The sequence below is a fragment of the Enterococcus sp. 3G1_DIV0629 genome (assembly GCF_002141285.1).
GTDB classification, from domain to species: Bacteria; Bacillota; Bacilli; order Lactobacillales; family Enterococcaceae; genus Enterococcus_B; species Enterococcus_B lactis.
Genome location: NZ_NGLI01000001.1, coordinates 385,592 through 429,225, shown reverse-complemented (window position 1 = coordinate 429,225; position 43,634 = coordinate 385,592). Strand labels below are relative to the sequence as shown.

Genomic DNA, 43,634 nt, shown 5'->3' with positions numbered 1-43,634 from the left:
GATTTTCTATTATTTTTAACTTTATCGACATTGGCATATATTTCTTAATGTAAAAAGACATCTTATTTATTATATACATACTTATCTCCTTAATTTCTTTTTAGTAAGATAATCAACTATTTTAAATGGTAATATAAACATAGCAATTTGTGTAATTGTCACATATATAAAGTCATATACTTTTATATACCTTTTTTTAAAGAATCCATGACTTACTTTAATATAACTCATACAATTCTCTAAACTTGTTCTTCTCTTATAGGCAGAGTAATTTGATCTAAACAATAGTAGAGATTCAGGAATATTAAGAGTATACATTTTATTTACTACCATTCTCATAAATAACTCGTAGTCTTCTTTTCTCTTTATATCCTTATATCCTCCGAGTTTTAGCACTTCACTTTTTTTATACATTACGGTAGGATGATTAAATGGGCTTCTGGTTTTAATGAATTTTTTTATACCTTCATAATCAGATGGAACTTTTCTAGTAGAAGTTATATTATCAGGTGTATCATAAAACTCATCAACATTCGTTCCAACCATTACTAGCTTTGGATTCTTATTAAATTCATTTAGTTGCTTCTCACAACGATCTACAAGAGAAATATCATCGGTATCCATTCTAGCAACTAATTCGTTGGAGCAAACTTTTAGCCCTTCATTTAGTGCTAAACCTAATCCAACATTGTGAGGAAGTCTAACTATTTTAAATAGTGTATCGTACCTTTTTAAAAAATACTGCAAACAATCTTCTAATTCATCTGTTATTGGACCATCAATAACTATTACAATTTCAGAAGGCATGACAGTCTGATTTATAATGCTTAGAATACTAGTTTTTAAAAAACTAGCATTTTCTTTATAATATAAAGACATCAAAACAGAATACATTAAATTCACTATAATATCTCCTTATTGTTTTTTATATCATACACCAAATTCCCAAACGCCTTATTCGTCAATCGTCCGATCTTTCCTGGTACATATCCAAGTAAGCGTATTGCCCAATTCATATAAGAGAATAGGTAAATTTTTTTTCCATTTTCTTGAGCAATGTCTCTCACCATATGACTCGTACGAACATATTGATCATTTTGTGGAAAAAATACGCCACTATCTTGAGCATCAATACGTTCTTTGACAAACACAGATAACTTATCAATATGCAGCATTGATCTTTCATTTTTTACATCGGGAAAAATAGGCAATTTATTTGCCAACTTGACCAATTGTTGGTAGTTCCCCTTACTCCCCGGTCCATAGATCATTGGCGGACGTAAAATAGCGACATGGAAAGTATCGTCGTCTAATGGTTGTAAGCCAATCTCCGCTTGCAGTTTGCTGTCGCCATAGAAATTGGAAGGATTGGGTTTGGTATCTGGTGTGATTATACGTTTTTTGTTGATATTTGTTTCTTCACCATAAATAATGATGGAACTCATATAAATGAATTGTCCGTTCTTTCCTGATAGATCTTGTTTATATTTTTTTGCTGTCTCAATTGCAAGGTCTCGATTGACCGCATAATAGAGCTGTTTGGTTTCTTCGCTTACTTTGGATACATCTGCGTGCGCGATACCTGCTACATGAAAAATCGTATCATACTCCGAAAAGTCACGTTCTCGCCACGCGTCACCTCGTACACTTAGTGTGTCGATTTGATACTCGTCTTGAAATTGTGTCATCCATTGTTTGAAGGATGTACCGATATAGCTGTTTGCACCAGTAATCAGGATCTTTTTCATTTTGCATCCTCCTTTTTCACCGAACCAGTTCCGCCTTCGACAACGCCGTCGCTTTTAAAGACGGAGATTATGGTTCCAAAAAAGCATTTTAGATCCATCCATGGCGTGATATTTGCTGTGTACTGTCCATCTAAACGTGCTTTGTAGTCGATCTCTAATTCATCCCGTCCACTGATCTGTGCGAGCCCTGTTAGTCCTGGACGGATATCATTTGCGTGGTACTTGTCTCGTTCTTCAATCAAATCATATTGGTTCCATAGTGCTGGACGTGGTCCGATGACTGCCATGTCCCCTTTTAATATATTAAATAATTGCGGTAGTTCATCCAGACTTGTTTTTCTAAGGAATTTTCCTACTCGTGTAATAAAAAAGTCAGGATTTGATAACAAATGAGTTGGTGTCTCTTGAGGCGTATCTACTTTCATCGTTCGGAATTTATAGATATAAAAATGGGATTTGTTTTTTCCTACCCGTTTTTGTTTAAAGATGACTGGACCTTTTGAATCGATTTTGATAGCTATACATAGAATCAAAAGGATCGGTGACAATACGATGATACCAACTAAAGATAATAAAAAATCTATCCCTCTTTTTAAACCGTCTTTATACACTTTACTCCCCCTACTTATTTGAAGCATTTGCAAAAGTGACGATCTCTTTAGCCAATTGTTCGTCGTCTTGCGGCAGGCTCTTGACGAATTCCATCACTGTTTGCATGGAGTAACCTTTGATGTTTCCTACAAAGATCTTCTCGTAAACTGCTTCATCGTTTCTTTCCTTATCTAACAATAGTTCTTCATATAGTTTTTCCCCTGGACGGATACCTGTTTCAATGATTTCGATCTCGTCTTCGCTATATCCGCTCAATCGGATCATGTTTTTGGCTAGATCTACGATTTTCACTGGTTCGCTCATATCTAAAATAAAGATTTCGCCGCCTTTTGCTAATGCGCCAGATTGAATAACTAAACGACTAGCTTCAGGAATCGTCATGAAATATCGGGTCATACGAAAGTCTGTTACAGTGACTGGTCCTCCTTGAGCAATTTGTTCCCGAAATACTGGAATCACGCTTCCACGAGAACCAAGGACATTCCCAAATCTGACAGCTGAGAATTTCGTACAGCCTTCTTCATTCAACCCAGTCACGATCATTTCAGCGATTCGTTTTGTTGAACCCATGACGTTTGGCGGATTGTTGGCTTTATCTGTCGAGACCATGACGAAGTTTTTTACTTTCGCTGCTTTGGCTGCTTCTGCTACATTTTTTGTACCAAAAATATTATTTTTGACTGCTTCTTTTGGGTTGTATTCCATCAATGGTACATGCTTATGAGCAGCTGCATGGTAAACGATATCTGGGTGGTATTGTTCCATGATCTCATTGATTTTCTTGCGATCTTGGATATCCGCAATAATCGGTACGATTTCTGTAGGACACTTTTGAAGATGCGTGCGTAATTCACGGTCAATCAAGTAAATCGAGTTCTCCCCATGTCCTAAAAGCAATAGCTTTGCAGGATTGAATTGGATGATTTGCCGGCAGATTTCTGAACCGATTGATCCTCCTGCACCGGTGACAAGAATGACTTTGTTCGTGATCTGGTCTTTGATGGATTCGATATCCAGCTCTACCTCATCTCTTCCCAGTAAATCCACTACGTCAATGGTTTTTAATTTTGATACGTTGATTTTCCCTGAAGCAAGTTCTTCCATAGAAGGCATCGTATTGACTTTCACATGAGCGGATTCGACTAACTCGAAGATTCTTCGTAATTTTTTTCTTGATAAAGAAGGGATAGCGATCGTTACCATTTGGATGTCATATTTTTCGATCAATTCCGGTATATCTTTTAATGACCCCAGTACTTTTTTTCCTGAAAGATACGTATTTCTTTTATTCGGATCATCATCCACGAATCCAACGACATGGATATCTTGAGCCGTTTTGGATCCAAGAAAGCTGTTGTATAAAATACGTCCACCTTCGCCGGCACCAACGATCAAGGTATTTTTAGCGGAATCTGTTGATAGATACCTCATATTTTTTGTTTCGATATAGATACGCCAGATCAATCGGCTGCCAATGATCAGTAACAGCGAAAGTAGGTATGCAAAGATGACTAAACGTAAACTGTATTGTTTATTTATGAAAAGCAATACGATGATACTTGAGGCCGCACTTGCAGATAACGAACCAAAAATCGCAATGATCTCTCTTAAATTTGTATAGCGATTGATTCGAGTAAAAACTTTGAATAAACTACCATAGAATAAATAAAAACCAATCGACAAACCGATAGAGATTAAAATAAGTTCCATTGGTATAGCTACAAATGGCTTCATGAATTTAGCTGCTGCACTATTTGCAGCAATCAATAACAAGCTATCCACCAAAATCAAAGTAATGATTTTTCTTCTCCTTGTTAAAACAAACATTTTTTAATTCCCCCTAAAATAAACCAAACTTCTTCTTTTTTACCTCTTCATAGACTGGATAACTGATTTCATCCCCGTTGATCAGATCCTTTGCGACTTGTTTCATCTGTGCTACTTTTTCCTTGCCAAAGTCCTTGGCGATTTGCTCATAACATTCTTTTAAGTAAAAGGTGCGTTTAGAGACCCCATGGGCATCAGAGGCAGCCATTTGCACGAGATTATGTTTGACCATCGTTTTAGCTGTTTTCTGGATGTCTTTGCCAAATACACCGACATAACTTGGTGCGGTGAGTTGGGCCAAGCATCCCATATCTAGGAATGGGAGCAAATGATTCGGGTCTTTACGAAAATGCGCGTTGCGTTCTGGATGGACGATTACTGGTGTCTTTCCTAGTTGTAACAACTCAAAAAAGAGCCGTTCTGCATATAACGGCACTTCCAGTGTCGGAAATTCGATCAAAAGATATGTATCATCTAAATCTGTAAATAAAATTTCATCTCGGTGGATGTCTTCGATCAGCGTTCCAGTAATACGTACTTCTTGTCCTTCCAATAACGTCAAAGGCAATTGTCTTTTCTCTAATTCTGCTTGTAACGAAGCGACTAGAGAAATGACTTGTGATTTTTCATTGCTGTATTTTCCATTATTATGATGGGGTGTGCATAAAATATGTGTGATCCCTTGTTGAATCGCTTTTTCAGCCATGGCGATACTGGCATCTAAGTTTTCTGCTCCGTCATCGATTCCTGGCAGGATATGGCAATGTAGATCAATCATTTCTCTTGTCTCCTCTCTTTTATTTCTTAATTCCCGTAGTAATAACCAGCATCTTTGCTGTGTTCTGCCCCATTGTATACAACACCAAGGACTCGCGCTTGTACCATATCCAGCAATTCTTTTGCTTTAGTCAATGATTCTTTACGTGACGTATTTTCACGTACGACCAATAAGGTACCATCCGTTTTTGAAGACATGATCTGTGCATCTGTTACGGCAACGACTGGCGGCATGTCGAAGATCACTACATCAAATAGTTGTCTTGCTTCTGCTAAAATTTGATCCATTCTTGGCGAGCTTAGTAACTCTGATGGATTTGGTGGTTTAGGTCCACTTGGCAGTATCGACAAATTCTCGACTGGCGTTCGTTGGATCTCATCTGCTACACTCCCTGATGAACTAAGGACAGTACTTAATCCACTTGCGTTGTTCAACTTGAACGTTTTGTAGATGACGGGCTTACGTAAGTCTGCATCGACTAGCAGCACCCGTTGACCAGATTTGGCAAAAACAACGGCAATGTTTGCTGCAGTGGTAGATTTCCCTTCTCCAGGTCCTGATGAAGTCACAACAATCGTTTTGATTTGCTGACCAGCTGCGGAGGCAAACTGGATATTCGTCCGAATCGTACGATATTGTTCGGCTATTGGTGAAGAGGGGTTTGTTAGTGTGACCAAACTGACTGCATGAGTTTGGGTTGCTTTTTGTTTCTGTGTTCGTGCCATTTTTCTTTCCTCCTAGACTCTTGAGCGGCTTCTGCGTGATGGCGCTGTTTTATCGTTTGTAGCTTTTGGTTGTGTCGGAGCTGTTCCTTTTTTACGGATACCAGCATTCAATTCTTTCGCTGACATTTCTGGTACAGTCCCTAAGATTGGGAAGCCTAATGTATCCGTCACATATTTTTCATCTTTTACTGTCCGGTCGAGTAATTCAAATAAGAAAGCTAGACCTACACCTACCATCATTCCTAACACTAAGCCAATCACTAGATTCAATTTATTATTTGGCGAAACAGGTGTCGTATTGGCAACTGCACCTGAGATGATCGAGATTTTATCGACATTCATCACATCTTTGGCGTTCTCTTGGAATACTTGTGACGTTGTATTAGCGATTTGTTGAGCCGTCACTGCATTTGTGCTTGTTGCTTGGATCGAAAACATTTGTGAATTTTGTGACTGATTGACGGAGATGGCATCTTTGATTTGTCCAGCAGTCATTTTCACATTGTCTTCTGTTTCTAAACGATCTTTGACTTCATTTAGTACTAGATCACTGACGATCATATCTTTATACGTATTGATCATTTGCAGGTTCGTATTGACATCATTGACATTTGCAGTATCTGATTGTGGCAGTGTCACGATCAATTGGGCTTGTGAGCTGTATTTTGGTGTCAAGATGAAAAACGTTACGATTCCTGAGATGGCCAAGCCAGCAAACATTGAGATGAGGATTGTTATCACGTGTTTGCGTAATGTTTCAAAAATTTCTTTCAAGCTGATTGTCTCTTCCATTTTTTCTCCACTTTCCTATTTATTCTCTAGATTCATTTGATCTTTTAATTCTTTTTTCACACGATCAAGTTCTTGATTGCTGACTTTTTGATATGAGATATTGTCTTGCATGAAGCCTTCTCCTTGCAGCTGATCTTGCTTGATCGTACCAAATGCCTCCCGATAATCTAAAGCAATCTTTTTCATTTCATCAAAGCTCATGTCTGTTTTCATATTCGACTCTAGAGCATTCAAAACGGATTGATAGTTGCTTACACCGTTCAGACTCAATACTTTTTTCGCTACACCTTCTACGATCTTTCTTTGACGTTCTTGTCTGCCGTAGTCACCGTTTGGATCTTCATAACGCATACGAGAATACGACAATGCCTGATCCCCGTTCAATGTGATTTTACCGATTGTAAAATCATAGCCATCTTGTGAGAAGGTGAGGTCATTATTGACTTCGATACCATCAACTGCATCAACGAGTTCTTTTAGACCTTTCATATTGATTGAAACATAGTGGTCGATTGGGATGTCTACATATTTTTGTACGGTATCCATTGCCATAGCAGCTCCGCCGAATGCATAAGCGTGATTGATCTTGTCTTTTGTGTCACGACCAACGATGTCGACATACGTATCACGAGGAATGCTGACGATCGTTGTCTGTTTGTCTTCAGGACTGACTGTGGCAACCATCATCGTATCTGATCGTCCTTGATCGACCCGACCTAAATCTCCCGTATCGATCCCCATCAATAGAACAGAGAAAGATTCTTGTTTGTCCAGATCAACTGGTTTTGTTCGTTCTCCTTGGGTTCGTTCCACTGATTCATAAGTTTTCTCAATAGAATGTGAGAGATCTAGATATAATTTTGCTCCTACTCCTACGATTGCTAATACTAATACGACAAGAATTGCTAAAATAATTAGAAATATCTTTTTCCCTCTTGATTTTCTTCTTCGTTTTGCCATAGTTCCCTCCGTTTGCTAGCCTTGCTTGAATCCTCGCTTTTACTATTAATAGCTCGTATTGCCATAGCCCATTTGCTGAGCGACTGTTTCTGCTTTTGACGCATATGCGGCTCTTATTTTTTCATTCCGGATCTGTTCGATGAGACTGAGTGCGGTCAAATATTGATCGTAAGTAGCAGTAGCTGTTACTTGACCGTCTTTCAGCATCGTATCGAATAGCTGATCTAGTTGCGTGACTTGTGCAATTTGGATATCAGCGAATCCTAGATATTGCATAACGACCGTTTTCCAAGCACTATCCTTAAAAAAGCTCATATTTTCACGTACATGGGCGACATCTGCACTTGCCAACTTTTCTTTGATGATGACATCATCTACAGCTTGCTGCCAGTTTGATACGTTTTTAGTAAATAATTTATTGACAGCCGTCTGGATCTTCAGTTTTGATTCTGCATCCTCTAACTGTGTGAAGACTGCTTTCTTTTCTTCTTGGATCGCAGCAGCTTCTTTAGGTAATTCTGATTCCTTGATGTCATAATCATCTGCTGAAAGTTTGATAGAAGATAGTTTATGTGACAAATTTGAAACTGTTTCTTCTGTTATTTCAGGATTTAGGAAAATTTTTTCTTTTGTACTGTACAGCTTATCTACTTCTTTTGATAAAGAGGTCACGGTGTCTTTTTGATTGGTGATGGCAGATTCTGCGTAATTGATCCGTTGATGATGTTGCCGCTGATTATTGAGATGGTATCCAAACAAACAAATCACAATAGCGCCTGTGCCTACCGCCACGGTAGCCAATAACTTGACGAACGGCTTTTCCATAGATTCACTCCTAAATATTGATGATAGATAAATAAAGATGTGATTCATTCACATCAGAATGAGCGCTTTTTATTTTAAAAGCATAATTAAACTAATATATTCATAGAAATATTTGTAAGCAGGTTTTCCCTATATAATCATACCACAAACAGTTTTCTTGACTAGGGCAATTTACGATTTAAAAGTAAATAAAACATTAATAAGATAACAATTAATCGATTTCATTTTTATTTCCTTAATTTTCATAGGTATTTTTAAAAGGTACGCAAAAAATAAAATAACGAATATTATTAATTTTTGAATTAATAACAGCTATTTATATTTATAACAAAAAAAACAGAGAGTCAGCAAGTTTCGTGCATGCTCTCTGTTTTTCAAACAAAAGATTATTTTGTGATGATTTGATCCAAGCTTGCTAATGACAAAGCCATGGCAGCTATTTGACTAAGTTGTGTTAGTCGGTTCTTACGTACTACTGGTTCTTCAGCCATGACCATCGTTTGATCAAAATAATTTTCGATCAGTGGACGAAGAGCGACAAGCTGGTCGTAGTTTTCGTGGATCGTTTGGTCAGCAAAACTTGCTTTCATTGCTTCTACTGCTTTGTGTAATTCTTTCTCTGCGTCGTTTTCGAACAGCTCAGGGTCTACTTCTGATTGTTTTTCAAGCTGAGCTTTTTTCGCTAAATTCACGACACGTGTCAAAGCTTCCATTGAAGGTTTGAAGTCTTCATCTGCAAGATGTTGTTTGAACAATTGTGCTGCTGCAAATACTTTTGTCAGATCTTTTTGTTCCGCATTCAAAACAGCCTCGATGACATCATGACGGATGTTCTTCGTTGTCAATAATTGGCGCAGACGACCTTTGATAAAGTCGATCACTTGTTGTTGTCCTTCTGATAAACCAATGCCGAAACGATCCGTATCTTTACTGATAACATCGCTAATCGTTTCTTGCAGAACAGACAAAGGAAAGGCCCATTTTTTCGATTCGATGATCCGAACGACACCGTATGCTTGGCGACGTAAGGCATAAGGATCGTTTGACCCGCTTGGAATCATCCCAACTGCAAAGAAAGAAAAGATGCTATCTAATTTATCTGCAATCGCTAAAACAGAACCTACTGTAGACTGAGGTAGCTCTCCTTCACTGGATATAGGCATGTAATGCTCACGAATCGCTGTCGCTACAGCAGGTTTCTCGCCTTTCAGCAGCGCATATTTTTCGCCCATGATCCCTTGTAGTTCAGGAAATTCCCCTACCATGTTGGTTACTAGATCAAATTTATAGATTTCAGCAGCTCGTTGCAAATCCATCAATTCTTCCTCATATAGTCCTACTTGTTCGCCAATGATACGGGCAATGACTTGTACCCGTTGCATTTTCTCATAGATACTACCGATTTTTTCATGGAAAGTAACAGTTTTTAGTTTTTCAACGTATTGGTCGATTGAAGCTTTCTTGTCTTCATTATAAAAGAATTCCGCATCTTCTAAACGAGCAGTCAATACTTTTTGATTGCCTCGAACCACATTTTCCAATTTTACCCGATCACCATTACGAGCAGAAATAAAATGAGGAAGCAGCATACCTTGATCATTCCGTACCTCGAAATAACGTTGATGTTCTTTCATAGAAGTGACTAGTACTTCTTCAGGAACAGAAAGATATTTTTCTTCGAAGTCGCCAGAAAAGACAGTTGGATATTCGACTAAATTGTTGACTTCTTCTAGTAAATCTTCGTCTAGATCAATAACCCAGTGATTTTTTTCTGCTAATTCATTTGCTTGTGTAACGATCATTTCTTGTCTTTTTTGCGGAGACGCAATGACGAATTGTTCATTCAATTTTTCTTCATATTCTTTTGCATGCGCAAATGTCACATCTTCGCCTAAGAAACGATGACCTCGAGAGGCTCTGCCTGTTTTGACATCCAAAATTTCGAATGGGATTACTTCGTCATCTAACAATGCCACGATCCAGTGAATAGGGCGGATATATTCAAAATCGTATTCTGCCCAATGCATCGTTACTGGGAAAGTGAGGCTTTTAATGACATCTGCTAAACCTGTCAATACTTCTTTTGCTTCTTTGCCGTGAGTGTATTTCGTTACATAGACATATTCTACACCTTTTAATTCTCTAAAAGTGATCGCATCTGTCGTCAGACCTTGTCCGCGGACAAATCCTTCCGCTGCTTTCGTCCAGTTTCCATCTGCGTCCAAAGCAATTTTTTTGGCTGGTCCTTTGACTTCTTCTTCACTGTCCGCTTGTCGTTCTGGAATGTTTGTTACTTTGATTGCTAAACGGCGCGGTGTGGAAAATGTTTCGATCGTATCATAAGTCAATTGGTTCTCATCTAAAAATTTTGCTGTTTTTTCTTCTAATTGTTTCATGCTTGGTGTGACAACATGGGCAGGCATTTCTTCCAGCCCGATTTCAAGTAATAAGTCTTTTGCCATCTTATTCAGCCTCCTTCACGGTTTCTGGATTTGCTGTGTTTTTATTCAACAAAGGGAATCCTAATTTTTCGCGTTCTGCCACAAAGATTTTGGCTACAGCACGAGCCATGTTGCGGATGCGAGAAAGATAACCGGCACGCTCTGTTACGGATACTGCACCGCGGGCGTCTAATAAGTTGAATGTATGGCTACATTTCAAGATATAATCATACGCCGGATGAACAAGATTTTCATCGATACAGCGTTTAGCTTCTTTTTCAAAACGATCAAAGTTGCTTAGTAGCAAGTCTTGGTCGCTTACTTCAAAAGAATATTTAGAATGTTCATATTCTGGTTGTTTGAAGATCTCGCCATATTTCACGCCATCAGCCCATTCTAAATCATAGACACTTTCAACTTCTTGGATATAAGAAGCAAGACGTTCTAATCCATAAGTGATCTCAGAAGTTACTGGTTTGCAAGGCAGTCCACCAACTTGTTGGAAGTACGTGAATTGTGTGATTTCCATTCCGTCAAGCCATACTTCCCAACCCACACCGGCACAGCCCATGGATGGGTTCTCCCAGTTGTCTTCAACAAAACGGATGTCGTGTTCTAATGGATCGATTCCTAAAAGGCGCAAGCTTTCTAAATAAAGCTCTTGGATATTCTCAGGTGAAGGTTTCATCACGACTTGGAATTGATGATGCTGATACAAACGGTTTGGGTTTTCGCCATAACGTCCATCAGCTGGTCGGCGAGATGGCTCTACGTAAGCAGCATTCCAGGGTTCTGGTCCGATTGCCCGTAAAAAGGTATATGGGCTCATCGTACCTGCTCCTTTTTCTGTGTCATAAGCTTGCATCAGCATGCAGCCGTTTGATGACCAAAATTTTTGTAATGTTAAAATCATATCTTGGACGGTCAATTTTTTACTCATCTGTTTTGCCCCTTTCAATTTTAAAACGTTGCTGTCAAATAAGAATACAGGAAAGAAAACGACAAAAAATCCCTATGTCTGATTACAGACATAGGGACGAATAATTCGCGGTTCCACCCTACTTCCGAATAAAGATTCGGCAGCTTCATTTATCGTACTCGCAAGTGCCTCTTCAAAAATCGTTTGGGTCCGGCTCCCACTCTCCCGAACTCGCTAAACCACGTGTTTTTTACTGATCTTGGTCAATGTACGTATTCATTTTGCAGTTTTCTTGTTTCTATAATAGATCTTCTCAGTGAACGATCTATTTGATCTACGGTTAATAATAGACGGAACTCCCTGTGTTTGTCAAATGGTTTTGATTTTTTGTTGTATGTCTCATTTACTATTCTTCTTTTTCAGGTAGATCTTTTTCTTTTTCAGACATGTCTTTCTCTGGCGTCTTTAATACGTGTGCCCAAGACTTCATTTGATCGATGAACTTTTTGCTTTTCAAATGGATACCGACATATTCATCATACAGCTGGTCGATGAGTTCACGGATTGCTTGTTTGGTTTCTTCTTTCAGATGGATTCCACTGATCTTATCATAAGAAATAGCTGAAAACATCCGAACGAAATAAACAGCTCGAGGATCTGCATGATAACGGTGATCGTCCATCGACCAGTGTCTTTCGCATATCACACCACCATATTTGGAAGAATAGTCAAATTTTCCTTTTGTTTCCCCGCATACGACGCAGTGTGTCCAGATTGGTGCAATTCCAAAACGTTGCAGTATTTGGACTTCAAAAATATTCGTGATGATTTCTGCATCATCTCCTTGGTCCATCCGTTGCAGTGCTTGTTGCGTAAACTGGAACAAATGCGGGTCGTACTGATGATCTTCGATTGCCGCATCTACTAGATTCAATAAATATGTGCCATAGCCGCTCAAAAAGATGTCTTCTTGGATGTGTCGAAACGCATGGACATCTTTGACACTGCTTAAAAATGACAAACCTTCACTTCGAAAATTCCCGATATAAACTGCTTCAGTAAAAGGGAGCAAAGCCGGAGCTAATGGCTGATTTTGCCGATGGATCCCTTTGATATAAAACATCATTTTGCCAGAAGATTCCGTAAAGATTTTGACCAATTTATCTTTTTCTTTGTAATTACGGCTAGATAAAATCAAGCCTTTTGATTCTGCAAGCTGGCTCATATTCTCCCTCCTAAAAAATAAATCTGGAAAAGCAGATTCTGCCGATCCAGATCATTTATGTTGCGATCTTCCGCAGCTTTTCTCAACACGCGGATTTTTATCCAGTTTATTTCTATACCTAACTTACAAGAAGCTCAGAATATCAGTATTCGTCTTTTCGGTAGCCGAAGTCTTGCAGATAGACTTTTTTGTCTCGCCAGTCTTTTTGAACTTTGACCCAAAGTTCTAGAAAGACTTTGTCTCCTAAAAGATTTTCGATATCCTTTCTTGCTTTCGTTCCTACTTGTTTCAGCATTTTTCCGCCTTTGCCGATAATGATCCCTTTTTGGCTATCTCTTTCGACGATGATCGTAGCCTGGATATGGATTTTATCATTCTCGTTTCGCTTCATCGAATCAACAACGACTGCGACAGAATGAGGCACCTCGTCTCGTGTTAAAAACAAGACTTTCTCACGGATCAATTCAGAAACGATGAAGTATTCAGGATGATCAGTCACTTGATCATCTGGAAAATATTGTGGGCCCTCTGGCATTTCACTGACTAATACATCCATCAAACGTTCGACGTTGTTTCCTTCTGTAGCAGAAATTGGAATCACTTGTGCAAAGGGCATCTGCGTTGAATAATCTTCGATGATTCCCAACAACTCGTCTGGATGGATTTTATCGATTTTATTGATAATCAGATAAACAGGAGAATGCACGTTTTTTAGACGTTCAATAATAAAATCGTCTCCCCGACCGCGTTTTTGATCAGCGCTGATCATAAATAAGACCGCGTCCACTTCTTTCAACGCACTGTAAGCTGCTTCTACCATAAAATCTCCTAAACGATGCTTTGGTTTATGGATTCCTGGTGTGTCAATAAAAATCAACTGAGCTTCTGGTGTAGTATATACTCCTTGGATTTTATTTCTAGTTGTCTGTGCCTTGTCACTCATGATGGCAATTTTTTGACCCACGATTCGATTCAATAATGTGGATTTTCCTACATTCGGGCGGCCGACGATTGCGACAAACCCTGATTTATGTTCTGGCATATACGTTCTCCTTTTTAATTAAACAACAAATGATATATTTTAGGGACAAATAAAATCAACCCAACGATGACGGCAAAACAAGCGGTCACTAAAACTGCTCCAGCTGCCATATCTTTGATTTTTTTCCCAATCGGATGAAAATGAAAATCCGTAAACATGTCCACGACATTTTCAAAAACAGTATTGATGATCTCTACTATCCATACGAGAAAAACAGCTAAAAGCAGCCATAACCATTCTATCCGATCAAGTTGGAAAATCACGCCCATAAACAAAGCAAGGATTCCGAACGCAACATGTTTCCTCATGTTGCGTTCTTCCTCAAAAACGGTTTTGACTCCTTGGACGGCAAATTCCACGGACATCAGGAAATGTTTGTTTTTCTCTACGTTTTTATCTTTTAAGTCCATAGGCATCTAAGATCTCTTTCTGTAAACCAAACATTTCTTTCTCATCCTCTGGTGTCATATGGTCATACCCGTTGATATGCAAGAATCCATGAACCGCTAAAAAGCCAAGTTCCCGATCATACGAATGGCCGTAAGCTTCTGCTTGCTCTGCGGCACGTTCAGTAGAGATCATGATGTCTCCCAGTACACGAGGCAATGGATTCTCTCCATCTTCAAAAATCACTGGGATTTCGTCTTCGCCCTCTTCTTCCAAGGCAAAACTGATGACGTCTGTCGGTGCATCTTTTCCACGGTAATCACGATTGATTACTTGGATTGCTGCATTGTCCATGAAAGTAACAGACATTTCTGTTTCTTCTGGCAACTCTAAATATGATGCTGCAAATTGCAGCAAGTCGTCGATTTCTTTCATTTTCTCTTCTGAGACTTGGTTTGTTTCATCCATGAAGGTAATATCCATTATACATCGCTTCTTTCTATTCTTCTTGCTATTCTTCTTGTTCTTCTTTTATCTTCTCAACTTCCGATTTCATTTTAGGATATTTGATCCGAGAATGGAAGGTACTGCTTAAACCGCTGATCAATGATTTTTCTACTTTACGGATTTCTTTTAACGTCAATCCACTGTCGTCCAATTGTCCATCGGAAATACGCTCTTCTATAAGATTATGGACAAAACTTTCGATTTTTTCGCTCGTTGGATGGTCCATTGCCCGTACTGCCGCTTCACAACTGTCAGCTATATTGACGATTCCTGCTTCACGGCTTTGAGGTTTTGGTCCAGGATAACGGAATTGCTCTTCCGTGACTTCCGGGTTGCGTTCCTTTGCCTTAACGTAGAAATAACGCATCAGCGTGGTTCCATGATGCTGTCTGCAAATATCGATCACCATTTGCGGCATATTATAATCTTCCAATATTTTGGCACCATCTGTCACATGTCCAAAGATAATATGTTTACTGTCTTCTGGCAATAAGAAATTGTGCGGATTTTCCGCTCCTGAAGGTAAGTTCTCAACGAAAAAGCTGGCGTGTTTGATCTTGCCGATATCATGATAATAGCAAGCTACTCGAGTTAATAAAGAACGTCCACCGATTTCTGCTACAGCATTAGCACTTAGATTGGCTACCATCATGCTATGGTGATACGTACCTGGTGCTTCTTCTAGCAACTGTTTCAATAAAGGATGATTAGGATTGCTGAGTTCATTTAATACGATCACACTATCATCATTGACCATCAATTCAATATAGGGGTGCAGACCTATCGTCAGCAAGAATGAGAACAGTGCACCTGTGAATCCGCAGACTAGCGTTAACCAAGTCGTTGCATCCCCAAAGCTCATTCCTTGGTAGATAATCAAAATGACATCCATCATCACAGGGAAAATAATGACCCACATAGCAGCGGATAACCCTTGTTCTGAGATCCGCTTGCGTCTGACAATCGTTGCCATGAGACCAGAAAATACATAGGACATCAAAATAACTGTCAGAAAGTTCGTGCCAATCGAATCATAAAAAATGAAAAGTGCGGATACTGCTTGGAAAATACCAGCCATAATTCCTGCTCTTCGATTCAAGAAAAAGCTTAAAACAAGTGGAGCAAAAGCCGCGGGGTAAAACAACGGAATATAAGCAGCTTGTTCTGTTTGGAAGAGTTGGAAAAATTTCATTAGTACTACGCTGACTGACATTGCTGTCACATAGAAAAGTACGTATTTTGTTCTTTCTCCTGCGTTTTGGAATTGAAGTGAATTATAAATCAGTACACCGATTTGAAGCAAAACAGCTAAAACCATGGCAATGAGTGGGAAAATCGAAGTCGTTTGATTCGTCAATCCTAGTAATTCCAATTTTTTCATCGCTGAAGCATCAATTTGATTTCCTTCGCGAACAATAATTTCTCCTTGGAAGATCATCACTGGTTGTACAGCTTCTCGTGCAGATTGTTTTAATTCTTCTGTCTTTTTCTCATTCAATACATCATTGACTACAATGCCTTGATCCACTAAGTAGCGAATCATTTGTTGCTGCTCTGTTGTGACATTCAAATACTGAATCTGATCTTCTGCTTCTTGTTTAAAAGCTTCCAATTCGCTTTCACGAACTTGTTTACTCATCTGTTCGTCAATGAGCTTCAAACTTTCATCCCTAACCGTGTGAATTTCCGTTTCAGTCATTTCAAATATCGTCGAATAGAAATTGTTCGGCAGTTTTTGGTAAAACGCAACGTTTTCTGCATTCACGTTTTCAAAATTTTTCTTCAGTGTAGCAATCCGCTCTTCTGTAGTAGGTTTCGGGATATTTTCATCTTCCTTCGCCTTATCTACCTTGTCATTATAAGATTTGTTGATGGTATCATTCGTCTTATCGATCAATTCGAATAATTGCTTGATCCGATTGTTCTGGTCATCTGCCAGATCTTTTTGATAAGTATATTCTGGAGTCACTGCTTCTGCTGCCAGTTTTCTTCTTTGTTCGGTTTCTTCCGTGTTCTCGATCGTTTTATTCGCACGGATACTCTCTTCTGCTACTTGGCCTTCTCTAAAATCATTGGCCTTTTGTTTGACACTACTAAATGTAACGCCGCAGACAATGATAAAAAACAAGAACAGAAGGAAAGGCAATGCTGCCTTTCCGAGTTTTTCTTGTAGTTTCTGCAGTGTTTTATTCAACATGTGCTTATCCTCCTAAGCAAAGCTTATTCTTGATGAAGATCCGCCTTTTCATAAGCTTTGATGATTTCGGCAACTACAGGGTGCCGAACAACGTCACTTGCTTCAAAATTAACAAAATCGATTTTTTTGATTTGCTTTAGTGTTCGCTCTGCATGAACAAGACCGCTTGTCGTCCCTCGAGGCAAGTCTATCTGACTTGTATCCCCATTGACAATCATTTTTGATTGATAACCGAGACGGGTCAAGAACATTTTCATCTGAGCGACTGTCGTGTTTTGTGCTTCGTCCAAGATAACGAATGCATCATCCAATGTCCGCCCCCGCATGTAAGCTAAAGGTGCGATTTCGATCACGCCTCGTTCCATCAATCGGTTCGTATGATCCAATCCAAAAATTTGGTATAAAGCATCATAAACAGGCCGCAGATAAGGATCCACTTTTTCTTTCAGATCCCCGGGTAGAAAGCCTAGGTTTTCCCCTGCCTCCACAGCGGGCCGCGTCAGAATGATTTTTTGCACTTCGCCTTTTTTTAGGGCAGCAATTGCTAATACTACGGCAAGAAACGTTTTCCCTGTTCCGGCTGGCCCTACACCAAATACGATGTCATGTTTGGCTACCGATTCAACGTATTTCTTTTGACCGCTGTTTTTTACCCGTATAGGTTTTCCATTACGGTCTTTGACGATCTCTTCCTCATACATCTCAACAAAATAGTCTAATGTACCTTTTTGCCCCATTTTCAATGCCGTCACAACATCTGGCGTACTTACGTGGATTCCTCGTTTGATCAATTCCTGTAATGTCCGAATGACTGAGGCAGCCAAGGAAATCTGGGATTGCTCACCAATGATCTGAATGATTTCTCCACGTGTATGGATGGTTGTTTCCGTTGTTTCCTCGATCAGTTTTATATGCTTGTCGTGCGCACCTAAAAGCATGCTGACATCATCAGCAGCTGTCAATCTAATCTCTAAAGAACTAGACTCTTCCGTCAAAAATAGACATCCCCTTTTTTTCGATTCATTCTTTCCTATTTTACCATACTCAGAAGAAACTATATAGCAAATAAGAAAAGGTTGTAAAAGAGCCGCTTAACCATACGTACCAAGAAACGTTAAAAAATAGCCGTTTCCATTCGCTAAAGGTCTCATTTTGATAAAAAGAAGCTGAGAAGGTAAGTTATATGAAAGCGGAGAACAAAATATTCCGTTTCATTCAGCAGGTATTCTCTAGGTATTTTTCTTGTTTCAAAAAAAGAAAACAAAATATTTAAAATATTCTTGCATTTCAAAAAAAACAGGTGTATTATTACGTCAACAAATAAACATACAGCAAAGCGTCGAGGAAAACAGTAGGCTATTCAACGATTTATTCCCAGTGAGTCATGTAAGTGAGAAATGACAATAAATCGAATAGACGAACATCATTTCCGAGTCAATGTCGAAAACGTAGATCATTGTGGCTGCCTCCATTATCAGGCTAGCGGATAACTTTATCAAAAAGCGTCCGTGAATGAAGAAGCTTTTTTAAGCGAAAAAAGGTGGTACCGTTCTAGAATCTAGAGCCCTTTTCCCAAGTGGAAAAGGGCTTTTTTTATATTTTAAGGTGGTGGTTTTCATGGAATCTGATATTAGTGGCATTACTAATTGCTGCAACGTTTATATCGTCAATCAAAATGATAATTATTGGAGGAAAAATTTATGGAAGAAACAAAAACTTATTCATGGAAACAACTATTGATGGTCAGTTCACTTATCTTCGGGATGTTCTTCGGGTCAGGTAATCTAATCTTTCCTGTCCACTTAGGTCAAATGGCTGGCGCAAACTGGGTCAGTGCTGGCGTAGGATTTGCCATCTCAGGCGCTCTTTTCCCATTACTAGCTATCTTAGCTGTAGTAGTGACAAAAAGTGATGGTCTGTATGACTTAGCTAAACCTGTCGGAAAATGGTATGCTGCCTTGTTCTTAATCCTTGTTCATTTGACGATCGGACCATTTTTCGGTACACCACGGACAGCTGCTACTGCTTTTGAAATGGCTGCTAAACCATTTTTGCCTGAAAAATATAATTCATTAGGTATGTTTTTATTCTCTGCTCTTTTCTTTTTACTTGCTTATTTCCTTACTGTCCATCCCACACGGTTGGTCAAATACGTCGGAAAGTATCTAAACTCCTTGTTTCTTGCATTATTAGCAATCATTTTTGTCGTTTCTTTATTCCACCCAATGGGAAATCTAAATCAATCTGCTGCAGATACTTACCAAACAAACGCTTTAACAAATGGTGTCCTAGAAGGTTATAACACGGTTGATGCAGTAGCTTTGCTTGCTCTAAGTGTCACTTTTGTCCATGCAGTCCGTGACCTTGGTTTCAAAGATAAAAAAGTCACAGAATTAACAGCAAAAGCTGGTAGCCTGAGCGTTGCGCTAGAAGTCATGATCTATTTTGGTCTTGTTCTTCTCGGTGCGATGAGTTTGAATAAAATGTCTTTATCAGAAAATGGCGGAACTGCACTTTCTCAGATCACTAATTTTTATTTAGGTAACTTCGGCGCTAGCTTCTTAGGAGTGATGGTCACATTAGGTGTCTTCACTACCGCTATGGGACTCGTTGTTTCTTTTGCACAAGATTTCCATAAACTGTTCCCTAAAGTCAGTTATATGACATGGCTGCGGTTAACGACTTTCGTCTCTTTTGTCGTTGCAAATGCTGGTTTGGACAATATCATCCAATGGTCTTTACCAGTATTGATGCTTTTGTACCCATTGTCGCTTGCGTTGATCTTGCTTTCCTTAACAGCAAAATTTTTCCAAAAGACACCATTTGTCTATCAAGTAACGATGTTGTTTGCTGCTGTTCCCGCCGTATTGGATATGCTGGCAAATTCGCCTGCTTTAGTGAGTCAACAAAGAGTTGTAGCAAGCATGCTCGAATTTTATCATCATCACGTTCCTTTTGCTGCATTAGGACTTGGCTGGATGGTCCCAACGTTACTTGGTTACGCTGGCAGCCTACTCTTCTATTACGCCTATCGCCTATCAGGGTATAAACAAGAAGCGAATGAACTACCAGAAGAATAACCAAATCAAACACAATTTAACATAAGAAATATTAAACAGGAAAAAAACAGCTAGATGAAAGAATCTTATTCTTTCGTCTAGCTATTTTTTAGATCTCTTTTTTACGAGCACAAAAAAACTGCGGACAATGATTGTCCGCAGTTTAAATGATAAAATTAAGATTGTAATAGTTCTTTCACAATGGCATTTACTTGGTTTCCATCTGCTTTTCCTTTGACTTTAGGCATGATCGCACCCATGACTTTGCCAAATTCTTTCATTGATGAAGCACCAGTTTGCGTGATTGCTTCTTGAACAAGTTGTCGAATTTCTTCGTCAGAAAGTTGTTCCGGCATGTATTTTTCGACTATCACAATTTCACTTTTTACTTTTTCAGCTAAATCGTCACGTCCTGCTTCTTCAAACTCATGCAAAGAATCACGTCGCTGTTTCATTTCTCGAGACAACACCGTTAATTCTTCTTCTTCTGTCAAGTCGTGACCTTCTTTAATCTGCTCGTTTTGTATAGATGACTTGATCATTCGGATGACTTGTAAAGATTCCTTATCTTTCGCTTTCATCGCTGTTTTCATGTCATCGTTTAATCTACTTAGTAGTGACACACTACCAACTCCAATTCATCACAGAACTAGAATTTTTTGCGTTTTCTAGCTGCTTCAGATTTTTTCTTGCGTCTTACACTTGGTTTTTCGTAGAATTCACGTTTACGAGATTCTTGTAAAGTACCCGCTTTTGACACGGAACGTTTGAAGCGACGAAGAGCATCGTCAAGTGATTCGTTTTTGCGAACGACTGTTTTTGACATGTTAATTCCCTCCCTCCGAGCTTAAAAAGTAACCGTAATTGTTATTGAAATATATCTCAAAAAACAAGACTGTCCTGTAAATATTATATCTAATGCTGTTTTGACCGTCAAGGAAATCTTGCTTTTTTTTAAAATTATCAAATGTTATTTTATTTAAATCCTTATTGACAATTTTCACATCTTCCGAAAATCTCGAATCTATGCCCTTCGATCGTACATCCACCGAGCTGTTCTTCGAAATAATTCATTGGACACATATGGATTTCTTTCGTTGTTCCGCACACCGTACAGATAAAGTGATGGTGATGGCCGATTTCCCCTTGACAGCAATGAAAACGAAACTTCATCTCTCCATTTAAATCGGTTTCTTCCAGTAAATCGATTTCTGCAAAATCATGGAGATTTCGATAAATCGTATCGTAACTTACTCCTTTGAATTCCTGATTCATATAGTCAAAAACTTCTTTAGCGGATACGTAGCGATTGCGCTTCACTAAATAAGTTAACAATGCTTCTCTTTTTTTAGTATATTTAAAACCGTTATTTTTCAATGTTTCTAGTGATTGTTCGATCAATGTCTGTTTTTTCATGACTTATCCCTCCAAATCAAAATGATTACGAAGTACACATTCTAGAGTATGGTATAATAAACATAAAAAAAATGCAAGTGAGGTTTTATCCATGTCTTCCGATTCTACAGAAATCGTTACTTTTTTTGTCATCTCCGACTCTGCTGGAGAAACTGCGACAAAACTAGCGCAAGCCACTATGGCCCAATATCCTACCGTTGAGTTCAATTTATTCCGCAGAACATTTGTGACAGATGAGAAAACATTGATGCAGGCACTGCAAGATGCACTAGAAGAAAAAGCCCTTGTCCTGCACACATTGATCAATCAAGAATTGATCGAGATGACGCGTTCTTTTTGTGAAGAACATCAATTATTTAGTTTTGATGTGATGACTCCGCCGATATCAGAAATCGAGCGCTTAACTGGTATCAAGCCCATTCGGCAACCTGGCGCCCTTCATTTATTGAATGAAAACTATTTCAAACGGATCAAAGCAATGGAATTTGCTGTAAAATACGATGACGGGAAAGATCCTCGTGGGTTTCTAGAAGCAGATGTCGTTTTGCTAGGCGTATCCAGAACTTCCAAAACGCCTTTGAGCTTGTTTTTAGCTAACAAAAATTTAAAAGTTGCCAATCTACCTTTGATCCCACAAGCACATATTCCCAAACAGCTTTGGGAGATCGATCCTAAAAAAATCGTGGGACTGACGAATAACCCAGATATTTTAAACAATATCCGTAAAGAACGGATGCGCTCTTACGGATTAAATCCTGATACTGCTTATTCCGATATCGAAAAAATACGAGCTGAACTCGATTTTGCGAATGATCTTTATGAAAAACTGGGCTGCGTAGTAATCAATGTCGCTTCTTTATCTATCGAAGAAACAGCTTCGCTTATTTTGAATGCTTTAGACCTAGAAGATCATAGTTATTATGGAACTGAAACCACCGAAGAAACAGACTAATAGTTTTTCTTGTCTTTTTCTTAAAAAAACTGGACTGTGTCAGCGAAGAAGATTCGTTGATACAGTCCAGTTTGTCTCTATTTGCACCTATCGTTATTGATGTTCCACATGTTTGAGCGTCTGGTTCAAAATATCCAGTACGTGAGAATCATCAAGACTATACAAAATCGCTTTTCCCTCACGATGGGACTTGACGACATGGTTTTCTCTTAATAAACGCAGTTGATGCGATACAGCAGATTGTTCCATTTCCACTGCTTGGGTGATTGCTGTCACATTTTGTTCCCCGTCTTTCAGATACAGCAGAATTTTGAGACGAGTGGGGTCACTCAACATTTTGAATAGTTGGCTGACTTTCTCTACTTTTGTTTTTTGCGTGTCTGGCAATCCATTCACCTCCAACTTGAAAAAAGACTGACTTCTAAAGTTTACCACTTTTTCCATCAGTCTCAAGTTTTTTTATTCTTCTGTCATTTTTTTGATAATTGCTTCATAAGCGGCTACTTTTTCAGCTGCGTCTTCTGAAGAGCTTCCTTTTACACCGATATAAAATTTGATTTTTGGCTCAGTTCCTGAAGGACGGATAGCGATCCAGCCATTTTCTTCCAGCGTATACTTCAATACGTCAGATGGCGGTGTCGTTAGTTTTTCTACGTTTCCTTCACGGTCTGTTCTCGTCAACTCTTTAAAGTCTTCTGTTTGGATGACTTTTGCTCCGGCAAATTCTGTCGGTGCTTCTTCACGGAATTTTTCCATCAAAGCAGAGATTTTCGCAGAACCTTCTTGTCCGCTCATTGTCACAGAAATCGTTTTTTCTGCGTAGTAGCCATAGGTTTCAAAAATCGTTTGCAAGCCGTCATACAACGTTTTGCCTTGTTTTTTATAGTAAGCTGCTACTTCTGCTAATAAGAGCAATGCTTGGATCGCGTCTTTGTCGCGAACGAAAGGTTTAACTAAATAACCGTAACTTTCTTCGAATCCGAACATAAAAGTATGGGAATGATTTTCTTCAAATTGTTGAATTTTTTCAGCAATGAATTTGAATCCTGTCAATACATTGAACATGGTAGCACCATAGTGTTCCGCAATTGCTGTAGGCAATTCGCTAGAAACAATCGATTTCAATACCGCTGCGTTTTCAGGTAAAGTGCCTCGCGATTGGTGTGCTTCCAAAATATATTGAGCAAACAGTGCTCCGATTTGGTTTCCGGTCAATACTTCATAGGAGCCATTTGGCAAACGAACGGCTGCACCTAAACGGTCTGCATCAGGATCTGTTGCAATCAGCAAGTCAGCGCCTTCTTTCTCGCCAAGTCGCATCGCATACTCAAAAGCAGAGTGTTCTTCTGGATTTGGTGATTTGACTGTAGTGAAATCTGGGTCTGCGACAGCTTGTTCTGGAACTAGTACGAATTGTTCGAATCCAGCTTGTTTCAACGCACGTTCACCCAACATTTTTCCTGTTCCGTGAAGTGGTGTGTACACAAGTTTCAAATCTTTCCCCATTGTTTCCACCAATTCATGATCAATCGTTACTGCTTTGATTTCTTCTAGATAAGCGGCATCCACTTCTTCTCCGATAATCGTGATCAATCCGCTATGTTCAGCTTCTTCGTCAGATAATACTTCAACTTTTAACGGATTGCTGACTTCACGGACATATTTCGTCAATGCATCTGCGTCTGCAGGAGGCATTTGTCCCCCATCTTCTCCGTAGACTTTATATCCGTTGTAAGCTGCTGGATTGTGGGATGCGGTTACCATGATTCCCGCAAACGTCTTCAAATGACGGACTGCAAAAGAAAGCTCTGGTGTTGGACGTAGACTTTCGAATACATAAGATGGGATATTGTGATGTGCTAATGTTTTGGCTGCTTCCATGGCAAATTCTGGCGATTGATGGCGTGAGTCATAAGCGATAGCGACACCTCGGCGTTTTGTTTCTTCACCTTGTGTATCCATGAAACGTGCAAGTCCTTCTGTTGCTTGTCTTACCGTATAGATGTTCATTCGATTGATCCCAGGTCCTAAGATTCCCCGCATGCCTGCAGTACCGAATTCCAACGGTGCATAAAAAGCATCTTCAAGTTTTTCAGGATCTTCACCCAGATCATTTAATTGTTTTTTTAAGTTTTCTTCTAAATTTTCTTCATGTACCCATTGTTCATACACTTGTTCCCAAGACATGAAAATAACACCTCTTTCTGAAATATGGTTCTTAATAAGTATAGCATTCACTTATTAGATATGAAAGTATGAGGGCCAAAAAACGCTTAAATCAAGAAAGGATTCTTTTATCAAGCACGGTTGCAAGTATTCGCATAAATCGGATTCAGTAGAATTCACGCGAAAAAAAAGAGTAAAAGAACAATTGAAACCGTTCTTTCACTCTTTTTAAACTTATGCAGTTGTTTCTTCTAAAGATTCCAAGTATTTATACACTTGTTGTCCAGCGATCCCACCATCACCAACAGCAGTAGTGATTTGTCGCAAATCTTTTTCACGAACATCTCCGATGGCAAAAACGCCTGGTATATTCGTCTTCATTTCGTTGTCTGTTGGAATCCAGCCAGCTTCGTTCGTCAACCCTGCTTCTCTAAATGGTGCAGTTAATGGATCCAGTCCAACATAGATGAATACTCCGTCTGCTGCCAAATCAAACTCATTGCCGGTTTTGACATTACGTGCTTTCACACCTGTCACTACCATTTCATTCCCAACGATTTCGTCAACGACTGTATCCCACATAAAGGAAATTTTTTCATTCGCAAATGCACGGTCTTGGATGATCTTTTGTGCACGTAATTCATCTCTACGGTGGACGATGACTACTTCAGAAGCAAATTGTGTCAAATAAATGGCTTCTTCTACTGCTGAGTCTCCTCCTCCGATCACTACTAGACGTTTGTTACGGAAAAATGCACCATCACAAACTGCACAGTAAGAAACGCCACGTCCAGCAAATTCTTCCTCGCCAGGTACGCCTAATTTACGGTGGATACAGCCTGTTGCGATAATGACTGTTTTTCCTTCGTAAGTTTTATCTTCACAAATAACTTCTTTGTGGCTGCCGTGATCCTTGATATCTTGCACGATTCCATAAGCATTTTCTGTCCCAAATCTTGAAACACCTTCATACATCTTATAAGCTAGATCAGGACCCATGATTGAATCGAAACCAGGATAGTTTTCGATTTCTGCCGTATTGTTCATTTGGCCGCCAGGGGCGCCTTGTTCGATCATCAATACGGATAAGTTTGAACGTGAAGCATATAAAGCAGCAGTCATCCCAGCAGGACCTGCGCCAATAACGATTACATCATACATATGTAGATTCTCCTTTACTTAATCAAGTAAGCATACTTTACAGCCAATGCGAAAAAAAGTCTATTGTTCTGCTTGCGTTTCTCGAATAGCTTTATTATACTCGAAAAATCCGCTGAAAAACAATAGACTTTTATAAATCATTGATCAATCGTTCGAAAGATTTTCTCCATTTGAATCAATTACTTTTTTATACCAGTTGAATGATTTCTTCTTCGAACGGACTAATGTGCCATTTCCTTCGTTGTCACGATCGACATAAATGAATCCGTACCTTTTCTTCATCTCACCTGTACCAGCTGATACTAAATCAATACATCCCCAAGTCGTATAGCCTAATAGATCAACTCCATCTAATTCTACTGCATCTTTCATTGCCTGGATATGTGCTGCCAGATAGTCGATTCGATAGTCATCTTCCACATAACCATTCTCATCAGGCGTATCGACTGCACCTAAGCCGTTTTCTACAATAAATAGTGGTTTTTGATAACGATCATAAATATCATTCATCGTTATTCTCAAGCCTAATGGATCAATTTGCCAACCCCATTCACTTGCTTCCAGATATGGATTTTTGACAGAAGCAAAGATATTTCCTGCAGTCTGTTCCAAGAGTTCGTTGTCAGTAGTCGAAACTCGAGAAGAATAGTAAGAAAAGGAGATAAAATCAACAGTATGTTCTTTCAGCAATGCGGCATCCCCAGGTTCCATTTCGATCTGAATGCCATTTCGTTCCATTTCTTTCAATGCATAAGCGGGATATTCTCCTCGTGACTGGACATCAATGAAGAAATAATTTTCTCGATCTGATTTTCTAGAAGCCCAAACATCTTCAGGATTGCAAGTGTATGGATAATATGCTCCTGCTGCCAGCATACAGCCTACTTTGTTCTCCGGATCTACTTCATGAGCAATCTTCGTTGCGATGGCACTTGCAACCAACTCATGATGTGCCGCTTGATATTTGATTTGTTCTTCATTTTCTCCTTCTTCAAAATACAGCCCTGCGCCCATGAATGGTGCATGAAGGATCATATTGATCTCATTGAATGTCAACCAATATTTGACAAGTCCTTTATAGCGATTGAAGATGACTCGGCACAGATTTTCATAAAAACCAACGAGTTCTCTGGAACGCCACGCACCATATTCTTTGATCAAATGCATCGGACAATCAAAATGTGTAATCGTCACAAGCGGCTCGATTCCGTACTTTTGACATTCTTTAAAGACATCCTCATAAAATTTCAAACCAGATTCATTTGGCTCTTTTTCATCGCCCATTGGAAAAATACGACTCCAAGCAATGGACATCCGATAAGTCTTGAACCCCATTTCTGCAAACAAAGCAATATCTTCCTTATAATGATGATACATATCGATCGCAATTTTTGCTGGATAAAAATGATCCTCATCAAATTCAAACATTTTCTTTTTTCCAGTAATGACAGGAAAACGGTCTTCTCCGATTGGCACAACATCTACGTTCGCTAACCCACGTCCGCCTTCATCATAACCGCCCTCGCATTGATTGGCTGCTGTAGCACCGCCCCATAAAAAATCTTTTCTGAATCCCATCATACTTCCTCCATTACATGTGAATTGCTTGATAATTCTCTTGCCAGTTCATCTTGGACTTCGATTCCTTCTGCTTTTAACCGGCTGATTGTTTCCTTGAACTGCGGTAAATACTGCTGATGTGCAATAAACAACTCATCCATGATCCGTTTTGCTGTCTTTCCTGATCGTATAAGTGGATTGATCGTAAACGCTTGTAAAGCTGTTCCATAATCACCAGTCACGGCTGCTTCGATCGTCAGCAATTCCATATTCTTCATTACTTGCAACCACCCTCTTTCAGCAGCAGGAAGGGAACCAAACGCTACATTTCGTGCGCCTTGTGCGCCAACATAGGCAGTGACTTCTACTACACAATCTGCCGGCAGATCAGGAACAGCGCCATCATTCTTTGTAGATACCACGATCTGTGTTTCTTTATTTCCATAGATCGAAGCAATCGTTTCACAGGCAGCATCTGAATAATAAGCACCACCTCGTTTTTGCAATTGTTCAGGTTTATGATTCAATTCTGGATCTTTGTATAATTCAAACAGCTCTGCTTCTGTTTCTTTCACTTGCTGCGCTCTTGTACCAATCGTTTGATATTCTTCTAAAGCATGTTCCAGCATTTCTTCTTCACGATAGTAATAGCGGTGGTAGCCACAAGGGATCATGTTCATTTGTTTTAATTGTTCTTTAAAAAACGGGATATCAAAGATATTTTTCGGCAATCCATTGTCTTCATCGTATAAACGATCAATCAATTCTGCCGTGCGGTCATTTCCTTTATTATCTGCTACTTTGTGCCAATGGAAGTGATTTAGACCGGCAAACTTGTAGATCAGCTCTTCTTTTTTCTTGCCAAGCATTGCTGGTTCTGTCATCATCGCCATTACTGGCACATTGCATAATCCGATCACTTTATCCCATTTGCCATATCTGATAACTGCTTCTGTCACCATCCCACTTGGGTTCGCGAAATTGATTAGCCAAGCATTTGGACATAAACGCTTCATGTCTTCAACGATTGCCAAAACCACTGGAACGGTACGAAAAGCTTTGAATATCCCGCCAGCACCATTTGTTTCTTGCCCAATCATCCCATAATAACTAGGGATCCGCTCGTCTTTGATTCGTGCATCTAATTGACCGACACGAAACTGAGTCGTAACAAAATCCGCATCTTTCAATGCTTCTTCCCGATCCAGAGTTGCATAAATTTTGACTTCATACGGAGAAGCATCCCACATACGCTGAGACATCTGACTGACGATCTCAAGCTTTTCTTTTCCTTCTTCTACATCTACGAGCCAGATTTCTCGTATCGGTAATTCCTCATATCTTTTGATAAATCCTTCCATCAACTCGGGGGTGTAACTGCTGCCTCCACCAATCGTAGCGATTTTGATTCCTTTTGCCATGTTCTCACTCCTTTACTTTTTACACTTTTATTATCTTTTTTGTAAACAAAACAAACAATAGAAATTCGTTTCTTTCCAGTAAGATTTACAAAAGTTAGTGTTTTCTATTGGATTTTTGTAAATATCTTGTCAAAAAACGTCTTTTTTAAGCTGTACAACATAAATTCGTTTACAAATCATTTTCAAAAAAGTTATAATTTACGTAAAAAAACAAGAAGAAGGTATCTACATGTTATTACGTGAAAAAATTAAAGAAATCTCCTTTTCTCCTTCAGAAAATGAAGTGATTCAGTTTCTCTTAAGTGATTATCCAGCACTTGGCGAAATGACCATCCAAGAGATCGCTGAGCGATGTTATGTCCACCCGTCCACACTCATCCGTGTAGCAAAAAAAATGGGTTTTGATGGCTGGGTCAGTTTTCGTAATGCTTTTTTAGCTGAAACAGCCTATCTTGAAGGGAATTTTCAAGACGTAGATGCGAATCTTCCTTTTTCCACCACAGACGGTATTATGACGATCGCAAATAAAATGGCTTCTTTAGAACAGATGACGATTCAAGATACACTTTCTCTCATTCATCATGACCAACTGCAAAAAGCCAAACAACTAATGCTTCAAGCAAAAAAAATCGTGATTTTCGCCAGTAACTCGAATACTTTGATTTCTCAAGATTTCATGCTGAAAATGAAGCGCATCAAAATGGATGTCACGATTGTCACCACTTTTGGTGAATCGTTCTATGAAGCGTACAATTGCACGAGTGATATGTGCGGGATTCTGATTTCTTATACGGGTGAAAACAATGTGATCCTTCGTACCGCAGAAATATTGAAACAAAATCATGTTCCAATTTTAGCTTTGACCAGTATCGGTGATTCAACTCTATCCTCAATGAGTACAGCCGCTTTGCGACTTACGACACGCGAGCGACTGTATTCAAAAATTGGTAATTTTACGATCAATACATCGATTTGTTATCTTCTAGACGTGTTATATAGTTGTGTTTTTGCAGAAAATTATCAACAGAATTTAGTCCATCTAATCTCTGTAGGACAAAAATTCGATAAACGCCCTATCAGCTCGGCCATCATGAAAGAGCCTTTCAATTTCGAAAATAAAGAAGTGGAATAAAAAGAATAGTTAAGCCTAGTCCATTCTTTCACCTAACCGTTCAGGTCAGTGCGGTGATAAGTGCATCGTCTGGCCCGACCGTCTCCCCTTGATTTTCTAAAATATCTAAATAATCCGTGTAATTGGTGACGATCACAGGTGTTTCTAAACTGTATCCTTCCTCTTCGATTTTCTTTTTGTCGAAGCGGAGCAACAGATCGCCTTGTTTCACTCTTTCTCCTTGCTGCACCAAGCTTTCAAAATATTTCCCTTCCAACTGAACAGTATCCAATCCGACATGAATCAGCAATTCCAGACCTGTTTCAGAAACCATTCCAATTGCATGTTTCGTCGGGAACAGGGTCATGACTGTTCCGTCAAAAGGGGCACGTACTTCTCCTTTTTCAGGGTAGATCAAGATTCCTCGACCTAGTGTTCCTTGTGCAAAAGCTGCATCCTTTGCTGCATTCAGTGGAGCGATTTGTCCTTGTATCGGTGTTTTTACAATTTCTTTACCTGATTTTTTCTGTATAGCATCTGTTTCATCTGCTTCATCCTTCCAAAAGAAAAAAGTCAGCGCAAAGGATACCACCATCGCAATGGCGATACCAATCAATACATTAATCACATCTGTTAAATCACCATCTGGTCTAATATAGTTGGGAATTGTAAAGATGCCTAGTCCACCTTGATTCCAAGAAGTTAAATTCATTAACCCACTATACGCGCCCCCTAACGCACCACCGACACAGGTAAAAATAAATATTTTTTTACGTGGTAATGTAAACCCATAAATAGCTGGCTCTGTAATCCCCACAATACCAGAAACAATGGCTGGTATTGCGATTGCTTTGTCTTTTGGGTTTCTAAGCTTAAAGTAGAGTGCAGTAAGTGCTGCAGTTTGTCCAAAAGACACTACTGCAACAGGTGTCATGATATTTTGCCAGCCATTCACAGAAAATTGCATCAATCCCATTGGTACGATTGCCCAATGGAGACCAAACATCACCAGAATTTGCCAGAAGAAGCCTACGATTGCTCCATAAATAACTGGCGAAAGTGCTAAAAGTGTTTCAAATCCAGCCATTAAAATATCAGTTGCGAATGTGAATGCTGGTCCAACGAGTAAAAAACCTAAGGGCATTGTAATAAGAACGGTGAAGAATGGAACGAAGAAATTCGCGATCATCTCAGGTACTAACTTTTTAATTGGCTTCTGAATTTGGCTAGCTAACAACACAATAAAGATAATGGGAATGACAGAAGAAGCGTAGTTACGCGCAATCCAGGGTATGCCAAATACTGTTTGATAAATAGGTGCTTCAAAAATAGTACCAGAAAATATGGTCGTCAGTGGTGCTTCTGCTGCACCACTCAAAGCTTCCAGCGACAAGTTAGGATTCATTAATGCTGCGCCAAGCAACATCCCTACGAATTCATTTACTTTAAATTTACGGGCAGCTGTTAAACCGATAATAACAGGCATAAATTGGAATACAGAATCACCGATATTGTCGAACATAACAAATGTTCCAGAACCGCGATCAAACGCGCCTAAGAAGACAAGTAATGCTGTCAGTCCACGAATCATCCCACCAGCAGCTAGGATAGCAAGGAATGGCTGGAAACATCCCGATATTCCATCAATAAGCATATCAAACGGTCTCATTTTTTCTGTTGAAACAGCCTCATCAAAAGTAAGGTTTCCTGCTTTTATAACCTCTTCAAACACGACTGGCACATGATTCCCGATGACAACTTGGTACTGTCCTCCCGCTCGCATTACCGTCACAATACCGTCCGTATTTTTCAAGATCTCATCATTTGCTTTTTCTTCGTTTTTTAATTTGAAACGAAGCCTTGTGATACAATGTGTCAAACCATTGATATTTTCCTTCCCGCCGACATTTTCTACAATTTTGCTCGCTAATTCTTGGTATTTTCCCATTTCTATTCCCTCCAATTTATTAGTGGAAGGTTTAGCCAACTGAATGTCACTACCCTTATTTCATACGTTCTTGTTAATTTATCCTCCTTTTTTTATTTATTTACAACGATTCTCATGCACTAAACGCGCAGTATGGATCGTTAAATACATTTTTTCGTCCGTGGACATCTGGTAGTTGAATGCCTCGGCTAAAAAGTCTGCTATTTTCTCAACGCAACTAAACGTATCCTTATATTTTTTTTGAATAACTTGGAACAATTCCTCAGAAACTTCTCCCACTTCTGATTTCGCTCCATCTAGGACGCGTGTCAGAAAAAAACGCAGGTGTGTGACAAATCGAAAAAAATGGACTGAATCTTCATCAAAAGTAATCTTATAGTAATAGCGGACGATATTTAAAATATCCTGTATTGTTGTGGTAAACAGGTAGGTATTGTCTTGCTGGCTTTGAATGCCTTGTGCATTGACTAAATGCAATGCGATAAATCCGGCTTCGTCTTCTGATAACTTGATGTGGTATTTATCCGAGATTTTCTTCACTGTTTTTTTCCCGATGGCATACTCTTTAGGAAACAGTTGTTTGATATCATACAGCAATACATTTGGTACAAATATTCCCATTTTGTGACGTTCGATAGCCGTATACAAATGATCCGTCAATGCAATATATACAGAATCATTCAAATGGACTTGTAGAGCCTCTTTTGTATATTCAATGATTTCACAAGAAATTTCTAAGTACTCAAGAGGAATCGCTTGTGCCAATTCTTGGAACTGTTGTGAAAGTCCGTCATTTGTCAACTGAAATTTTTTGTCGATGCATGAGTCAAAAATCGGGTCACCCACTTTCTTTTTGAATGCCAAACCTTTTCCCATCACAATCATTTCCTGATTTCTTTCATTCCTGGTTATTACGACGTTGTTATTTAGTACTTTCTCAATCAGCATGTTTTGCTCCTTTCCATGATTATATAGGGCTGTATCCAAAACAAAAAGAAAAACCCAAAAAGCCGTCCATGGAACCATGGGAGACTCATCAGGTTTAGCTTGCATCAGGCAATCACTATCCAAGTTGTATCGTTTTCTTTATATTATCGAAAGCAAACGCTTTTGTCAACGCTTTCTTAGCGCCTATTAGGCACTTCTGACTAGCTGTCGAATCTTTTTTTAAATCTGGTGACTACGACACTACCGCTCACAGATGAAGAATCTGGGAAGCTCTGTTTTATTTTCACTCTAGCACTTAGGTCAAAATGCTACTATGCTACTGTCACAACTTCTAATATACGGTGCTCCAGTACCAGCTTATCGGTGATAAGCCAAATTTATGCAAAAATGTGGAAAACCTTTTTTACAAATTTTTTCTTATCGCCTAAAGCTGAACGGAACACTGTCACAACCTCTTTTTACACACCACTGCTTTGCAGTTTGTACATATCTGCATACAAACCATTTTGCGCTAGAAGTGTTTCATGATTCCCACGCTCTACTATATGACCTTTGTCTAAAACTAAAATCAATTCTGCATCCCGAATCGTGGACAGCCGATGGGCAATCGCAATCGTTGTCCGTCCTTGTCGCATTTTTGCCAATCCTTCTTGGATCAATCCTTCGGTTTCAGTATCGATATTTGCTGTTGCTTCATCCAATACTAGTATTTTAGGATCTGTCACGATTGTTCGCGCAAAAGTGATCAGCTGTCGTTGTCCACTAGAATAGCTGGCACCGTGTTCGATCACTTTTGAGTGATATCCTTTTGGTAATTCATCGATGAACTTGTTTGCTTGAACAAACTCAGCTGCATGGCGAATCTGTTCGTCTGTGATAGCTGGATTCATCATCCGGATATTTCCTGCAATATCTCCATAAAACAAGAAGGCATCTTGCAAGACCAATCCCATTTTCTTACGTAACTCTTCCATTGGATATTCTCGAATGTCATGATCATCAATCAAGATCTGGCCTTCATAAAATTCGTAAAACCGCATCAATACGTTGATGATCGAGCTTTTTCCGCTTCCGGTGTGCCCCACTAATGCAACGGTCTCTCCCGGATTAGCGACAAAAGAGATATTGTTCAATACATTGTGCTCTCCATCATAAGAAAAGCTTACATTGCGAAACTCGATCTTACCTGAAGTAATCGCTTGATCTGCTCCAGGATTTTGTTGCGGTGCATATTCTTCTGTATCCATGATTTTCAAAATACGACTACCGGCAACCATTCCATCTGTAAAGGTGCTCAAAAAGTCCATCATTTGAGACATTGGATTAAAAAATCCCTGGACATAGGTCGTAAATGCATAGATCAGTCCAACTTCTACGGGAGAATGCAACGCATCGATCCCAAACAAAGTCAACGCCAACGCAATCGCCAATGCATATAGAAAATTGATGATCGGACTTAACAGAATCGAATTCGTTTTGATCATCGCATAGCGCGTGTCTAAATACTCGTTGTTCACTTGTTCAAATTCTTTAGCTAAACGAGCTTCTTGGCGAAACTGCTGGATAATACGCATGCCGGAAATCGATTCATTCAATTTCGTATTCAGCTGACTTAATTTTTCCCGCATATTCCGGTAAATACGAGAACTGAATTTCTGGTAATACCAGATGACGATTCCTAAAATCGGCAAGAACACCAAAGTCCACAAGGCAATTTCTCCATTGATTTGAAACATGGCAATGAAAGAAGAAACGACTGCAAAGATCCCAGTCAATACCATCAAAAAGACATACCAAAATTCAAATAGCGTTTCTGTGTCATTCGTCACTCGAGAAACGGTCGATCCTGCCGGTGTCTGATCAAAATAACGCATGCCTAGTGTATGCAGCTTTTCAAATAATCTTACCCTCACATACTGATAGGTCTTCAATGAAGCCATGGAATACAAATACCATTGGAAAAACCAAATGATACTTTTGACTATGACTCCAAACAAGTACATACCAGCAAAAAACAAAATAACTTGTGTCGTAGCCGACTGTTTAGCCAGATGATCATCCATAAAAGTTTGGATGATCCTTGGCAATAGGACATTGATAACAGACAGAGCAAACGCAAATAAGATAGCAACGATGAACGTTCTTCTAAAAGGTTTGGCGAACTTCATCAGTCGTTTGATGATCTTCTTCTGTTCTTTAAGTGGAATCGATTTTGTCCATTCCGATTGATAATTTTCATCCATCAGGCCTCGCCTCCTTCTATCTTCGCTTCTAATTGCTGTTTCTCCCACATTCGTTCATACCAGCCGCCTAATGCAAGCAGCTCATGATGGGTTCCTCGTTCAATGATTTTCCCTTGATCGACAACAATGATTTTTTTTGCATGCATCACGCTGCTTAAACGGTGAGCTGCAATGATGGTTGTTTTCTCTTTTCTTATTTCTTTTAAATTATGCAAGATAGCTTCTTCTGTTTTGGCATCTACTGCAGAAAGTGCATCATCTAAGATCAGCAATTCAGGATTTTTGATCAATGCTCGAGCAATCGAAATCCTTTGTTTCTGTCCGCCAGATAAAGAGACTCCACGTTCTCCAACTAAGGTATCATAACCTTTTGGTAATTCCTTGATTTCATTGTTGATAAATGCTAAAGAAGCCGCATGCTCTACTTCTTCTTCTGAAAGTTTTGGATTAGAAAAACGGATATTATCTCGAATGGTCATCGAAAACAAGAAGTGATCCTGAGGCACATAGCCGATTGATCCTAATAAAGCATTCAATGAATATTCTTTGATCGAACGTCCGCCAAATTGGATTTTCCCTTGATAATCATCGTATTCACGCATCAGTAATTTGATGATCGTCGTTTTTCCCGCACCAGTTTTCCCAACAATACCTAATGTTTCTCCTTCTTGGATCGCAAATTTGATTTGTTCTAATGCTGGTGATTCTTCTTTCGGATAGTTAAAAGAGGAAATAGCTACATTCAGCTCGCCTTTTGCCGGGGTCTGCACTGCACCCAGTTGTTCCACGATATGCGTCTTTTCATGCAAAAGTTCATTGACGCGATCATAAGAAGCATTTCCTCTTTCCAATACGTTGAACAATCGACCAATCGCAAACATTGGCCAAACAAGCATACCGATATAGCTAATAAATGAGACCATCTGCCCGATCGAGATCGTGCCTTCCAAGACATACTTTCCACCTAAAATAATTGTTGCAACATAAGACAGACCGATAATCAAGGTAATGAATGGATCAAATAAGGAGTCTAAAAAATTGACTCGTTTGTTTTTAATAATTGCATCTTCAATCTTTTCTTCAAAATCCGCTAGATCTTCTTTTTCTTGTCCAAATGTTTTAATGACTTTGATTCCAGTGATACTTTCTTGTGTCTTATCATTGATACTAGAAAAAGCTTCTTGAGAATCACGAAAAGCATCGTGGAGTTTTGACCCCAGCACTCGTGAAGTAACGGCTAGCAAAGGCAGAGGAATCAGCGCAATCAGTGTTAAGCGCCAATCAATAAACAAAATCATCGCAATGATCGTTGTTCCGCCCGTAATCACTGAATCTGCAAAGGTCAAGATACCAGCTCCTGCTACATTCTGGATTGCATTTAAATCATTCGTTGCATGAGCCATCAAATCTCCAGTCCGATATTTTTGGTAAAAGAGATTGTCCATTTCTGTAAAATGTTTGAATAGCTGCTGCCGAAGTTCTTTCTCCAACCGAGCTGCACTTCCCCAAATATTCGTCCGCCAGATATAACGAAAAAGATATTGTAAGAAAGCTGCAAGGATCAATAGTAAGATCCACCAAGAAATGATCTTTATTGATAAATTTTTATCGGCGATCTCATCAATGATGATCCCAATCACTTTTGGAGGAACTAACTGTACCAAGGCCACTGCGAATAGGGAGAAAATCCCAATTAAATAATGTTTCTTTTCCTGTCGAAAAAACCAACCTAATTTTCTAAAAATCGACATTTTACTCCTCCTTTGTCTTTATCAAGAGCATAGGATTGTCTGTGCTTGTCTTTTTTGCTGAATAGTCTGAATAGTCTAACAAATTACGAAATAAAAAACGGACTGAAAAAATCAGCCCGCAAAAAGTCTTTGGGTCAGAACCTATTTTTTCCCTTGGTTCTTCATTTGCTGCATCATCTGGCGAATTTTCTTCTCAGATGGTTTTTGCCCCATTGACATCATCATTGATCGCAACATGTCCTCATTAACGGGAGGATTTTTTTCTAAATAGTCTTTCATATATTTACGCGCTAGGAAAAAGCCACCTACTGCGCCGATTAGCAAAGCAATAATAGCAATAAGTACGACAATACCTGTTGATACCATATAAATCTCTCCTTTCTATTTCCGAATTGCTCTCAATGATTTATTTTACTAAAGTTTATTGAAAAAAGAAAGGCGTATTCTTTAGTTTCATGCAAAAAATAGTGGTTTTTTTAGAGAAGAACAAAATTTCTTTCATTAACCAGCAAGACACGCCACGAAAAAAAATTAGGCATACCGAATCTTTTTCTTTAATTTTTTCTTTCTGAGGTGTAGAATGTAATCGTAGATAAATAGGAAAGGTGGTTTTTTCTTGAATAATCAATCCAACAAACAATTTCATAAGCATCGACTTATTGAACATACAAATGGTTTATCTTTAGCTGAAGTAAATGGAACAGTGGATGTACCAAAGGGAAAAAGTTTTTTTAAAACACTTCTTGCTTACTCTGGACCTGGTGCATTAGTAGCAGTTGGTTATATGGATCCAGGTAACTGGTCCACTTCGATCACTGGTGGACAAAATTTCCAATATTTATTGATGTCAGTTATTTTGATGTCTAGTCTGATTGCTATGCTTTTACAGTATATGGCAGCTAAATTAGGAATCGTGACCCAAATGGATTTGGCCCAAGCAATCCGAGCACGGACAAGTAAGACATTGGGTGTCATTTTATGGATCTTGACTGAATTAGCCATTATGGCAACAGACATCGCAGAAGTCATTGGTGCAGCAATCGCCCTCTACTTACTTTTTGATATTCCATTGGTAATTGCCGTATTTATCACTGTGTTAGATGTTTTTGTCCTTTTATTGCTGACAAAAGTCGGATTTCGTAAAATCGAAGCTTTGGTTGTCTGCTTGATTTTCGTCATTTTATTCGTTTTCGTCTATCAAGTTGGCTTATCTAACCCTGATTGGCACAGTTTGTTTGCCGGTTTTATTCCTAACAGTCATACATTCTCAGACTCACCGGTCATCGGCGGCGAAACTCCGCTGACTGGAGCTTTAGGGATTATTGGTGCAACAGTCATGCCGCATAACTTATATCTTCATTCAGCAGTTTCTCAAACTCGGAAGATTGATCACCAAGATGAAGAAGATGTAGCACAAGCGGTACGCTTTTCTACTTGGGATTCTAATATCCAGTTGTCAATGGCTTTTCTAGTCAATGCACTGCTATTGATCATGGGTGTCGCTGTATTCAAAACCGGTTCTGTCCAAGATCCTTCCTTTTTTGGTCTGTATGAAGCTTTATCTGATCCATCAGCTATGAGCAATGGTATCTTGATTGCTGTAGCAAAATCTGGTATCTTATCCACTTTATTTGCTGTAGCACTTCTTGCTTCTGGCCAGAACTCTACTATTACTGGTACGTTGACCGGTCAAGTCATCATGGAAGGCTTCATCCATATGCGTATCCCGATTTGGCTAAGAAGACTGGTCACACGATTGCTTTCTGTGATTCCTGTATTGATTTGTGTTTTGTTTACAAGTACAAAAGGAACGATCGAAGAACATACCGCTTTGAATAACTTGATGAATGAATCCCAAGTTTTTCTGGCTTTTGCATTGCCATTCTCGATGATTCCTTTACTGATGATGACCAATAGCCAAGCGGAGATGGGGAGCCGATTCAAAAATTCATTTGTTGTAAAACTTCTTGGCTGGTTCTCTGTGATTAGTCTGACTTACTTGAACTTACGAGGATTACCAGGTCAAATCGAAAGTTTCTTCGGCGAGCAAGCCACCTCAGCTCAACTAGCATTGGCTGATCAAATCGCTTATGTAATCATTGTTCTAGTCCTTCTCCTGTTGGCATGGACGATTGGTGATTTATATAAAGGAAACAAAAAATATGAACAGCGTTTGCAAGAAACGATAGAAGAAATCGAATAGAAACTGATTTTTTCACACAAAGACCCTTGATAGTTAGGTTAAAAATCTAGCTACCAAGGGTCTTTTTATTTAGAAGATAAAGCTTTTTTCAGATTCAATTTACTGAAAACTAGCATGCTTGTTACTACGATGAATTGCGTTAATGGCACGCCCGCGCCAGTGTAGACACTTAAAAAATAATCCTTTTTTTCTGGCGCATAAGAACAAAACCACGAGACACCGAAAAGAAAAACCAATTGTGTGAGTATTAATCCGATGACTACAATCAAAGAGGAACTATAATAGGCACGATCAGCTTTTGCAAATATGGTTCCTAGTATCATAAGTAATATCCCTGCTATTGAAGCAATCAGCACGGGAATGGCCAGAACTTGGTAAATTTTTATCATGACATTCGCGACTTTTGCTGTTTTTGTCAACTGGAAATCAGGTGTTCTCGGATCACTGCTATCGATCCAATTATCCATTAGTGGAAGATTCAATAATTCTTGTGCCTGTTCGACTTGTTCTTGTGTCCCAAAACTATAATTTCCCCCTTGATGGAAATCTTTGTATCGCCATGCATAGGCATATCCTGATTTCAGAAAATCAAATACGATTGGCAGATCATTCATCGTTTTTCCATCCCCTGATCCCATCAGATAGAATTCTTTTTTCTTTTTGATAGTTCCCTTTTGATAGGCTTCTTCTAATTCTTGATTGACTTTTTTCCAAAAATCATTGGTTTCTTTTGCATTGTTTTGGTAATAACCAGATTCGCTTACCACATCTCGCAATGCCCAAAAAATGATATCTCCTGGTAATTCTTTTACTTTTCCACCTTGGGTCCACGCATGAGTCGTATATAATTCGTCAATACGAGTAGAAACAGTATGAAATGTAGGAGATGCGTCTAATGCTTTATTTAATGCAGCATGCGAGACCCATATCTCACTGTTTTCTTTATTTAAGTTCGTTTCGTCATCTATTCGGATCAGCTGTTTCATCAAACGTCCAAATTCGCCACTCGAACGGTCATTGATGGTGGCAATACCATATGTTGTCTCGTTTTTATATTCGATCCACTGATAGACGATGGAGAAACCGACTAGAGGGAGTAAAAACAATGAAAGTTTCAGCCATTCTTGTTTCGAAAGGAGAAATGGTCGTTCTTTTAACTTCTTTGCTTCTTTGAAAGAAAAGTCTTGTCCTAGCAAGATCTGAACGAAACTGATGCCTAACGCGACTACAGTAAAAGGAAGAAGCCAGATGGAATCTTCGCGAATGAACCAAAAGAAAGGAAAAGAAACAGCTAGTCCTAAAAACCACGGCAGCAATTTTTTGCTGGAACTATATTTACGGTAATAAATAGCTAGTAAACAAGCGATAATGATCTCAACAGCCGGAATCACGAGAGCATTACGATACGTTCGAGTGGAATATTCATGTGTAAAACTAATCGGAGAAAACAAAAAATAAAAATAGATACTCAAAAGAAGATACTTGTTCTTCACGATCGGTTTAAACGCTAGTGCAACCAATATACTGGCAAGAATACTGAACATGCCGAACAAAACTGCATAAGAAAGATGCAGTTTATGTGCAAGTACTAAAAACAAGCTGTAGGAGATCCCTTTTGAAAGTGTCGTAGTCGTATACTCCCCTAGCCATTTACCATCCAAAATATTTTGAGCATAGTGAATCAGCAGCTGATCATCATAGGTCGCCGACATATCTGTTCCATAGATTGCTTTACTATATAAATACAAACGAATAATTGTAAATAATACGGCTATGCCAAGAATAAAGTATGTATGTTTCTTTTTTAGTTGGTTGATCAAGGGTTTTAAAGTGTTCAGCATCTTTTCGTCCTTTCAATCACGTTTTGCTACTTGCTTGTGAATCTTTTCGTTTTTTGCTTTTCTATCAGTATACCCTGTTTGTCTGAATTTAAAAAGAGGGGGTAGAAGAAGCGTGATGAAAACGACTGCAAAAAGCACTCCTTTGTTTCTTAAACAAAAAAGGACAAGGCAGACTGCCCAATCCTTTTTTGTTGCTGTCAGATAGAAAACTTAAAGTGTGACTTCTTCTGCTAATAACTCAGGGAACACTTCGGGATCGAATGCTTGCGCTTTGAACATGGCAATTTCTTTTCCATACGGTGCGTAAGCTTTCTTTTTATCTTTGCCGACATATGGGGTTTCTAAGATTTTCGAAATACTGTCAAACATTGGATCATGGACGATCTTGTTCAATGTGTCAAATCCAATTGTTCCAAAACCGATATTGGCATGCCGATCTTTATGAGAACCTTGTGGATTTTTAGAATCATTGATATGGAGTACTTTAAGCCGATCTAATCCGATGACCTTATCAAACTCTTCCATTACACCTGAAAAATCTTCTTTTATATTATATCCGGCATCATTCGTATGACATGTATCAAAAGTAACCGATAATTTTTCATTCAATTTTACTCCATCAATGATTTGCGCTAGTTCCTCAAATGTTCGACCGATTTCCGTACCTTTCCCTGCCATCGTCTCCAAAGCGATCTGTGCCGTCTGTTCTTTTGTCAAAACTTCATTCAAACCCTCAATAATTCTAGCAATCCCAGCTTCTGCCCCTGCTCCTACATGAGCGCCTGGGTGAAGGGTGATTTGAGTAGCACCTAAAGCTTCCGCACGGACAATCTCTTCTCTCAGGAATTGTACAGCAAATGGAAACATTTCTGGTTTGATCGTATTTCCCAAATTAATGATATAAGGTGCATGAACGACGATATTTGTTAGTCCGTTTTCTGTCATAAATGCTTTTCCGGCATCAATATTCATCTCTTCGATAGCTTTTCTTCTAGTATTTTGAGGAGCACCTGTATAGATCATAAAGGTCGAAGATCCGTAACTGGCTGCTTCTTCTGCCGCGCCTAACAGCATTTTCTTTCCGCTCATGCTGACGTGTGAGCCTAATAACATGGATGGATTCCTCCTTGAAAGGTAATTGTTTCGAACAATTCCTATATATTGGTAAGATGATGTACAAAGAAAATGGTTTGTTTTTCTTTGCCCTGTTCTCCATAGTAACTGAAACTTTCTCTAAAGAAAAGCTTAAGAACTCTTTCATAAAAAAGATCATTTTCTCATGTTTTATCTCATTCGAAAAAGAAATTCCTGTCAAAAACAGCCTTGTCTGTTTTTTTGTCCTATTATTTGCTATAATTAGCGAAATAAAACCATTAGTTGAGGTGACCCTTTTGCCACGCAAAAATACTCGAAAAAAACAGAATAGAAGAAAAAAAGAAAAATGGTTTGTTCCTAAGATTATTTTTAGAGTCTTTCAATCATTGACTGTTTTTATTACTGTTCTTCTTTTGTTGTTCGCAGCTCTAGGTATCGGAATAGGTGCTGGCTACTTTGCCTATCTTGTCGAAGATACACAATTGCCGACTAAAAAAGAACTGCAGACAGAACTAGGAAACATTACGGAAACGTCAAAGATCGTTTATGCAGATAATACAGAGATATCAAAAATCCAGACAGATCTGATGCGTACGACTATTTCATCTGATAAGATTTCGCCTTTATTGAAAACCGCAATTATCAGTACAGAAGATGAATACTTCGATAAACACCAAGGTTATGTCCCTAAAGCTGTTTTACGAGCATTAGTTTCAGAAGCTACTGGCATCGGCTCGTCTGGAGGATCCACTTTGACACAGCAATTAGTCAAACAGCAGATCCTAACCGATGAAACAACATTCAAACGTAAAGCAAACGAGATCGTTCTTTCTGCACAAGTAGAAAAACATTTTTCAAAAGATGAGATCATTGCTACGTATTTGAATGTCTCGCCATTTGGTCGGAACAATAAGGGGCAAAATATTGCTGGAGTCCAAGAAGCTGCTAGAGGAATCTTTGGTGTAGATGCAAAAGATGTGACTCTGCCACAAGCTGCTTATATCGCTGGTTTGCCTCAAAGCCCTATCACGTATAGTCCATACACGAATACAGGCGCGCTAAAAGAAGATCTTTCTGCCGGTCTTGCCAGAAAAGATTTTGTTTTATTCAGTATGTACCGTGAAGGACAAATTACGAAAGAACAATACGAAGAAGCGAAAGCCTATGATCTTACAAAAGACTTTCTCCCACAACAAATCGCGGAACAGACTGACAGAGAATTCTTGTATTATACCGTGATGAACGAAGCAACAAGGATTATTGCACAACAATTGGCAGAAAAAGATAATGCTGATATGTCAGATTCATCGGTCACTGAAGCTTATTATCAAAAAGCACAGCAAACGATCCAAAACAAAGGATATACGATCCATTCGACGATCGATAAAGACATCTATGCTGCATTGCAAACCGGCGTAGAAAATTATGGCTACATGTTAGATGATGGTGCTGGGAGCCAAGTGGAGACTGGAAATGTATTGATGGACAATAGGACTGGACGTATCTATGGATTCGTGGGTGGCCGTAATTACAGCCAGAATCAAAATAACCACGCCTTTGATACAGAACGTCAAGCTGGTTCATCCATCAAACCGGTTCTTGTTTACGGTCCTGCAATCGATATGGGACTTGTCGGATCAGAATCCCGTGTATCAGATTATGCAACGACTTGGCAGGAAGGAGAAAATGCTGGTGAGAAAATCGTCAATGCGACCAATGAAGGGTCGAACACCTTCCAAACCGTCCGTGAGTCACTGGAATGGTCCAACAATAT

Annotated in this window: 37 protein-coding genes (1 of these 37 cut by a window edge); 5 read left to right on the top strand and 32 right to left on the bottom strand. The window is 39.1% G+C overall.

The features are described 5' to 3' along the window. Positions 1 to 81: 81 nt before the first annotated feature. From A5816_RS02125 to A5816_RS02045, 17 genes are all read right to left on the bottom strand, one after another. Positions 82 to 894, bottom strand: coding sequence for a glycosyltransferase (locus A5816_RS02125; RefSeq protein WP_033795081.1), 813 nt, complete (start codon positions 892 to 894; stop codon positions 82 to 84). An 8-nt stretch (positions 895 to 902) separates the two neighbouring features. Then, positions 903 to 1,748: an NAD-dependent epimerase/dehydratase family protein gene (locus A5816_RS02120; RefSeq protein ID WP_086310570.1), complete on the bottom strand. Its 846-nt coding sequence runs from the start codon at positions 1,746 to 1,748 to the stop codon at positions 903 to 905. Then, positions 1,745 to 2,359 (bottom strand): sugar transferase, encoded by a 615-nt coding sequence (locus A5816_RS02115; protein WP_010724855.1) that lies wholly within the window; start codon positions 2,357 to 2,359, stop codon positions 1,745 to 1,747. The genes A5816_RS02120 and A5816_RS02115 overlap by 4 nt, the downstream gene beginning before the upstream one ends. 10 nt (positions 2,360 to 2,369) lie before the next feature. Further along, positions 2,370 to 4,187: a nucleoside-diphosphate sugar epimerase/dehydratase gene (locus A5816_RS02110; protein ID WP_086310569.1), complete on the bottom strand. Its 1,818-nt coding sequence runs from the start codon at positions 4,185 to 4,187 to the stop codon at positions 2,370 to 2,372. A 13-nt stretch (positions 4,188 to 4,200) separates the two neighbouring features. Then, positions 4,201 to 4,965, bottom strand: a complete 765-nt coding sequence (locus A5816_RS02105) for a tyrosine-protein phosphatase (protein WP_002348500.1) — start codon at positions 4,963 to 4,965, stop codon at positions 4,201 to 4,203. Between the two features lie 26 nt (positions 4,966 to 4,991). After that, positions 4,992 to 5,690 carry a CpsD/CapB family tyrosine-protein kinase gene (locus tag A5816_RS02100; protein ID WP_002308656.1) on the bottom strand — a complete coding sequence of 233 codons (699 nt, stop codon included), beginning with the start codon at positions 5,688 to 5,690 and terminating at the stop codon, positions 4,992 to 4,994. 12 nt (positions 5,691 to 5,702) lie between these two features. After that, positions 5,703 to 6,482 (bottom strand): YveK family protein, encoded by a 780-nt coding sequence (locus A5816_RS02095; protein ID WP_086310568.1) that lies wholly within the window; start codon positions 6,480 to 6,482, stop codon positions 5,703 to 5,705. A gap of 15 nt (positions 6,483 to 6,497) precedes the next feature. Further along, a complete protein-coding gene (locus A5816_RS02090; RefSeq protein ID WP_086310567.1) occupies positions 6,498 to 7,442 on the bottom strand; it encodes an LCP family protein in 945 nt (314 codons plus the stop codon). Between the two features lie 45 nt (positions 7,443 to 7,487). After that, on the bottom strand, positions 7,488 to 8,267 hold the full coding sequence (locus A5816_RS02085; RefSeq protein ID WP_086310566.1) for a hypothetical protein: 780 nt from the start codon (positions 8,265 to 8,267) through the stop codon (positions 7,488 to 7,490). Positions 8,268 to 8,653: 386 nt separating this feature from the next. Continuing rightward, complete coding sequence (glyS, locus tag A5816_RS02080; protein ID WP_086310565.1) at positions 8,654 to 10,729, bottom strand: glycine--tRNA ligase subunit beta; 2,076 nt, start codon at positions 10,727 to 10,729, stop codon at positions 8,654 to 8,656. Between the two features lies 1 nt (position 10,730). Next, positions 10,731 to 11,648 (bottom strand): glycine--tRNA ligase subunit alpha, encoded by a 918-nt coding sequence (gene glyQ, locus A5816_RS02075; RefSeq protein ID WP_002305598.1) that lies wholly within the window; start codon positions 11,646 to 11,648, stop codon positions 10,731 to 10,733. Positions 11,649 to 12,033: 385 nt separating this feature from the next. Then, the gene (recO, locus tag A5816_RS02070) at positions 12,034 to 12,852 is read right to left on the bottom strand and encodes a DNA repair protein RecO (protein ID WP_038398521.1); all 819 of its coding nucleotides are present in this window, start codon (positions 12,850 to 12,852) and stop codon (positions 12,034 to 12,036) included. Positions 12,853 to 12,994: 142 nt separating this feature from the next. Beyond that, complete coding sequence (gene era, locus A5816_RS02065; protein WP_002288753.1) at positions 12,995 to 13,894, bottom strand: GTPase Era; 900 nt, start codon at positions 13,892 to 13,894, stop codon at positions 12,995 to 12,997. Between the two features lie 14 nt (positions 13,895 to 13,908). Further along, on the bottom strand, positions 13,909 to 14,304 hold the full coding sequence (locus A5816_RS02060) for a diacylglycerol kinase family protein (protein WP_002316408.1): 396 nt from the start codon (positions 14,302 to 14,304) through the stop codon (positions 13,909 to 13,911). Next, entirely contained in the window at positions 14,288 to 14,764 is a 477-nt protein-coding gene (gene ybeY, locus A5816_RS02055) for an rRNA maturation RNase YbeY (protein ID WP_002291700.1), read from the bottom strand. The genes A5816_RS02060 and ybeY overlap by 17 nt, the downstream gene beginning before the upstream one ends. Positions 14,765 to 14,792: 28 nt before the next feature. Then, positions 14,793 to 16,985 (bottom strand): HD family phosphohydrolase, encoded by a 2,193-nt coding sequence (locus A5816_RS02050; RefSeq protein WP_002291699.1) that lies wholly within the window; start codon positions 16,983 to 16,985, stop codon positions 14,793 to 14,795. A gap of 23 nt (positions 16,986 to 17,008) precedes the next feature. Further along, entirely contained in the window at positions 17,009 to 17,980 is a 972-nt protein-coding gene (locus A5816_RS02045; RefSeq protein WP_002291698.1) for a PhoH family protein, read from the bottom strand. Between the two features lie 705 nt (positions 17,981 to 18,685). Here A5816_RS02045 and brnQ point away from each other — a divergent pair. Further along, on the top strand, positions 18,686 to 20,065 hold the full coding sequence (gene brnQ, locus A5816_RS02040) for a branched-chain amino acid transport system II carrier protein (protein ID WP_002291696.1): 1,380 nt from the start codon (positions 18,686 to 18,688) through the stop codon (positions 20,063 to 20,065). Between the two features lie 155 nt (positions 20,066 to 20,220). On the opposite strand, the gene A5816_RS02035 is transcribed toward brnQ, so the two are convergent. The 3 genes from A5816_RS02035 to A5816_RS02025 form a co-directional block, all read right to left on the bottom strand. After that, positions 20,221 to 20,667: a GatB/YqeY domain-containing protein gene (locus tag A5816_RS02035; RefSeq protein ID WP_002291695.1), complete on the bottom strand. Its 447-nt coding sequence runs from the start codon at positions 20,665 to 20,667 to the stop codon at positions 20,221 to 20,223. 26 nt (positions 20,668 to 20,693) lie between these two features. Continuing rightward, positions 20,694 to 20,870: a 30S ribosomal protein S21 gene (gene rpsU, locus A5816_RS02030; RefSeq protein WP_002287321.1), complete on the bottom strand. Its 177-nt coding sequence runs from the start codon at positions 20,868 to 20,870 to the stop codon at positions 20,694 to 20,696. 161 nt (positions 20,871 to 21,031) lie between these two features. Beyond that, positions 21,032 to 21,460 (bottom strand): Fur family transcriptional regulator, encoded by a 429-nt coding sequence (locus A5816_RS02025; protein WP_002287322.1) that lies wholly within the window; start codon positions 21,458 to 21,460, stop codon positions 21,032 to 21,034. A 91-nt stretch (positions 21,461 to 21,551) separates the two neighbouring features. Here A5816_RS02025 and A5816_RS02020 point away from each other — a divergent pair, with 91 nt between their 5' ends. Then, positions 21,552 to 22,412 carry a pyruvate, water dikinase regulatory protein gene (locus A5816_RS02020; protein ID WP_002344424.1) on the top strand — a complete coding sequence of 287 codons (861 nt, stop codon included), beginning with the start codon at positions 21,552 to 21,554 and terminating at the stop codon, positions 22,410 to 22,412. 93 nt (positions 22,413 to 22,505) lie between these two features. Here A5816_RS02020 and A5816_RS02015 read toward each other — a convergent pair whose 3' ends face one another. The 5 genes from A5816_RS02015 to A5816_RS01995 all read right to left on the bottom strand — a co-directional run bounded on the left by A5816_RS02015 (position 22,506) and on the right by A5816_RS01995 (position 28,720). Then, positions 22,506 to 22,856: a helix-turn-helix transcriptional regulator gene (locus A5816_RS02015; RefSeq protein WP_002316410.1), complete on the bottom strand. Its 351-nt coding sequence runs from the start codon at positions 22,854 to 22,856 to the stop codon at positions 22,506 to 22,508. Positions 22,857 to 22,871: 15 nt separating this feature from the next. Continuing rightward, on the bottom strand, positions 22,872 to 24,599 hold the full coding sequence (locus tag A5816_RS02010; RefSeq protein WP_086310564.1) for a phospho-sugar mutase: 1,728 nt from the start codon (positions 24,597 to 24,599) through the stop codon (positions 22,872 to 22,874). 213 nt (positions 24,600 to 24,812) lie between these two features. After that, positions 24,813 to 25,739, bottom strand: coding sequence for a thioredoxin-disulfide reductase (trxB, locus tag A5816_RS02005; protein ID WP_002291688.1), 927 nt, complete (start codon positions 25,737 to 25,739; stop codon positions 24,813 to 24,815). A gap of 144 nt (positions 25,740 to 25,883) precedes the next feature. Further along, positions 25,884 to 27,317, bottom strand: a complete 1,434-nt coding sequence (locus A5816_RS02000; protein ID WP_086310563.1) for a 6-phospho-beta-glucosidase — start codon at positions 27,315 to 27,317, stop codon at positions 25,884 to 25,886. After that, positions 27,317 to 28,720, bottom strand: coding sequence for a 6-phospho-beta-glucosidase (locus tag A5816_RS01995; RefSeq protein WP_086310562.1), 1,404 nt, complete (start codon positions 28,718 to 28,720; stop codon positions 27,317 to 27,319). Before A5816_RS01995 ends, A5816_RS02000 begins: the two co-directional genes overlap by 1 nt. A gap of 229 nt (positions 28,721 to 28,949) precedes the next feature. Between A5816_RS01995 and A5816_RS01985 the strand changes: the two genes are divergently transcribed. After that, positions 28,950 to 29,852, top strand: a complete 903-nt coding sequence (locus A5816_RS01985; RefSeq protein WP_086310561.1) for a MurR/RpiR family transcriptional regulator — start codon at positions 28,950 to 28,952, stop codon at positions 29,850 to 29,852. A 40-nt stretch (positions 29,853 to 29,892) separates the two neighbouring features. Here the strand turns inward: A5816_RS01985 and A5816_RS01980 are convergent, their stop codons facing one another. The 5 genes from A5816_RS01980 to A5816_RS01960 form a co-directional block, all read right to left on the bottom strand. Next, positions 29,893 to 31,779: a beta-glucoside-specific PTS transporter subunit IIABC gene (locus A5816_RS01980; RefSeq protein ID WP_086310560.1), complete on the bottom strand. Its 1,887-nt coding sequence runs from the start codon at positions 31,777 to 31,779 to the stop codon at positions 29,893 to 29,895. A 96-nt stretch (positions 31,780 to 31,875) separates the two neighbouring features. After that, positions 31,876 to 32,727, bottom strand: a complete 852-nt coding sequence (licT, locus tag A5816_RS01975) for a BglG family transcription antiterminator LicT (protein WP_086311156.1) — start codon at positions 32,725 to 32,727, stop codon at positions 31,876 to 31,878. 458 nt (positions 32,728 to 33,185) lie between these two features. Further along, positions 33,186 to 34,970, bottom strand: a complete 1,785-nt coding sequence (locus A5816_RS01970) for an ABC transporter ATP-binding protein (RefSeq protein ID WP_002400515.1) — start codon at positions 34,968 to 34,970, stop codon at positions 33,186 to 33,188. Then, positions 34,970 to 36,721, bottom strand: a complete 1,752-nt coding sequence (locus tag A5816_RS01965) for an ABC transporter ATP-binding protein (protein WP_086310559.1) — start codon at positions 36,719 to 36,721, stop codon at positions 34,970 to 34,972. Before A5816_RS01965 ends, A5816_RS01970 begins: the two co-directional genes overlap by 1 nt. 141 nt (positions 36,722 to 36,862) lie before the next feature. After that, positions 36,863 to 37,087, bottom strand: coding sequence for a YneF family protein (locus A5816_RS01960; RefSeq protein WP_002291670.1), 225 nt, complete (start codon positions 37,085 to 37,087; stop codon positions 36,863 to 36,865). 250 nt (positions 37,088 to 37,337) lie between these two features. On the opposite strand from A5816_RS01960, the gene A5816_RS01950 reads away from it, so the two are divergent. Continuing rightward, positions 37,338 to 38,924, top strand: a complete 1,587-nt coding sequence (locus tag A5816_RS01950) for an Nramp family divalent metal transporter (protein ID WP_002320293.1) — start codon at positions 37,338 to 37,340, stop codon at positions 38,922 to 38,924. A gap of 65 nt (positions 38,925 to 38,989) precedes the next feature. Here the strand turns inward: A5816_RS01950 and A5816_RS01945 are convergent, their stop codons facing one another. Next, on the bottom strand, positions 38,990 to 40,765 hold the full coding sequence (locus tag A5816_RS01945) for a hypothetical protein (protein ID WP_010732162.1): 1,776 nt from the start codon (positions 40,763 to 40,765) through the stop codon (positions 38,990 to 38,992). Positions 40,766 to 40,975: 210 nt separating this feature from the next. Then, positions 40,976 to 41,878, bottom strand: coding sequence for a deoxyribonuclease IV (locus tag A5816_RS01940; RefSeq protein WP_086310558.1), 903 nt, complete (start codon positions 41,876 to 41,878; stop codon positions 40,976 to 40,978). 278 nt (positions 41,879 to 42,156) lie between these two features. Here A5816_RS01940 and A5816_RS01935 point away from each other — a divergent pair, with 278 nt between their 5' ends. After that, on the top strand, positions 42,157 to 43,634 hold the 5' portion of the coding sequence (locus tag A5816_RS01935; protein ID WP_086310557.1) for a transglycosylase domain-containing protein. Its footprint extends 868 nt past the window's final position; 1,478 of the gene's 2,346 nt are visible here — the first part of the coding sequence; the start codon lies at positions 42,157 to 42,159; its stop codon lies off the right edge, out of view.

What these genes read in the sequence shown, in the direction of transcription:
- A5816_RS02090 (WP_086310567.1), bottom strand. Translation starts at nt 7,442, where the DNA reads ATGGCAAAACGAAGAAGAAAATCAAGAGGGAAAAAGATATTTCTAATT.
- glyS (WP_086310565.1), bottom strand. Translation starts at nt 10,729, where the DNA reads ATGGCAAAAGACTTATTACTTGAAATCGGGCTGGAAGAAATGCCTGCC.
- A5816_RS02015 (WP_002316410.1), bottom strand. Translation starts at nt 22,856, where the DNA reads ATGGAAAAAGTGGTAAACTTTAGAAGTCAGTCTTTTTTCAAGTTGGAG.
- A5816_RS01980 (WP_086310560.1), bottom strand. Translation starts at nt 31,779, where the DNA reads ATGGGAAAATACCAAGAATTAGCGAGCAAAATTGTAGAAAATGTCGGC.
- A5816_RS02095 (WP_086310568.1), bottom strand. Translation starts at nt 6,482, where the DNA reads ATGGAAGAGACAATCAGCTTGAAAGAAATTTTTGAAACATTACGCAAA.
- brnQ (WP_002291696.1), top strand. Translation starts at nt 18,686, where the DNA reads ATGGAAGAAACAAAAACTTATTCATGGAAACAACTATTGATGGTCAGT.
- A5816_RS02100 (WP_002308656.1), bottom strand. Translation starts at nt 5,690, where the DNA reads ATGGCACGAACACAGAAACAAAAAGCAACCCAAACTCATGCAGTCAGT.
- licT (WP_086311156.1), bottom strand. Translation starts at nt 32,727, where the DNA reads ATGCTGATTGAGAAAGTACTAAATAACAACGTCGTAATAACCAGGAAT.
- A5816_RS01940 (WP_086310558.1), bottom strand. Translation starts at nt 41,878, where the DNA reads ATGTTATTAGGCTCACACGTCAGCATGAGCGGAAAGAAAATGCTGTTA.
- A5816_RS02000 (WP_086310563.1), bottom strand. Translation starts at nt 27,317, where the DNA reads ATGGGATTCAGAAAAGATTTTTTATGGGGCGGTGCTACAGCAGCCAAT.
- A5816_RS02050 (WP_002291699.1), bottom strand. Translation starts at nt 16,985, where the DNA reads ATGTTGAATAAAACACTGCAGAAACTACAAGAAAAACTCGGAAAGGCA.
- A5816_RS02020 (WP_002344424.1), top strand. Translation starts at nt 21,552, where the DNA reads ATGTCTTCCGATTCTACAGAAATCGTTACTTTTTTTGTCATCTCCGAC.
- trxB (WP_002291688.1), bottom strand. Translation starts at nt 25,739, where the DNA reads ATGTATGATGTAATCGTTATTGGCGCAGGTCCTGCTGGGATGACTGCT.
- A5816_RS01945 (WP_010732162.1), bottom strand. Translation starts at nt 40,765, where the DNA reads ATGCTGAACACTTTAAAACCCTTGATCAACCAACTAAAAAAGAAACAT.
- glyQ (WP_002305598.1), bottom strand. Translation starts at nt 11,648, where the DNA reads ATGAGTAAAAAATTGACCGTCCAAGATATGATTTTAACATTACAAAAA.
- A5816_RS01970 (WP_002400515.1), bottom strand. Translation starts at nt 34,970, where the DNA reads ATGGATGAAAATTATCAATCGGAATGGACAAAATCGATTCCACTTAAA.
- A5816_RS02085 (WP_086310566.1), bottom strand. Translation starts at nt 8,267, where the DNA reads ATGGAAAAGCCGTTCGTCAAGTTATTGGCTACCGTGGCGGTAGGCACA.
- A5816_RS02120 (WP_086310570.1), bottom strand. Translation starts at nt 1,748, where the DNA reads ATGAAAAAGATCCTGATTACTGGTGCAAACAGCTATATCGGTACATCC.
- A5816_RS02105 (WP_002348500.1), bottom strand. Translation starts at nt 4,965, where the DNA reads ATGATTGATCTACATTGCCATATCCTGCCAGGAATCGATGACGGAGCA.
- recO (WP_038398521.1), bottom strand. Translation starts at nt 12,852, where the DNA reads ATGAGCCAGCTTGCAGAATCAAAAGGCTTGATTTTATCTAGCCGTAAT.
- A5816_RS01965 (WP_086310559.1), bottom strand. Translation starts at nt 36,721, where the DNA reads ATGTCGATTTTTAGAAAATTAGGTTGGTTTTTTCGACAGGAAAAGAAA.
- A5816_RS01985 (WP_086310561.1), top strand. Translation starts at nt 28,950, where the DNA reads ATGTTATTACGTGAAAAAATTAAAGAAATCTCCTTTTCTCCTTCAGAA.
- rpsU (WP_002287321.1), bottom strand. Translation starts at nt 20,870, where the DNA reads ATGTCAAAAACAGTCGTTCGCAAAAACGAATCACTTGACGATGCTCTT.
- A5816_RS02060 (WP_002316408.1), bottom strand. Translation starts at nt 14,304, where the DNA reads ATGGACTTAAAAGATAAAAACGTAGAGAAAAACAAACATTTCCTGATG.
- A5816_RS01995 (WP_086310562.1), bottom strand. Translation starts at nt 28,720, where the DNA reads ATGGCAAAAGGAATCAAAATCGCTACGATTGGTGGAGGCAGCAGTTAC.
- era (WP_002288753.1), bottom strand. Translation starts at nt 13,894, where the DNA reads ATGCCAGAACATAAATCAGGGTTTGTCGCAATCGTCGGCCGCCCGAAT.
- A5816_RS02125 (WP_033795081.1), bottom strand. Translation starts at nt 894, where the DNA reads ATGTATTCTGTTTTGATGTCTTTATATTATAAAGAAAATGCTAGTTTT.
- A5816_RS02110 (WP_086310569.1), bottom strand. Translation starts at nt 4,187, where the DNA reads ATGTTTGTTTTAACAAGGAGAAGAAAAATCATTACTTTGATTTTGGTG.
- A5816_RS02025 (WP_002287322.1), bottom strand. Translation starts at nt 21,460, where the DNA reads ATGAAAAAACAGACATTGATCGAACAATCACTAGAAACATTGAAAAAT.
- A5816_RS02010 (WP_086310564.1), bottom strand. Translation starts at nt 24,599, where the DNA reads ATGTCTTGGGAACAAGTGTATGAACAATGGGTACATGAAGAAAATTTA.
- ybeY (WP_002291700.1), bottom strand. Translation starts at nt 14,764, where the DNA reads ATGGATATTACCTTCATGGATGAAACAAACCAAGTCTCAGAAGAGAAA.
- A5816_RS01960 (WP_002291670.1), bottom strand. Translation starts at nt 37,087, where the DNA reads ATGGTATCAACAGGTATTGTCGTACTTATTGCTATTATTGCTTTGCTA.